Consider the following 55360-nt stretch of genomic DNA (forward strand, 5'->3'; position numbering starts at 1 on the left):
CCTCGAGTGCCCCACGGATTTTCCGGAGACGTTTACCTCCCAGGTCCGGGCAGCCCGAGCCCTGACTCGCCGTGGTTATGTACCACCGGCGCCCTGGGCGGACTGGCATGCGGCGATCAACCAGGAGACCTGTCCCGAGGCTGTCGCCCTGGCCCTCTGGGAAGAGGGTGACGGGGCCCTCTGGCGCGAATGGCTGCCGCCCATGCTCGGGGCTGTGGACGACGCCCGCGTGGGGGCCCTGGTCAATGCCCTGGCATCGCGGGTAACGGATGCCACCCTGGTCGCGATGCTCGGGGCCACCTGGCACAGCCGTTTTCTGCCCTGGCTGGCCAGTTTCCGTCATGATGAATCACTGGCAGAACCTGCCCTTCGTGAGGTCCGCTGGCTGGTCGGGGACCGTGAGGATCGTCACCGGGGACGGCAGCTTTGGGGCATGCCTCTGGAGGAGGTGGACTGGCAGCGGCTGTTCCGGGTTCTGCCCCTGGGGTTCCGTGAACGGCTCTGGCCGGCCTGCGCTCATCGGATTGAGGGCACTCCTGTTTCGCTGCATGGAGGTTACTGGTGCCCTGGCAACTGAGTGGTATTCAGGGATCGATTGGTGCCCATAACCTCGAGGATGTTCTGTCTCCGGGGTTGGAAGCCCAGCCGTTGGCCGCAGGCGACACATCTCAGTGCCGGATCCCGGGCATTGAAGCCGAAGGCTCCCATGAGCGCCTTCGGGCGGTGATTGAACCACTGCTCCTGCCCGACCAGCCCAACTGGGTGATGCTGCCGTCCAGTGAACAGAACCAACGATTGGTCTGGGAAAACTGCCTCGGGGACCGCGCGGAAATCGGTTTCGGACGTGGCTGGAGCGCATTGGCCATGAGCCAGCTCAACCGGCTGGGAACTACTGGGCGCATGATCGCGGCCCGGATGAAAAGCCCGGATGAGGCGGGTATGGAGGCCGTTGTGGCTCTGGACTGGACACCCTCCGACAGCGGTCTGGAGCTGGTCTTCTCCCTGGTGGATGGACGGCCTGAAGGCGGGTCCGATCCCGGCGACCTGGTCCGCAAGGGGGTCGATGCGGTTTCCCGACCCGAGGCCTTACTGTGCCCCGGGAACGGTAGTGACGGGTACCTGGAGCAGCTCACCCCGGCCCTGCCTGCATTGGGAGACTGGGTTCAGCCGGAGGTTCGCTGGGCCTTTCCGGAAGCCCCGGCAGGCACCCTGGGTGTCGCCGGAAACCTGTTCGGTTGGGCCTGGTTGGTGCAGGGGTATCGTCTGGGGGAATTCACGGGGTCGACCGTGGTGCTGGCCATGGATGGCGGACCGCTGGCGGGGCTTTCCGGGGTGCGCCCCGCTGACACCAGCCTCAGCGCACCGGATTCCGGCGGAACCTGATGACGGAACTGGGAGCACCGAATTCCCGGGCATTGGCTTCTTCCCAGTAGTGGTCGAAAAGCTCCAGCCCTGTCTCTCCCCGGAACAGGGCGCCGGGTTCCAGGAAGTGATAGAGATCGCGGTAAGTGCGGAACTCCGTCTGTGAGGTCTGCTGGATGATGTGGTCCGGCCCCAGTTCCGTGGCGTCCTGAAGGCCGGCGGCACCGATCAGGTTGCCGAAAGCCCGCACTGTGTTCCGGTGGAAATTATGCACGCGTTCGCTCTTGAGCGGCACATCCAGCTTGCCGCCCCGGCGTGGATCCTGGGTGGCTACGCCACTGGGGCAGCGGCCGGTGTGGCAGCTCAGGGCCTGGATACAGCCAAGGGCGAACATGTAGCCCCGTCCCGCGTTGCACCAGTCCGCCCCCAGCGCCAGTGTCTTGGCCAGGTGGAAGCCGGAGGTGATCTTGCCGGCGGAACCAACCGCAATGGAGTCCCGGAGGTTGGTGCCCACCAGGGTGTTGTGAACCAGCAGCAGAGCATCCAGCAACGGCATGCCGAGCCGGTTGATGAACTCCAGGGGCGCTGCGCCGGTGCCGCCTTCGCCGCCATCGACCACAATGAAATCCGGCTTCCGTCCGGTTTCCAGCATGGCCTTTACGATGGCGAACCATTCCCAGGGATGGCCGATGGCGAGCTTGAAGCCCACCGGCTTGCCTCCCGACAGTTCCCGCAGCCGGTCCAAGAACTCGAGCAGCTCGATCGGTGTGCTGAAGGCCGAGTGGCTGGGGGGTGAGACCACATCCTCGCCCACGGGAACACCACGGGCCTCGGCGATTTCCCCGGTGACCTTGGCGCCGGGAAGGATACCGCCGTGGCCGGGTTTGGCACCCTGGGAGAGCTTCACCTCGATCATCTTCACCGCGTCGCGGGTGGCGTTCTCCACGAACAGCGCTTCGTTGAAGTACCCCTGTTCATCCCGGCATCCGAAATAGCCTGAACCAATTTCCCAGACGAGGTCGCCGCCGCCTTCCAGATGATAGCGGGAGATCGAGCCTTCGCCGGTGTCGTGGTAGAAGCCACCCTTGGCAGCGCCATGGTTCAGCGCCCGTATGGCGTTGGCGGAAAGCGACCCGAAACTCATGGCGGAGATGTTGAAGATACTGGCGCTGTACGGTTGAGCGCAGCGGCTGCCGATGGTGACCCGGAAGTCGGTGTCCGCGTGATCCACCGGCGCCAGCGAGTGATTGATCCACTCGTAGCCGGAGTGATCCATGTCCAGCAGGCTGCCGAAGGGGCGCTTATCCAGGGTGTTCTTGGCCCGCTGGTAGACGATACGCCGCTGTTCCCGGTTGAACGGGCGTCCTTCGGTATCCGAAAAGACGAAGTACTGGCGGATCTCGGGGCCAATGGATTCGAGGAAGTACCGGAAGTGGGCCAGAACCGGGTAATTGCGGCTCACGGTGCGCCTGGGCTGTAGAAGGTCCCAGGTGCCCAGAACGGCAAGCGCAATGGCAGGCAGGGCGATGATCAGCCACCACGCGGACAGGCTGCTGAGTGCCAGTGTAATCACGCTGACCAGGATGCAGGCCAGGTAGACACTGTAGCGTAAGGGAATCAGTGTCCTTTCTGTCATTCGGGATTGCCCCGTGTCGGTACGCGGATGGTTATTACGATGGCGTCAGAGGCGCCAGACCAGTGAAACAGTACCAAAAGACAGCGGTTCTTTGTTGGTCGCGTCCTGCGAGGTGGTGGTCCGGAGTGAGACCGAGAAATGGAGGTCCCGGGTGTGCAGGCTTGCGCCGATGCCCGCATGGCCGACCAGGGGCTCCTGGTCGTACTGGTACCGACCGGAACGCTCGTCCAGATAGGAGTAGGGAATCCACTCCCCGAGAACGCCGACAAAAACGGACCACCCGGGGCCGGGGGCGTCCAGGATGCCGGGCATGCCCACTGACGATGACAGCCCGGCGTAGTCGGAAATGAAATTGTCCGGCAGATTGGTGCCAAAGCGCCAGCCCGCACCAATCTGGGCATTGGAGATGAAGTTGCTGGCCTCAGCGCTCACCAGCCAGTTCAGGTCCTGTTGCAGTCCATCTGCCTGACCGGTTTTCAAGGCGCGGCGTGCATGCAGGGCCTGGACGCCGCCAACCCAGTCGGTGCCCAGCTGATTGTCCCAGCCGCGAGGGTTGGTGCTGCCGGTGACACCATGAACCCATTCCTGAGCTTCCTCCGCCATTGAGTCCGGCCCGATAACACCGGCCGATACGCCGTAACCCGTGATGCTGCGGTCATCCCAGCTCCAGAGGGTTACGCTGCCGGAAAGATACCCGGTGTAGGGGATATCATCGTACTGAGGCTCGCGGCGCTCGATATCCTGGGGGGTGAGCATCAGTTGGCGCAGTGACCAGGCGAGGGCGTGGTTGCTTTCCGGCGCGCCCACGCCGGGCAGCGGCGTAAGGGCATCCCGTGTCCGGCCGCTCAGGCACAGACGGCAATCGGGTTTGTTCTCGGCCGCTTCTTCCAGATAGGAAATGCGCAGGCCGTTCGTGTAGCCTTTGTCCTCACCGGTCAGCAGGTCATTGTCCCAGGAAAGACTCAGAGTTCCCCCTGAGGCTGGGCCCGCCAGGAGCATTGCTGTCAGAACCAGAAGGCGCGGCACCTGTCCCAGATGGCATCGGATCGTTAATGTCAGCATGTCGGGTCTATACGTTTCCTTAACAGTGGGCTCATTCTACGCCCGAGCTGCTAGGATTGGATTCGGGGATTCCCGAATAGCCAGTCAAAGGAGGTAATATGACGTTTCACATTGATCTCGCCCCGCTGATTTCGCTGGGTGCCGGGATCGGTATCCTGATCTTCCCGAAGCTTCTCAACTACATCGTGGCGGGTTACCTGATCGCGATGGGGGTTCTTGGCCTCATGGGGCATGGCTTCTGAAGCGTTTCCCGGGGCCGGATCAGTCCCGGACCCGGAAGCGGATCTGTCCGATCATCTGATCCGACCCGGTCTTGACCCGCACATGCCAGACCCCTTCCGGGTTGGGCGGAAAACGGAGCTTGTGGGTCCAGGCACGGTACCCCGCCTCACGGCCACCGGTAACCTCCAGCGGGATGCGGTCATAGACCCGGCCGTTGTGAACCCACTCGTGATAGACCGTCTCATGCAGCCCGCGCGGCGCCCGGATCGCGGTGTAGGCGTAGAGTCCGCGTTCCAGTACCTCCTCGGCAGTGGCTCCTTCCAGAGAGCGTCCCGGCTCCATGTCATCCTGGTCCACCAAATGGGATATGGTGCTTTCGGTCAGCCACAGGGTGGCGGGTGGAACGGCCACGCGACCGAACCAGGCTGTGGCCACGAGGACCGTGAGAACACCGGCCATACCGACCAGGCGCAGGGTACCCCCGAGTGGTACGGCCTGGGCCAGACTCGGCAATGCCAGAGCCAGGGTGAGCACGGTGGTGATGATGTAGCTCTCCCAGGTGCTCAGGTGCAGGATGATGGGCAGTGCCGTCAGCAGGATGGTGGACAGTGCCAGGCAGTGATAGGCGAGATAGAGCCAGCGGTGGCGGGTGAGCCAGCCGTGGTACAGCGGATCAATGATCGAGATCAGGCCGGCTGCGCCGATCATCACCGTGAACAGGGCCTGCACGCTTGTCCAGGTCGTGGTGATGGCAAAGAACGGCAGTGCGAAGAAGAAGCTTTCCTGGTGGATGAGCTGGGTCGTGAAGCGGACCAGTGGCGGCGGCAGGTCCACGCCCGGAATCAGACTGATCAGGCGGCGGATCGGATCCTCCAGCAGCAGCCAGAGCCAGCCCGCCAGCATCAGCACCGCGATCAGTCCCGCCGTATCCTGCTGACGATCCACAAGCAGGAAACTGGCGATGCCTGCCACGAAGCCCACCAGCGCGAAAAGCCAGGGATGGCGACGCACGTGCACTGCGGCACGCAGGGCTTTCCATTTCCAGTTGACCGGGCCGGGCAGCGGGGTACTCATGGCGAAAGGAACATAGGCTGACCGACCCGGCAGGTCAAAGGCTGTTATTCAACGGTAATGGTAATGGTCTCGGATTTGACCGGCGGCTCGTGGGGCGTGTGGGTCTCGTCCCCGAGAAGCAGGGTCAGCTCGTGCTCGCCGGGTTCAAGATCCAGTGTGGTCTGGGTCTGGCCACCGCCGAAGTGCCGGTGCTGGTCGTCTGAAGGAATGGGTTCATCCATCGCTGGCATCTCGTCCACATTCACCAGCAGGTGGTGGTGGCCGGTGTTCTCCCGGTCGACGCCGGAGGGCGCCACACCCATGCCTTCGAGGCCGAAGCGCACCGTTACTGGAGAGCTGACAGTCTCGCCGTCCTGTGGGGAAATGAAGTAGGCGGAAGCATCTTCCGGCGCCTCGCTGGCCATCGCGGCGGTTGTGCCCAGTGCCAGTGTGATACCGGTAAGTATTCGGGTCAGTGCCTTCATGCTGTAACTCCCTGTGTGGGTGGGAATACCAGCATAAAAAGCCGGGGCGGGTGGCGACAAGCCACCAGGCCCCGGTTGGGAGGGTTATTACCGGATGGTCATCCGGTACAGGGGGTCACCCCCCCGATCAGGAAAAGTTCTTCTTCGGCTGGGTGCGGACGTGGGTTGTGTACAGAACCAGACCAACCAGCGTCAGGCCACCCACCAGGTTGCCCAGCACGGTCGGGATCTCGTTCCACATGATGTACTGATAGAGGGTGAATTCCCCGCCCATCATCAGGCCGATCGGGAACAGGAACATGTTCACGACGGAGTGCTCGAAGCCGAGATAGAAGAAGACGATGATCGGCATCCACATGGCCATGATCTTGCCCGACACATGGGTTGAGATGCTCGCACCGACCACGCCCATGGAGACCATCCAGTTACAGAACATGCCGCGCATGAAAAGCACGATCCAGCCGGCTACACCGGCTTCCTGATAACCCACCGTGCGGCTTTCACCAACGGACATCATTTTCTGGCCGACCTCGTTGATGGCCTCGGAGCCGCCCATGGAGAAGTTGAGATAGCCGAAAACGGCAATAAACAGCGCGCCGCCGAGGTTGCCGAGCCCGACCAGGCCCCAGTTCTTCAGCATGCGCGGAAAAGTCACGCCCGGGCGCTTATCCAGTAGTGCCATGGGCACAAGGGTGAAAACGCCCGTGAGCAGGTCGTACCCCATCAGATAGAGCATGCAGAAGCCCACGGGGAAGAGCAGTGCGCCGATCAGGAAGGATCCGGTCTGCACCGCGATGGTGATGGCGAAGATCACTGCCAGGGCCAGCGTCGCCCCCGCCATGAAGGCACGGATGAGAGTGTCCCGGGTGCCCATGTGGATCTTGGCTTCGCCCGCGTCCACCAGCTTGGTGACGAACTCGTTGGGTTGAAGATAGGACATGGAGATTCTCCTGCTACCAGCGTTTGAAGGGAAGGAACTTGCCATCCATGGTGATCACGACCCGGTCTCCCTTCGGATCCTCGACCCGATCCACGTACATCTTGTAATCAATCGCGCTCATGATCCCGTCGCCGAACTTCTCGTGAATGATGTCCTTCACGCTGTCGCCGTAGATCATGCAGGCTTCGTAGATGCGATAGATAAGGGGGTCGGTCGGGACGGCGTTGTCCCAGTGCTTGTGGGGGCAGGTTTGCAGGGTTTGTGCCACTTCGTCACCGAGATTGAGAGCCTTGCACAGCCCCTTGGCCTGATCCTCCAGCATGGTGTTCATGCCGTAGCAGCAGGAAGCGGTCCACACGGGGGACATGCCGATGGATTCGGCCAATTGCTCCCAGGTGTAGCCCTGCTCGTTCTTGGCATTGAGGATGGCCGCGGTCATGGTTTCGTGGTTCATCATGGTGCTGCTCCTGTTCCAGTTTTGTGCATGTTGGTTTGGCGTGCCCTGAAAAGGGGCATTGCCAGAATCGCCCGGCAATGCCGTTATCGGGCTACTCACGATTGCTGTCGCAGTGATCGTGCCAATCTGCCTGAAATCCAGAATATCCTTTATAGTCAGTGTTCTAGTTACTTTAGGGTGTGATTGAAGGAGCTACGTTATTTCGTGATTCACGGGAATTCGTAGTACCTGTCTACGGGAATTCGTAATCCGGCACGGCGTTTGATTGGGAGGAAGGGAGAGCAACAACGGAGGCCCCATGAACGCTGTCATCACACCGCAGACGAATCTGGACTGGATTGAGGCGCTGCCCGAACCGGGCCTGCTGGTGGATCCGGTGCGCGATACCGTTGAGGCTGCCAACAGTCACCTCGCCCGGATGCTTGGGCGGTCTCTGGAGGAGCTGGTGTCTCTGCGTGTCACCACCCTCTTCGGAGGGCAGATTCCCCAGCTGGTCAGTCTCACCGACGAGGCCATGACCCATGGTGAGGCCTGGAGCCGGGATCTGAGCCTGGTGGCCAGTGATGAACGGGTCATCGAACTTGAAATGTCCCTTTCGCTCATGACGGAAGCCGGGGAGCCCCGTGTTCTGATGCTGCTGCGGGACCTGACGCTGCTGCGCGAACGCCGGGAACGCCACGAGATCAACAGCTACCACCGTGGCGGTCTCCTGCACTGGAAACGGGTGGAGACCCTGTTCCGGGAGATTGAGCGCGAGAATCAGCTGATCCTGGAAGCGGTAGGTGAGGGTATCTACGGCGTGGACGCGGAGGGCCGGACCACCTTCATCAACTCCGCCGCCGAGCGCATGCTGGGCTGGCACCGGGATGAACTGCTCGGGCGGGTCATGCACACGGCCATCCATCACAGCCATTCGGACGGCACGCCCCACCAGCGCGAGTGCTGTCCGATCTACCGGGCCTTCAGCGACGGGGCGGTCCACCGGGTCAATGATGATTTCTTCTGGCGCCAGGATGGGTCCGGATTCCCCGTGGAGTACACCAGCACGCCCATCGTGGACAACGGCCAGCTGGTGGGCGCTGTAGTGGTCTTCCGTGACGTCACCGACCGCCGCCGCACCGAGGACAGCCTCAAGGAGGCGCTGGAAGAGGTGGAGACCCTCAAGCACCGGCTGGAGATGGAAAACGCCTACCTCCAGGAGGAGATCAGCGCCGAGCACAACGCCCACGAGATCGTTGGGCGCAGTGAGGCGGTGGCGGCCATGATCCAGCGCATCGATCTGGTCGCGCCCACTGGCGCCAATGTTCTGGTCATCGGCGAGTCCGGCACCGGCAAGGAGCTGATCGCCCGGGCCATCCACAATGTCAGTGACCGCTCGGAACGGCCCATGATCCGGGTCAACTGTGCCGCTATTCCGGCGGAGCTGTTCGAGAGCGAATTCTTCGGCCATGTTAAGGGGGCTTTCACGGGCGCGGTGAACGACCGGGTCGGGCGCTTCGAGCTGGCCGACGGTGGCACGCTCTTCCTGGATGAGGTGGGCGAGATCCCCCTGTCACTGCAGGGCAAGCTGCTGCGGGTTCTGCAGGAGCAGACGTTTGAGCGTATTGGCGAGACACGCACCCGCAGCGTGGATGTGCGGGTCATTGCGGCGACGAACCGCGACCTGAAAACCGAGGTCGAGGCGGGCCGGTTCCGTGAGGATCTGTACTTCCGGCTGAATGTGTTCCCGATCGAGTCCGTGCCGCTGCGCGAACGCCCTGAAGACATCCCACCGCTGGCGCAGCTTTTCCTGCGTAACGCCTGCCGCAGATTCCACCGCGAGCCGCTGGAGCTCAGTCATGCCAATGTGGAAGCCCTCCAGCGCTACTGCTGGCCGGGGAACGTCCGGGAGCTGGAGAACGTGATCGAACGCCAGGTGATCGTCACGCGGGGACGTAAGCTGAGCTTTGACCTGCCAGCGGATCGGGACACTGTGGGTCCGGAACCGGTTGCCGCCGGCCCTGAAACCGCCGGAACCACGCAGCGGCCACTGACCGAAGGCGAGAAGCGGGAGCAGGAGCGCGAGAACATGATCAGTGCGCTTCGCCAGTGCCGGGGCAAGGTATTCGGGCAGGGTGGCGCTGCCGAGTTGCTGGAGGTCAAACCCACGACCCTTGCGTCCAGACTCAAGCGTTATGGTATTGATCCGCGCCAGTATAGAAGCCGCGGCGAGGAGGCTGTATGACGGAGAGACTGCTTGAGTGTCTTTATCCGGCCGTGCGCTGGCGCTAGAGTGGAAGCACTGTTTCTTTCGGATTCTGTCGGAAGCCGCTTATGAGTCAACGCCCCGGTTGGGTCTTCTATACCTCGCTGCTCCTGCTGCTTGCCTTCGTCGGGGCTGGCGTCGCCTGGCCGGAACCGTTCGCGGCCTACAGCGCGCAGGCGCTTGAGTTCACCACCCTGCATTTCGGCTGGCTCTACCTGTTTGTCACTTCCGGTTTTCTGCTGTTCTGTCTGGGTGTGGCCTTCAGCGATTACGGCCACATCCGCCTGGGGGCGGATGGTGAGATCCCGGAGTTCTCCTTTCTCACCTGGCTGGGGATGATCTTCTCCGCCGGCATGGGGGTGGGGCTGGTTTTCTGGGGTGTGGCCGAACCCATGAGCCATTACCTGCAACCACCCCTGGACAGCGCTGAAGGTGGAACGCCTGCGGCAGCGCGGCTGGCGATGCAGTATTCCCTGTTCCACTGGGGCTTCCACCAGTGGGCCAATTTTGCGGTGGTGGGGCTGGCCATCGCCTATGTGCGCTTCCGGCACCAGCGGGCGGGCCTGATCAGTGAAGCCTTCCGCAACAGTATCGGTGACCGTGTTGATGGCTTCGCCGGTCACGGCATCAATATCCTGGCGGTGGTCTCCACGGTGTTCGGTGTGGCCACCACGCTCGGGCTTGGGGTGATACAGATCAACAGCGGGCTGGTGTCGGTTGCGGATACCGCCTTTGGTACTGAGCAGCAGCTGATGATCCTGGGCGGGGTGTCCGTGGTTTTCCTGCTCTGCTCCCTGGCCCCGCTGGAAAGCGGTGTACGCTATGTGAGCGACGCCAACATGATTCTGGCGGGGCTGCTCCTGGTGTTCGTTTTCTTCGCCGGCCCCACGGATTTCATCACCGCCGCCATGACCACCGCCATCGGCGACTACTTCGCCAATGTGATGGGCATGAGCCTGGTCATGACGCCCTACACCGGGGACGACTGGGTCGAACGCTGGACCATTTTCTACTGGGCCTGGGGGCTTTCATGGGCGCCATTCGTGGGCAGCTTCATCGCTCGTATCTCACGGGGGCGAACCATCCGTGAGTTCGTGGTGGGGGTGATCGGCACCCCGGTGCTTCTGAGTACCCTGTGGTTTGCGACTTTTGGCGGCTCCGCCCTGTACTTCGAGCTGTTTGAGGGGGCGGCTGTGGGGCAGGCGGTGGCCGATGAGGTCAGCGCCGGGCTCTTCGCCATGCTTTCGCTGCTGCCCGGCTCGGAGTGGCTCGGAATCCTGGTGCTGGTTCTGATCACGCTCTTCGTGATCACCTCCGCGAACTCGGCCACTTTCGTGCTCGGGATGTTCACCAGCAAGGGGGTGCTCACCCCACCGCGCTGGTCGCGTGTGACCTGGGGCGCGGTTCAGGTGCTGGTGGCCGGCGTGCTGCTGCTCAGTGGTGGGCTGGGGGCGCTGCAGACCGTTTCTATCCTGGCGGCCTTCCCCTTCATGATCCTGGTGCTGTTCATGGCGGCCGCGCTGCTGCGCTCGCTGCGTGACGAAAAGCGCCAGAGCGAACTGCACGAGGCCATCCAGCGGGAACGGCTGCAGCGTATGCTGGATGACTGGTATGCACAGGATGATGGTGTAACAGAGGAGGAGCAGGCCCGGGAATGAGCGACGAGGAGAGTACAGGGTTCCGCATCGCGGTCTATGGCACCCTCAAGCGCGGCTACAGCAATCATCGGCTTCTTATCCGCGCCCGATTTCTGGGGACGGATCACCTGAAGAGTATTGTTCTCCACGATCTGGGCCCGTACCCCGGTGCCGTTGAGCAGCCTTCCCAGGGTGTTCTGGTGGAGGTGTACGAAGTGGATGAGCGGACCTTCGCCCGGGTGGATGCCCTGGAGAGCTACAACGCACAGGCGCCGGAGCGGGGCGAATACACCCGCCAGCAGCGGGATACCCGCTTTGGTCCGGCCTGGGTCTATTTCTATAACGGCAGCGTACGGGGTTGCCGCCGCATCACGCGCGGGGCCTGGTAGGGGTCAGGGCTCGACCGGTGCCTGCTGGCGGATCGTCTCAATCGCCGCGTCACTCCAGGCCGGGCCTGCGGGCAGATGGCCCCAGACCGCATCCGGCCAGCAGGGGTCGCCTTCGCTGCGGCCAATCAAGTGGATATGCAGCTGGGGCACGCGGTTCCCGATGGCGCCCAGGTTGATGCGTTCACTGCCGTGATGGTGCTTGATGAAGCGGGCCATGGCATCAAGCACCCAGTCCACATCGGCACGCTCGGTCATGCCCATCTCGTGCAGTTCTCCCGCCTCGGTTTCCGGGACCACGATGTACCAGGGAACACCGGCATTGTGGTGGAGCAGGATCTGGCAGTTCTCCAGGCGGCCAACCCAGTGGCAGTCGGCCTCAAGCTGTGGGTGCAGGCTGAAATCAGTCATGGTATTACCCTAAACGGGAGAGCGGTGCAGGGGAAGGCCTGGCGGCTGATGGAAGTCAAGGAACCCCTGCGTTGCATGTCCTACCCTGCGCCCATGATGGAACAGGCCCCTGAGCTGCTGGCCCCGGTCGGGAACCAGCGGCACCTTGAAATGGCGATCGCCTATGGCGCGGACGCGGTCTATGCCGGTCCACCCCGCTATTCGCTGCGCGTGCGCAACAACAGCTTCCGTGATGCCGAAGCGCTGGCGGAGGCCATCCGTTATACCCATGCGCACGGCCGGCGCTTCTATCTGGTGTTGAACATTGCCCCGCACAACGACAAGATCCGCTCCGCCCTGCGGGATCTGGAACCGCTGATCGCCACTGGGCCGGATGCACTCATCATGTCCGATCCGGGGCTGATCATGCTGGTGCGCGAGCACTGGCCGGATATGCCCATCCACCTGTCCGTTCAGGCCAATGCGGTGAACTGGGCCACCCTGGAGTTCTGGCGCCGACAGGGGCTGGAGCGGGTCATCCTCTCCCGGGAACTGTCACTGGACGAGATCGAGGCGATGCGCGAGCAGGTGCCCGGTATGGAGCTGGAGGTGTTCGTGCACGGGGCGCTGTGCATGGCGTATTCCGGCCGCTGCCTGCTGTCCGGCTACATGAACCATCGTGATGCCAACCAGGGCGCCTGTACCAACGCCTGCCGCTGGTCCTATACCCCGCAGGCCTCCACTCATGACAGCAGCGGCGACCTGATTCCCGTGCACCAGGAGGACGGTGAACGCAGCATGCTGGTGGAGGAGGCTGGCCGCCCTGGCGAGAGTGTGCCCATGCACGAGGACGAGCACGGCACCTACATCATGAATTCGAAGGACCTGCGGGCGGTACAGCACGTGGAGCGGCTGTGCCGGATGGGCGTGGATTCGCTCAAGATCGAGGGGCGTACCAAGAGCCCCTATTACGTTGCCCGCACAGTGCAGGTCTATCGCCGTGCCATTGATGACGCCATGGCAGGGACGACCTTTGACCGGACGCTGATGGACGAACTGGAAGCGCTCTCCAACCGGGGTTACACGGAGGGCTTCCTGCGCCGCCACCCGCCGGCGGAATACCAGCGCTACGAGGCGGGAACCTCGCTGCTGGGAACCCGCCAGTGGGTGGGCGAGGTACTTTCCGGGGAACAGGGCTGGCTGTGCATTGAGGTCAAGAACCGGTTTGAGCCAGGGGACTGGCTGGAGCTGATGACGCCTTCCGGCAATCACTGGTTCCAGCCGGAGACACTGCTTTCGGCACGGGATCATCAGCCTGTTGAAGCGGCACCGGGCAGTGGCCATCGTGTCTGGATCCGTTCCCCGGTCACCGGTTCGGCGCCGGAAGCGGCCCTGCTCGTCCGCTCAGTCCTTTAGAGCACTGTAGTCGTTCAGTATATCCGTGATCATTCCCTGTTCTCTCAGCTTCGTCATGCCCCGGTTCAGGGCATCAGCCAGTTCCCGGCCATCCGGCTTCGCCGGTGAGAACGCGATATAGAGTTCTTCCTGGTAGGCCAGTCCGGCATTGCGCAGCGGGTTGATGCGCCCTTCCTGGCTGTAGTGGTACTCCAGAACCTTTTCCTCCGCGGCAAGGGCGTCAATGCGGCCCATTTCCAGAAGCTGGATCAGGCGTGGCAGCACCTGGTTGCCGCTGAGAACCATAAGGCGTCTGTTGTTGCTCTCGTTGGGCTGGATGTAGTCATCGTGCAGACCGCCGTAGGAGTACTCCTGGATCACGCCGAGGCGGATGGCGGCGAGTGACTCCAGGCTGGTGTAGGTCCAGTCGTTGTCCGGCAGGGTGAACAGGCTGTGGTGGGCCATGGCCAGCGGCTGATCCGGGAAGTGGAAGTCCGGTGTTTCCGCGGGGCCGGCACCGATGATGCCGTGGAAGTTGCCATTGCGCACGCCTCGAATGGCACGGCGCCAGGGCATACTCTGGTAATCCACGCGATAGCCTTCCAGGAGCAGGGCCTGGCGGGCGATCTCCACCAGAATGCCGGGGGATTCAGCATCCGGGGCACAGTTGAAGGGGCACCATTCATCCGCCACCAGTGTAATGACGGGCAGATCCTCCCCGTCTGTTTCACTCCAGGCGGGGGCCACCAGCAACAGAAACGCGACAGCGAAAAGGGCAATCGGGCGCATGGGACTACCATCACCGCCCCGGGGGGCTTCCGGAAGAATGTACTCCCGGTTTATTACGCACGCAATGCGGAAAGGGATCTACCCGAAGGCAAGGGACAGTGATGAGAAACCGCCAGCCGGGTAATGGGCCCTCTGAGGTCCTGCATCGCCCGGGATATGGAAGTGCGGACGCCAGAACAGGAGTTCCTCGAAAAGGGTGCTCAGCTCAAGCCTTGCCAGAGGCGCCCCCGGGCAGACATGGATGCCGGCACCGTAGAGCAGGTTGTTTCCGGCATTGCCGCCCGGATCGATCGCGTCCGGGTCACCGAAAACAGACTCATCGCGATTGGCGGAGGCCCACAGGAGCGTCAGGCGTTCGCCCGCCTCAATCCGGCGGCCTCCGAGTGTTACCGGACAGGTGGTGACGCGACGGTTGGACATCAGCGGGGCATCGCGGCGGAGAAGCTCGTCAATGGTGCTGTCCAGTTCCTCCGGATGGGCCTGAAGATGCATCATCAGCTCCGGGTCCCGGGCCAGGGCGTACATGATGATGCCGACGCTGGCGCTGATGGTGCCCACCTCGCCAACGGTCCAGTTGCGCAGGATGCTGACCAGCTCCTCATCGGTCAGGGCACGGCCATTCACCGTCTCGTTCATCAGGGCGGTGGTGGTGTCCCCTGGCGCCTGATCGTCCGCGTCGCGGCGCTCGGCCAGCAGTGACCGGATGGTGCTGTCGAAATCCACCGCGACCTGCGCCATGGCCTCGCGATCCCCGGAGAGTGTGGCCTGCTGGTTGCGGTGCAGCCATTCCCTGAGTGATTCGTGGAGGTCCTCCCGCCAGCCCATGAACGCGCACTGGATCCTGAGGGCGAAATCCTCGGCGAAGGCCGGGATGACATCGGTTGTCCCGTTTTCGGGTAATGACTGTACCAGCTCCCGGGCGATGCTTCGGCACCTCGGCTCAAAGCGCGCCATGGCGTCAGGGCTGAAATAGGGCTCGATGATGCGCCGGTAGTGCCCGTGTTCCGGTGGATCCATGCCGTTGGGTACTGACAGATGGTGTGAGACAGCATTGGAGAAGGTCTCCGGCTCATGCAGCACCCGCGTCACATCCTCGTGCCGGAACAGGGACCAGTGCTGGTACTCGCTCCAGGCCACAGGGCATTCGTGACGCATCCGGTCAAAGGCGGCCAGCGGCTCGTCCAGGAGGGCCGGATCCCGGGGGTTCCAGTCGGGATTGCGGGTGTTACTCATTGGAGACATCCTCAAGTGTCAGGGGCAGGACGCTGTCCCATTGTGCTGCATTTAACCGACAGCTATGGCTGAATCGGTCAAGTTCTTCCAACCCTAAAGATGTATAATTAATAATTGAATGTGCGCCTGAACTCAAAGCGGAGGGGTCATAAGGTGTATGCGATGAGCCACATCATCCACCTGCTGATGGCGGTGGTCTTCATTGGCACCGTCTTTTTTGAGGTGGTGATGCTGGAGGGCATTCGGGGGCGGGTTCAGGAACGGGCGCTGGTACCGGTTGAGGAGGCCCTGGGCGCCCGGTTACGGCGGATCATGCCGTGGGTGATCCTGTTGCTGTTCGGTTCGGGGCTGGTCATGGCCCACCGGTACAGTGGCGCTCTGGCCGCGCCGGGGGAGTCCGCCTTCGCGTTGCAGTTAAGCGTCAAGATTCTGCTTGCGTTCAGCGTCCTGGGCCACTTCATCACCGCCATGACCCTGATCCGGCGTGGCATGCTGAACGCACGGCGTAACCGCATCATTCACTACAGCGTCTTCGGCCACGTAGTGGTTATAGCGGTGCTGGCCAAGACCATGTTCTACCTGGGATGAATCCTGGCCAGTCGCACGCTCAGATCAGCCCCTGTGCCTCCATGGCCCGCGCGACCCTGAGGAAGGCGGCAATGTTGGCGCCGACCACGTAGTTGCCCGGGGAGCCGAAGGTCTCGGCCGTTTCGAAGCAGTCACGGTGGATATTCGCCATAATCTGCTCCAGCCGGTTCTCGGTGTGCTCAAAGGACCAGGAGTCGCGGCTGGCGTTCTGCTGCATCTCCAGGGCGCTGGTGGCAACACCGCCGGCATTGGCGGCCTTTCCAGGGCCATAAGCGATGCCCGCTTCCCGGAAGACCTGGGCGCCTTCGGGCGTGGTGGGCATGTTCGCGCCCTCGGCAACGGCCCGGCAACCGTTTTCCACCAGGTACCTGGCATCCTTTCCGTTGAGCTCGTTCTGGGTGGCGCAGGGCAGTGCCACGTCACAGGGCACGCGCCAGACGTTGCCATCCTCGACATACCGGGCATTGGGTTTCTCATCGGCGTAGTCGCTGATCCGGCGGCGTTCCACTTCCTTGATGCGCCGGATCCGATCCAGGTCCAACCCCTCCTCATCCACGAGGATGCCGGCGGAATCCGAACAGGCGATCACATGGGCGCCCAGCTGCTGGGCCTTCTGGATGGCGTAGATGGCGACGTTGCCGGAGCCGGACACCACCATTTTCCGGCCATCCAGTGATTCGCCGCGGGCCTTGAGCATTTCCTGCACGAAGAAGACGGTGCCGTAGCCGGTGGCCTCGGTGCGGGCACAGCTGCCGCCCCAGCCCAGCCCCTTGCCGGTGAGCACGCCGGATTCGTAGCGGTTGGTGATGCGCTTGTACTGGCCGAACAGGTAGCCGATCTCGCGCTGGCTCACGCCGATGTCACCGGCGGGAACATCGGTGTATTCACCCAGGTGGCGGTAGAGCTCGGTCATCAGGCTCTGGCAGAAGCGCATGATCTCGGAGTCCGAGCGCCCTTTGGGGTCAAAATCACTGCCGCCCTTGCCGCCGCCAATGGGCAGCCCCGTCAGGGAATTCTTGAAGATCTGCTCGAAGCCCAGGAATTTGATGATGCCCAGGTACACCGAGGGGTGGAAACGCATGCCGCCCTTGTAGGGGCCGAGGGCACTGTTGAACTCCACCCGGAAGGCCCGGTTGATCTGGATCTCGCCCTTATCGTCCTGCCAGGGCACCCGGAAGATGATCTGGCGTTCGGGCTCACAGATGCGCTGGATGATGCGGGAGTCCACGAACTCCGGGTGTTTCACCAGGACGGGGCCGAGGGTTTCCAGGACCTCGTGCACCGCCTGGTGGAACTCTTTCTCACCGGGGTTGCGGTGGAGTACGTCCTGGAAGATGGGTTCCAGCTTCTCGTCAAGATACGCGCTCATGTGGGCTCCTGCTTAGTCGTGGCAATGCATGGATCAGCTTCAATGGAGGGGAAGCCTTCGAATTGACGCCTTCCCGCATCCGCAATAAGATGTATAAAAAATACATGAATAAATAATATCTGACCAGAAACTTTACACGAAACCGGCGGCCATAACGATGATCACCGCGGATCGCACGCCCGGAAGCAGCAGCCCGGCCGCCGGAGCTGGTCGTTCAGGGCGGTCTTGAGCGACGGGCAGTACGGCCCACGACTGCCACCTGATTGCGTTTGATCGGGATCAACCGCTATGGGGTGTGATCAGAGTACGCTGGCCTAGTGTTGGGTGGTCAGCAATAGACAACAGAAGGAAGCAGTTTCATGAGTGATGCAGCGGTAATCCGTACTGAAAGGGCGGCGTTTGAACAGCAGACCGATGGCTGGAAGGTGATGCTGGAAAGGGAACTGGAAACAGCTCCGGCACAGGCCTGGGCCTGGCTGACGGATCCGGACCATCTCCGGCAGTGGCTGGCGCCCGGCGAATTGGATCTGAAGCCCGGTGGGCGGGTCCGCATCGAGTTTGAGATGAGTGGGGAGCCCATTGATTCGCATATCATCGAGCTCGAGCCGGAACGCCATCTCACCTATTCCTGGAGTAACGGCGATGCGCCGCGCCGACCCCTGCGCTGGGATCTGGAGCCGACTGGTGGCGGGACACGGCTCACCCTGACCATCGGGCTTCTGCCCGAAGACCAGATCGCCATCAGCGCGGCGGGCTGGGATGCCCATCTCCAGATGCTGGAAGCGGCAGTGGCCGGTGTCCCCATCAGTTTCCCGGTAGCCCGTTTCAAGGAATCCCGGGGCCAGTTTGAAGAGGCGCTCAGCGACTCCGTATCATGAACTGAATTCAACAGTAATAGATAAAAGATCAATTTTATGAATGGTTTTCACCTGTCACCATAAGGCCAATACGCTGAAATACAGGAGAACAGGATCATGGTGACAACCCACAACCTCGGCTTTCCAAGGATTGGCACAAAGCGGGACCTCAAGGCCGCACTCGAAGGCTTCTGGGCCGGTGAGATCAGCGAATCCGAGCTGACACGGCGCAGTGCCGATCTACGCCGTCGCCACTGGCAGCTCCAGGCCGGTCTGCACCAGGTGCCGGTGGGTGATTTCTCCTGGTACGACCATGTACTGGACACCAGCGTCATGCTTGGCCACATTCCGCCCCGGGTCAGCGAGCTTGGCGGCAGCGCCACCGACCAGTACTTCCGTCTTGCCCGTGGCCGTTCGGCGGTGGACCAGGGCGAGAGCGTGGTGGATGCCGGCGAGATGACCAAGTGGTTCGACACCAACTACCACTACATCGTGCCGGAATTCACCCGTGAAAGCCGCTTCAGTCCGGATGCCAGTGCGCTGGTTGGGCAGCTGCGCGAGGCCCGTGAACAGGAGCACAACCCCAAACCGGTGCTGGTGGGGCCGGTCACCTACCTCTGGCTGGGCAAAAGCAAGGACGACAGCGAGCGGCTGGACCATCTGCCGGCGCTGGTCGAGGCCTATCAGGCCATTCTTGCTGAGCTGGCCGAGGCGGGTGCGGACTGGGTGCAGATCGACGAGCCCATCCTGGTCATGGATCTGCCCGCTGAATGGCGCAATGCCCTGGAAACCGCCTACCACGGGCTGGCCAAGGCCCCGGTGCGGCTGCTTCTGACCACCTATTTCGGGCACCTTGGTGACAATCGTGATCTGGCCTGTGCTCTGCCGGTGGCCGGCCTGCATCTGGATGCCGTTCGCGGTTCGGATGATGTGGAGCCGGTCATGTCGGCGCTCCCGGCGGACCGGGTGCTGTCACTGGGCGTGGTGGATGGCCGCAACGTCTGGAAGGCGGATCTGCAGGCCCTGATGGACTGGCTGGAACCGATACACGCGGCCCTCAGCGACCGCCTCTGGATCGCGCCTGCCTGCTCGCTGCTGCATGTGCCCATGGATCTGGACCTGGAGCCGGATCTGGATGACGAGCTGCGCAGCTGGCTGGCCTTTGCGGTGCAGAAGCTGGAGGAGCTCCGGGTTCTGGAGAAGGGCCTCAACAAGGGCCGCAACGCCATTACGGCGGAGCTGGCCGCCAACCGCGAATGCCTGGACAGCCGCCGGCGCTCCCAGCGGGTGCGTAACCCGGCGGTGCGCGAGGCGGTGGCCGGCGTCGATGCGCGCATGGGGGATCGTCAGTCGCCGTACGCGGAGCGGGCTGAAGCACAGCAGCGTCATCTGCAGCTGCCACCCTTCCCGACCACCACCATCGGCTCCTTTCCCCAGACCCGGGCCATCCGTCGCGCCCGGCTGGATTACCGTAGGGGCCGCCTGTCTGAAGAGACGTATCACGAAGCCATGCAGGAGGCCATCCGGGGGTGCATACGGGAACAGGAGAACCTGGGTCTGGACGTGCTGGTCCACGGCGAGGCCGAGCGCAATGACATGGTGGAATATTTCGGCGAGCTGATGGACGGCTTCGCCTTCACCCGCCATGGCTGGGTGCAGTCCTACGGCTCACGCTGCGTGAAGCCGCCCATCATCTACGGGGACGTGGACAGGCCCTCGCCCATGACCGTGGACTGGATCCGCTACGCCCAGTCGCTGACCGACAGACCGGTGAAGGGCATGCTCACCGGCCCGGTGACGCTGCTCAACTGGTCCTTTGTGCGCGATGACCAGTCCGGCGCGGAAACCGCCAACCAGCTCGCGTTAGCTGTTCGCAAAGAGGTCCAGGACCTGGAGGCGGCGGGCATCCGCGTCATCCAGATCGATGAGGCGGCACTGCGCGAGGGGCTGCCCCTGCGGCGTTCCGAGTGGGAGCAGTACCTGGACTGGGCGATCAGCGCCTTCCGGGTCGCGGCCAACGGGGTGGCGGATGAGACCCAGATCCACACCCACATGTGCTATTCGGAGTTCAACGACATCATGCCGGCGATTGCCCGCATGGATGTGGACGTGATCACCATCGAGACCTCGCGTTCGGACATGGAACTGCTGGATGCCTTTGACGCCTTCGAGTACCCGAATGAAATCGGGCCCGGCGTCTACGACATCCACTCGCCCAACATTCCGTCCGAGGACCGCATGGTGGACCTCCTGAAGGAGGCCGCGAAGCGCATTCCGCCGGAACGGCTCTGGGTGAACCCGGATTGCGGGCTCAAGACCCGCAACTGGGAAGAGGTGACGCCGGCGCTGGAGGCGATGGTGAATGCGGCCAGGGCTATGAGAAGCGCTGGTTGACCCCAGGGGGCACCCGGATGGTGGCTGCATGAATACGTGGACCGTTCTGGTCATAGGTTCCGGTATGGCAGGGCTGTGCGCCGCATTGGAGGCCCGTCTTTACGGGGCCGATGTGGCGCTGGTGGATGCCGCACCGCCAGAGCGTTTCGGGGGCAATGCGCGGCATGCCCGTAATTTCCGGGTTGTTCATGATCACCCGCTTCCCTGGGTTCCCGATCGGTATCCGGCGGCGGAACTGGCGGAAGAGCTCGCTGGAGTGGGCGGTATGGCAGCTGGTCCGGTGTTCGAACAGTGGGCGCTTCAGTCAGGGCCGCTTGTTGAATGGCTGGCCGGGCAGGGCGTCCGTTACCAGCATCCGGATTCCAGTAATCGACGCTATTCGCGCCGCACTGCCTTCCTTCTGGGCGGGGGCCAGGCAATGGTGGGTGTTCTGCGAGGCCGGCTTGAGGCACTGCAAGTACCGGTACGGACCTCGACCCGCGTCATCGCCATGCCTCGTCATACAGGGCCTGGGCAGCCGGTATGCCTGGAAGGGCCGGAAGGCCAGCAGTGGGTGCATCCCGGGGCCGTCGTGGCGGCGGCCGGAGGTTGCCAATGGAACCAGGATTGGCTTGCCCAGGCGTACCCCCAGGCCGGCGGCGGCATACTGTGCCGAGGTACCCCTGAAAACCGTGGTGAGCTGCTGACAACCCTGCATAACCGTGGGGCGCTGAGCTCGGGGCGGCCTGATACGGGGCATATGGTCGTGGTCGATGCCCGTGGCCCTGCGGTGGATGGCGGTATTGTGACGCGCCTGGACCGGCTGGACCTGGGGCTGGTGGTGGACGCTGAAGGTCGGTGCCTGGATCCGGACGTGGCTCCCTCGTCACCTTCACGCTATGCCGTTTGGGGGCAGTGCATTGCCCAATGCCGCAATGGCCGTGCCTGGCTGCTTCTGGATGAGGCCGGCCGCACCCGTATGCCGCCGACGCTGTATAAGCCATTGCGGGTGGCCAGTGTTACGGAGCTGGCTCTCCACACCGGCCTGCCTGAAAACCGTTTACGGCAGGCACTGGAGCAGCGCTTCAACGGCGTGCCGCAGCCGTTGCACCTGTACCCATTGGCGGCTGGCGTGACCTTCGCCGCCCATGGTGTGGCGGTGGATGCGGATGCCCGTGTAAGGCTGCCGGAAGAACCCGGGCAGGGCCTGTTTGCGGCCGGGACCCTGATGGCGCCGACCCTTCTGGGTACGGGGTATCTGGCCGGTGCGGGTCTGAGCATCGCCGGTGTTTTCGGCCGGATTGCGGGTGCTTCCGCAGCACGCCATGTTCAGAACGCATCGGTGGTAGAGTCGGTATGAACCCGGAAGCCGCACGCGCACTCCATATCTGCAATGTCTGCCGTTACTGCAGCGACCTTTGCCCGGTTTTTGAGGCAGGGCCATTGCGGCCCGACATGACCGACGGGGATGTCGCCTACCTCGCAAACCTCTGCCACAACTGCCAGGCCTGCTATTACTCGTGCCAGTACGCGCCGCCCCATGAACTGGTCGTGAACCTGCCCGCTGCATTGTCCGAGGCCCGGGAAGCAGGCCGCCAACACTACAGCGGAACAGCGTGGCTGGGGCGGGAAGGGCTATGGGTCTGGGGTATAACGCTGCTGATACCCCTGCTCATGCTGGTACAGGTGCCGTGGGACAGGCTCTTTGCCGTGCACCGGGGTCCTGGTGCCTTCTATGAACTCATTCCCTGGGGCTGGATGACCCTGGTCGCGACACTGGCGCTCGCGAGGGCGGTCTTTGTCCTGGCACGGGGAGGGTACCGCTTCTGGCGTGACAGTGCGGGGCCGGAAGTGGCTTCCCAACCCTTGAGAGAAGGGCCGCTGATCCGGGATCTGGTGAGTCTCAGGCATCTTGGCGGCGGTGATGGCGCTGGCTGCCATGACCGTGATGGTCAGACCGGGCATGCCCGCCGCATTGCGCACCAGGTTCTGGTTGCCGGTTTTGCGCTGTGTTTTGTGGCCACCAGCGTTGGGACCCTGTACCACCATGTTTTCGACTGGATTGCCCCTTACCCGGTCATGTCCGTTCCGGGTGTTTCCGGGACCCTGGGAGGACTCATGATCACTGGGGGTGGCGCGTTCATGTTATGGCTTCACTACACCCGTGATGACAGGCCGAGGGCAAAGGCGCCCGATTCCCGCTCCCGGCTGCTGGTCCAACTGCTCATGGTGGTGGCGCTGACCGGGCTCATCCTGCAGGCGCTCCGTGAGACACCTGCTATGGGTCTGCTCCTTGGCCTTCATCTGGGCGCGGTACTCGCCTTCTTCCTCGTGCTCCCGCAGGGTAAATCGGCTCATGCGGTCTATCGTCTTCTTGCACTCATCCGCTTTCACAGGGAGCGGCGCTGAAAGGGCAAGCCGGCTGTGTTTTCTAGACATGACGGCAGGCGTCCTGGAAGACGTCCAGGGCGTTCTGGAGCTGCTCGTGTCGGACGATCAGAGGTGGCAACCAACGAATGATGTTGCCGTGCATCCCGCAGCCCAAGAGCAGGACACCCTGCTCCTCACACAGCGCTAGAATCCGTTGCGCACGCTCCGGACTGGGATCGCCATTGGCATCCACAATATTCACGGCCTGCATCAGTCCAACGCCGCGGACATCCTTGATGCCCGCCCATTGGCCAGCGAAGGACTGGAGTGCTCTGTTTAGGAATTCGCCGGCCTCACGGGCGTGCTCCACGAGGTTCTCGTGTTCGATAACGTCCAGTGTTGCCAGCGCGGCGGCGCAGGCCACTACATTACCGCCATAAGTGCCTCCCTGGGAGCCTGGCCAGCCCTTGGCCATAAGGTCTCTGGATGCGCCGAGCATGGATAGCGGCATTCCGCTGGCGAGCCCTTTGGCGGATACCAGGATATCCGGGATGACACCCGAGGGCGTGTGCGCCCAGTAGGTCCCGGTGCGACCATTGCCACACTGGACTTCGTCAAATATCAGAAGGATGCCGTGACGGTCACAGCGCTCCCGCAGTCCCTGGAGGAAAGCCCGGGATGCCGGAACGAATCCGGATTCACCCTGGACCGGCTCAATGATAATGGCTGCGGTCTCATCCGGTGTACTGCGTGTCATCAGTATCCGATCGAGAGCCTTGAGACAGAACTCCGTGGTCTGCCCTTCAGACCATCCATACCAGTAGGGGTCGGGGTAGGGCGCGGTTACCGTACCCCCCATCATTGGCTGGACACCGCGCCTAACCTTCGCGCTGGACGAGGTCAGTGAGAGTGCCCCCATGGTACGACCATGGAATGCGCCCTCGAATGCGATGATATTGGTCTTTCCCGATGCCTGTCGTGCGAGCCGGATGGCTGCTTCGACCGCCTCGCGCCGCGGGCTGCACGGACTCTTGTTGATTGCTGTAGCAGTGGTGAAAGTGCATCGTTCTGCGGTTGCATGCTGGTTCTCCGGAGTGGTGAATCGATGGGCGGATGTTGGGGGTGCTGGCGGTTTTATTTTTTACCGTTCGCTGCTCGTTGGCGAGCGAGATCCCGCCAGCTGTTACTGAGCAGTGTCAGGCCCGCCACAGCTTCAAGGGTTGGTGGGTGCGGGCGGTCCTGGAGAAGAACCCGAAAGAGACGTGACAGCGGCCATTCCGGATGGGGGCGCTCGCGTAGTTCAAGGGTGTCGCCGGTCGCAACAATGCCCGGGGTCAGTACCCGGTAGTACCACCCGGTGCGGCCAGTTTCCGTAACCCGGCGAGCCATGTCACGCACGCCAAACCGCTCGTTCAATCGCCAGCAGGGGCGCCGTGCCTGGGAAACCTGCAGCAATGCGTCGCCCACGGCCCAAGTGTCGCCAATACAGACATCGTCTTCCGTAAGGCCGCTGACGACGAGGTTCTCACCGAATGCACCCGGTTGCGCCAATGGTTCAACTGAGCCAATCGCATCCCTCCAGAACGGGTAATGGTCGAGGCAGTACTGATGCACTGCTTTTTCTGTACCACCGTGGTGTTTCCTGTCGCCCTGAGCGTCGCCCATGAACCCGGTCGATGTGAGCTCCGCCTGTGTAACGGGATTTTTGCGAATTCCTGTGGGCACACGTTTGGCGCCGAGCTCGGTAAGTCCTCCGGTCAGAAGCTGTTGAACGAGAGCCTGTAGCGGCTGGGATGAGTGGGGTGTCATTGCGGGTACCGACTAATTTGACATAATAACCTATGCCATTTATAAATAATGACATGGTAAAAAACTATCTTAGGGGTCATACGGCTGTCAATATTGCGACCAGTATTGAGCAAGCCATCCGATCCGGGAAACTCGGTGCGAATGATGGGCTACCCTCGGTGCGTGAAGCCGCACAGACGCTTGGTGTGAACCGCAATACGGTTTCTCGGGCTTACGCAATGCTGCGTGAACGTGGCTGGGTCTACGGCCGTGGTCGGGGTGGTACCCGGATTGTGCCCATGGCTACCGAGGCTGACATGTTGTATGAACCCGGCACTTCAGCAGGTACTGTCGATCTGGCTTCAGGCAATATTGATCCGGCACTGTTGCCGTCACTGGATGCAGTCGTGGCATCAATGTCGTGGCTGCAAACCGGTTACGACAGAGCCGGAGAGGACCCCCAACTGATGGATCAGTTCAGGGCAATTCTTGCACACGAGGGCATTCCGGCTGAGGCGCTTGTACTGGGGCACAGCGCTCTGGATCTTATTGAGCGCGCTCTGCGTCCTCGGTTGCCCGCCGCAGGCGCACGCGTGCTGGTTGAGGACCCTGGTTGGCCTCCTCTGCTGACGCTGCTGCGTTCACTTGGTTTCACCCCTGAACCTGTGAAAAATGATGAACACGGCGTTGACCCGGATGCGTTAGCCCGTCAGCTTGCTCCGGATGTGTGCGCCCTGGTGCTTACGCCGCGTGCGCAGAATCCAACCGGGGTTGATCTTCCCGCTGAACGTCTGGCGCATATCCAGCGATTGATTGGCAGTCTGCCGGAGATCCTGCTTGTTCTGGACGACCATTGGGGGCCGCTTTCCCTGGCGCCACCTCCGACTCTCGCGCTGGATCAGGGGAGTTGGATCCTGGTCCGGTCGGTCTCCAAGTTTCTGGGGCCGGATCTGCGGCTTGCCGCGGCCGTTGGCGATCGGGAGACGATTGACAGGATTGCGCGCCAGTTCAGTCTCGGACCACGCTGGATAAGCCGGATTGTGCAACGTATTGCCTCCGTGCTTCTGGGAGACGAGCAGACATTCAGGCATCTTGAGCGGGCAAAACTGATCTATGCACAGCGCCGGGAGGCGCTGGCGGGGGCTCTGCGCCACCGGGGAGTGCCGGTTGTCGAAGGCTCGGGTATCAATCTGTGGGTTCCAGTTCGGGATGAAGCCGCCATGGTGGAATGCATGGCGAACAGGGGCTATGCCATACAGGCTGGCCAGCCTTTCCGGCTGCGTACTGGCCCCGGGGTGCGTCTGAGCGTGGGCAGCCTCGATAGAGGGCAGGCCGACACGGTTGCGCAGACGCTGGTCGACTGTATGAGGGGGCCAGTATCACCAATGGTTTAACCACCTTCGGTGACGCCAGCCTCCCCAAAGGTGGCCATCCGGGAATGAAGGGCACAGGCCGCTTTCAGAACGGGAATGGCCATGGCTGCGCCTGTACCCTCGCCCAGGCGCATGCCCATGTCCAGGATGGGCGTGGCCTCAAGTGCCTCCAGCAGCAGGCGGTGGCCGGACTCTCCCGAGCAGTGACCGAAATGGAGCCAGGGGTAGAGAGAGGGATTCATCCGGAGGGCGGCCAGTACCGCCGTGGAGGCGATGAATCCGTCAACCAGAACCGGAATGCCACGACGGGCAGCACCAATGAATGAGCCGGCCATGGCCGCAATCTCAAATCCGCCCAGTGAAGCCAGTACGGCAAAGGGAGTGCCGTCGTTGCCGTGTCGCTCCAGTGCCTGTTCAATGAAACGTGTCTTCCGTGCAACTCCTGCGGTGTCCAGGCCGCTCCCGCGTCCCGTTATTGCCCTTGCCGGCTGGTCGAGAAGGGCGGCGGCCACGGCCGAGGTTGCCGAGGTGTTCCCAATGCCCATTTCACCCGCAATGTAAAGGTCCGCGCCGCTCTGGTGGGCGCGCCGGGCCGCCTCGTCACCGATGGCGAGGGCCTCCTCAAGCTGAACTCCGGTCATGGCCGGTTCGTGGCGTATATTGCCGGTGCCGGCTGCAATGGGTGAACGGATAAGCGCCGGGTGGTCCGGGAAGGGCGTTGCCACCCCGGTGTCGATCACCTCAAGGTGGGCGCCGAACTCATCCGCAAGAACGCTGATACCTGCGCCACCACCCAGGAAATTGTTGATCATCTGGGCGGTGACCTCCTTCGCCATCAGAGAGACGCCATCGTTGGCAATGCCGTGGTCGGCGGCGAATACCGAGATCCATGGATGGCTAAGGGAGGGGAACGGGCGGTTCTGCTGGGCACTCAGGCGACAGGCGATGACCTCTAATTGGCCAAGTGACCCCGGGGGTTTGGTCAGGAGATCCTGTCGCTTAAGGGCTTCCCCATGCTGATGACAAGAGGGCGTTTCAATGGGCTGTTGCCAAAACGGTATGGATCCGGGCCGATGCATACAGAGTCTTCCCTTTTGGATGTGGTTTCCCTCGGGGATAGTGACTCTCTCATGAGAGGGCACTGTTATGCCTGCGAATCGGTCAAGTTGGATCACTGCACTTGTTACTGGAGAGGCCTGATTCCAGTTCAGAGACCGGTCAGGTTTTTCCTTCTCCCAATTTTTCCAGCAACACCTCCCGGATGACCCGGGCCTGGTTGTGCTCGCGGTCCCGGGCGCTGAAGATCAGTGTGACCGGTCCGCGCTGGCAGTAGTCGAGCAGTTTCGAGAGTGTTTCGGGTGCCTGCGCCAGTTCCTCGCGGTACATGCGGCAGAACTCTGGCCAACGTTCCGGGTCATGGCCGAACCATTTGCGCAGTTCAGTGGACGGCGCGATATCCTTTGCCCACCACTCCAATTGTGCGTCCGTCTTGCGCACGCCCCGTGGCCAGACGCGATCCACCAGGATCCGTGCACCATCCCGGTCTTCCGCCGGATCCTGAATGCGCTTGAGAAGAATGCTGTCAGTCATTTTTTATCCTGTTGATATATATCAAAAAAATATTGGAATAAACTTTGTTGTCTAATATCACAATCCTAAATTAAAGTCAGTTGTACTCACCAGTTGAGTTTGACCTTCGGAAAAAGAGGCTTGATCCCATGAGTGAAAGAAAACCAGGGCAGCGGCGTGATGGATTGACACACGAAACGGAACAGGCATGGCGGGCGTTCAGCCGTTCGGTATTCCAGGACGGAGCTCTGGATGCGCGGACCAAACAGCTTATTGCCGTGGCGGTAGCCCATGTTACCCAATGCCCTGACTGTATTGAGGGACATGTAAAAGCAGCAGCACGTGAGGAGGCTACGGAGCAGCAGATTATGGAGGCGATCTGGGTAGCCGCCGAGATGCGCGCTGGTGGCGCCGTGGCTCATGCACGCCGGGCATTTGATGCGTTGGATCCGGAGTAGCATGATCCACAGAAATGCATGGTGCTTTTCGTGGGATTGGCGCCATGATGCTTGATGCGGGTCAATAACCGGAAACGGAGGTCTGTGTTAATCTGCAAATATGAATAAGAATGATTCCGGAAACGCGCTAGTCCGCCACAGAGCATCAAATGTCGCGCACGCCTGGCAGGGGTTGCTGGGTAGAATTGGTGCTCTTGGTGGAGTGCTCCTGTTCCTCGCGCTATGGGAATGGGCCAATACGGTCTACGGGGATTTCATGATGCCCGGGCCGCTTCAGGCAGCAGCGGAGCTCGTGGACCGGATGGCCAACGGCGAAGCCTTCCATTATGCGCTTGCGACCGCGGGAAGGGCGCTTCTGGGCTTTGCCGCGGCGGCCCTTATCGGAATTCTGGCCGGTACCCTGGCGGGTGCTTCCCGAGGGCTGGGCCGGCTTCTGGAGCCGGTTTCCACGGTACTGCTTGGTATCCCCCCGATCGCATGGATTGTGCTGGCCATGCTGTGGTTTGGCAGCACCCTGATGACGCCGGTTTTCACGGTTGTCGTCACCAGCATTCCCATCACCTTTGCCGGCGCCCAGATCGGCATGCGTACTCGTGACCCCGGGCTGGATGAGCTGGCGCGGATTTACGGGCTGGGTCCGGTGGCCCGCGTGCGGGAGCTCTATCTGCCGCACCTATTCTCTTATCTTTTCCCCTCCCTGATTACCGCCATGGGCGTGGCCTGGAAGGTGACGGTGATGGCGGAACTCTTTGCCATGGAGACCGGCATTGGGGCGGGGCTGGCACAGGCGCGGGTGGCGCTGGACACCGCTGCGGCGCAGGCCTGGATGTTGCTGGTGGTTGTGCTGCTGCTGTTCATGGAACACGGGATGCTCAGACCGCTGCAGCGCCGGCTTGAACCCTGGCGCGCGGGCTCCGGCGGACGAGGCATGGAGACGGTTTGAGCACGATTCTGCGTTTTGAGGACGTCGCCTGTCGTCCTGGTCAGGCACCGGTGCTGGAGGGATTGTCGTTCCAGGTGGAGAAGGGCGAGATCCTCTGCATCGTGGGGCCATCCGGGTGTGGCAAGACAACGCTGCTGCGTCTCGCGGCGGGGCTTATATCGCCTGACGGCGGGCGCGTGGCACGTGCCGGTGACTGCGCCATGGTCTTCCAGGACCCACGGCTGCTGCACTGGCAGCGCGTCACCGACAATATCGCGCTCGGTCTCCGGGCCAGGACGGTCCCGTCGCGCCAGCGACATGAACGAGCCTGCACCATGGCGGCAGAGCTGGGCCTTCAGGCGCATCTGAACTGCTATCCCCATGAACTCTCCGGCGGCCTGAAACAGCGCGTTGCACTGGCGCGTGCGCTGGTTCTGGATGCGCCGCTCATCCTGCTGGACGAACCCTTCAATGCGCTGGATGTGGGCGTGCGACAGGACGCGCAGTCACTGCTCCACGATTCCGTGCGCCGGCATGGCGTGACGGCGGTACTGGTTACCCATGACCTTACGGAAGCGGCCCGGCTCGCGGATCGGATACTGGTCATGGGCACACCCCCTTCACGCATCGTCCACGAGACGCGCCTAGACGAGCCCTTCAGCCGGCGGGACGCGGTCTTCCAGTACCGGGAGGCCGCCGCACTGCTGGAAAACAGCGTGGTCGCCACAACATTCCAGGGCCTTACAGACAGGGAGACCCCATCATGAACCAGACACGCCGTGACTGCCTCACCTGGGCGCTGGCCGCATCCGGCCTGGCTCTGCTGCCGGGGCCAATACCCTACGCGGCCGGCAGCAGGGAACTGGCCGTGGGAACACCGCCGGGGCTTCCCGGCGTGGTGCTCGCACGGATGCTTGAGACCGGTGACTGGCAATCCCATGGGCGCGAACCCCGCCTCAGAAGCTGGCGTGACCCGGACCAGTTCAGGACCTGGATTGCACGCGGCAGCGTGCAGCTTTCCGCCTCGCCCACGAATGTGGCGGCCAACCTCTACAATCGCGGTGTGCCGGTGGTGCTTCTCAATGTGTTCATCAGGGGGACGCTGGGCGTGGTGGTGCGCAACGGGCCTGCCGCTCACCTGGAAGACCTGGCCGGAAAACGCATTGGTGTGCCCTGGCGGGGCGATATGCCGGACCTTGTCTTCCGTTATGTGGCCCAGCGTGAGGGCATGAGCCGCGACGATTTCCGTCTGACCTATCTCGGAAGCCCGTTCGAGGCGGTACAGATGCTGCTTGCCAAGCGCCTGGATGCGGTGGTGCTTCCGGATCCGCTGCGTAGTGCGGCCCTCAGACAGGCCGCGAACATGGGTTTCAATGCGCAGGATCTGGATCTGCAGAGCGCCTGGCATGAGGCAACGGGCCATGAGGTGATGCTGCCCCAGGCCGGGCTTGTGGCGCGACGGGAATTGGTCGAGGAGGCTCCGGATCTCATTGAAACAGTCCAGCAGGGGATGGCCGGGGCGGTGGCCTGGGTGAACGAAAACCGTGACGCTGCGGCTCGCGATGGCGCACAACGCGACGATGTGCCGCAGCCCGTGCTGGCTGACGCGCTGGAACGGACCCCCATTGAACTGACTACGGCTACGGAGGCGCGTGAAGACCTGGAATACTTCTTCGGGGAACTGGCAACGCTTTCCAGTGACTTTATCGGCGGCGGCTTGCCGGATGCCGGTTTCTACTGGAAGGACGGTGGCGGATGAGAACACTGCTTGCCTACGGATTCCGGCCGTTCTTTCTGCTGGCCGCCGCCTACGCGCCGCTCAGCCTGATTCCCTGGCTGCTGATGTTGTGGCGTTTTGGTAGTAGTGACGGGGGGCTGAATCCCGCGCTCTGGCATGGCCACGAGATGCTGTTTGGTGTGGTCGGGGCGGGGCTGGCCGGTTTTCTGCTGACGGCACTGCCGAGCTGGACGGATCGTGAACCGATTGCGGGCCGGCGGTTATTGATGCTGGTCGGGCTCTGGTTGGTATCGAGGCTGACGCTTTGGTTTGATGCGTCATTGCCGGACTGGATGATCGGGGTGGGTGCCTGCCTTTTCCTGCTGATCCTCTGCCTTGAGGCCATTCCGTACTTTATGGCGCCGGCGGGTCGTCGCCACTGGAGCCTTGCGACGCTACTGTTGCTGGTCTGCGCCAGCCAGGTCGCATTCCACGTGGTACGGGCCGCCGGCAATGGCGCTGTGATGGAACCGGCAACACTCCTGGATCTGGCCCTGCACCTTTACATCATCATGATCGCCGTCACGCTGACCCGCATCACCGCTGTCGTGATCCCTTCGGCGCTGGAGCGCAGTGGCTACAGCGCCATGATCCGGCTCAGTCCCGCCCGGATCCGCGTTGCGATCGGCATGCTGTGTCTCTACACCGGTGTCGCGTTTGTCCTCCCGTCCCATCCGGTAACCGGCTGGGTGGCGTTGGCCGCGGCGACTTCCCAGCTTGATCGGCTGTCCGAATGGCCCTGGGGCCGCCCGATGGGGCAGCCCTTCCTGCTGCTGGTCGTATTGGCCTATCTCTGGATCGTGCTCGGACTGGTGTTCAACGGCATCGGCCTGCTTCTGGAGGGCGTTCCGGCGGGTCTGGGGCGGCATGCGTTCGCCATCGGCGCGGTGGGTACCGCGCTCATGTCGGTGTTCTGCATCGCCGGGCTGAGGCACACGGGCCGGCTGCTTGATGTGCCCTGGCCCATATGGATCAGCATGACGGCGCTGTCGGTCTCCGCGCTGCTGCGTGTCCTGGTGCCGTTGCTCTGGCCTGGGCTGTTCCTGCCGCTGGGCGTGGGCACTGCCTTCCTGCTCTGGGCGAGCGCCTTTGCCGTGTATCTGATCTGCTACACGCCGATGCTGGTGCGTCCAAGGGTGGATGGGTTACCCGGGTAGTCGAAGGGGGCGGCCTGTCCCCGGAGGGAATCGGTGCCCGGAATCCGTTATGCAAAGGGGAGGGAATGACCCCGGAAGGCCGGGGCCGTGAGGGTCAGAATTCCAGGCGGATGCCGGCATTGACGGCGCGGCCGGTGCCCGGAAGGAAAGTGGTAACCTGTTCCGGGGTCGCGTTGGGCGGACCCGGATTGGGGACCCTGTCCCGGATCAGGTAGCTGGCTGCATATTTGCGATCGGTCAGGTTCTCACCCTGCAGGTAGACGGACCAGAGCCCGCCGGACTCATAACCCACCCTGAGGCCGAGCAGTGCGTAGCTTTCCTGTTTTATGGTGTTGGCGTGGTCCGTGGGGGTATCGCTCGGCAGCCAGAGCACCTTGGGTGCGATACTGAATCCGTTGGCCTGTTCGTAGGCGAGTTCCGCCTGAAGCCGGTGCTCCGGGATCCCGGCAATCCGGTTGCCGTCGAACTTGCCGCCGTCAAAGCGGAAGTTGCTGTAGTCATAGGCATTCTGGAACCTCAACTGGTCGCCTTCCTGCACAAGGCTGTCCGCCATCCGCCAGGTAAGCCCAAGCTCAAGCCCCTCGCGCGTGGTGTTGTCCGAGTAGTTTGAGGTTGTGCCGAATCCGCCGGTGAACGCTTCATCCGTGAGCAGTTCATCATCGAGACGGCTGTAATAGGCGGCAATATCCCAGCTCAGGTCCTGCCACTGGCCGCGGCTCCCCGCTTCGAAGGTGATCGCACTCTGTGCGTCGAGCGGCGCCGCCCCGATAACACCGGGCCCGATATTGGGAGTGGCGCTGTTGGTGGGATCCGTGCCGGCCGGAGACAGGATCTCGAGGAAGGTTGGTGGCTCATAGCTCTGGCTCAGGTTGGCAAACCAGGAAGTATGGTCATCTGGCTCAAAGAGGATGCCCAGCCTGGCATTGACGCCGTTATAGGTCTGTCGCCGCTCAACCGTGCTGTCCGTCTGCATCTGTTCGTACTGGCCGGATCCGGCGTTATAGCGGGGCCGCTGGCCGGGGGTTGCGAAGGCTTCATCCACGTCACGCACCGCATGGATCAGCTGGGCGGCGGTGACCAGTGTCCAGCGCTCCGACAGTGGGTGGCGGTAATCGCCATACAGCATGGTGTTGACCGCCGTGAGGTCGTTCTCGGCAAAGGTCCTGCCGACGCTGCCTTCCTCGTTGGCGCTGAATTCACGCGTCATCTCACCAAGGGCAGCATCAACACCGAGATTGAGGGTGCCACCGGTGCCCGTATCCGTGATCTCGAGTGCGGCCTGGGCGCTGAGATCGTCGCTGTCGCTGGCCCTCACCGCCGTTGGCGAGGCGAAAGTGTCATCACCATGCTGGTAGCCAAGGCCGAACTCGGCGCGGCCTGCCTCGGTGGGACTTGTGGTGCGGATGGCCGCCCGGGTGAAGCGCGATGCCCGCCAGGGCCGGTCGCGGACGACGTTGGGCCCGACGCTTTCAGAGCCGGCCCGCTGGGGTGGCGGCGGTGCCGGGACAACGCCCCGGTTGACCTGCTCCGGATCGTCCCTGAGCTGGGCCCGGTTGAGGGGGCCGGGGATATCGAACTCAAGGTCCGCGTGCTCGAAATAGAGCCGGGTCTCGCCCCCGTCCGCGTGTGCGAACCCCAGGTTGCCGCCGACAACGCCTCGGCGTGATTCGTTGTGCCTGCGGAAGCCGTCCGCTTCCGAGAAAGTGCCCGTTATGTGATAGTCCCGGTCGCCTTCGGCGTCGCCATGGGAGACCTCAATCAGGCGCTGGCCAAAACTGCCCCCGCTGAGCTCGAGCGCGGTACCCGGGTCGGTGCGCCCGGTGGGAGATACCAGGTTGATGGCGCCGCCGAGCGCGGTTCCCCCGTATTCAACCGCGTTGGCGCCGCGATACACCTCCATGTGGGAGGCAAGCCGGGGCTCAAGCGCACCGATCACGTAGGAACCGTCCGCAAGATTGATGGGCAGGCCGTCACGGAGCAGCCGGATGCCGCGTGCTTGCGGGTTGCTCTGTATGCCGGAACCACGGATGTTGAGCCGTGGCTGGTCATTACCGCCAAAGAACTCCTGGATCATAACCCCCGGCTGCAGGGCCAGCGCGTCAGACAGGGTGTTCTGCTGCCGATCGCCTTTCTCCACGTCGATGACGTTCACGCCACCCGGGGTACGGCTCAATGCCTGCTGGCTTTCCTCCAAAGTGGGTTGTACGCCTTCAATCCGTTCACCTTCGATGATGACAGGAGGTGCCTCAAGGGTTGTTGCGTGGGCACCCGTAACGAGAGCCAGCCCAGCAAGTTGGGCTGCCCCCAAGCGCGATAGATGGTTTTTCATCGAAATCATACCTTTTAAATGAATTAATTTTCATGTGCATGATAACGATTCGCGTTCGCAAAGGAATTGAGTGATATCAACTCCGGGGATTCCATTGGCGCAGCAAGCGGAGCCATGGCACTGCGGCCCTATGTGTATCAGGCATCATTCATGCGTAAAGCCACCTTACGTTACCCACTTTACAAACGGGGCCACGCCCAATAAGATTTATTTTTGATATATATTAAATGCCAATCCCATTTTGAACGGCTCAGGGAATCCCGATGAACGATACGTCATCCATTCTCCCAAGTTCTCGGCCTTTCGTGGTCAGCAAGTCCTCGGTCGAGCCCGTGGCCGACTCCGACACGGCGATGACCCGCTTGATCTTTGCCTACATCGGCTGCGCCACCTTCTGGCTCCTGGTGGGCACGCTGGTAGGTGAGTACCTCGGCATCAAGTTCGCGGCACCCGACATTGACCGCGTGCCGGAGCTGTCCTTTGGACGGCTGCGACCCGTGCATACCAATACCGTGTTCTGGGGGTGGGGTTCACTGGCGATGATCGGGCTGGCGCTCTATGTGGTGCCCAGGACCAGCCGGCGCCGCCTTCACAGCCTGCCACTCGCGTGGATCGCGCTGGTGTTGATCAATGCCGCCGTGCTCGTGGGCGACCTGCTGCTGATGGCCGGGGTGAACAACGCGGGCCAGGAGTACCGCGAGTACATCTGGCCGGTCATGGGGGTATTTTCCGCCGGCGTTGTCCTTACCACCTATAACCTTCTGCGCACGATTGCGGACCGCGGTGTGGAAGAGATCTACATCTCCAACTGGTACATCATGGGCGCGCTGCTGTGGACGACGGCCCTGATGGTCATCGCCCATATCCCCACGTACCAGAGCACGGGCGTGAGCGAGACGGTGATCCAGGGGTTCTACATGCACATGGGGGTTGGCATGTGGTTCACGCCCATGGTGCTGGGCTTTACCTACTACTTCCTGCCGAAACTGCTGAACAAGCCCATCTACTCCTACTCGCTGGGTGTGCTCGCCTTCTGGACGCAGATGGTGTTCTACAGCATGATTGGGGCCCATCACTTCGTCTATGCCCCGATTCCCTGGGCGCTCCAGACTATCGCGATCATCTTCAGCGTGGGCATGGTGATCACGCTGGCGGCGGGCACCGGCAACTTTCTCATGACCATGAAGGGCAGCTTCCGTACCGTCGGGCGCAGTTACAGCCTGCCGTTCATCCTGGTTGGTGTGATCTCGTATTTCGTGTTCTCTCTACAGGGCACTTTCGAGGCGTTCCGCTCACTGAGTCAGGTCTGGCACTTCACCAATTTCACCATCGCCCATTCCCACCTGACGATGTATACCTTCGTCAGTTTCCTGATCTGGGGTGGCATCTATGCCCTGCTGCCAAGGCTCACAGGGCGCGAGCCATCGACCCTGATTACTGGGCTCCATTTCTGGTTCGCCCTCGTGGGCCTGTCGCTCTACGGTATTGCGCTGATGATCGGCGGTACCCTGCAGGGGCTGAGCTGGATCTCCGGTGCCCCGTTCATGGAATCGGTCAGGTTGCTGGAACCGTTCTATCTGTGGCGGGCGGTCGGCGGCACGCTGATGTTCCTTTCCCACCTTTTCTTTGCCTACAACGTCTGGTGTATGCGCCCGCTACCCCGCGCGGGTAACGAGCGCGAGACTGCAATGGGGGCGGCGTCATGAGCTTTCACCGCAATCACTGGCTTCTTTTCGGTACGATCTTTTTCGGTTTCATCGCCATCGCCATTGCCATTGCGATTGCGCCGGCCTACTGGGTCCAGGTACAGACGCGGGCGAACCAGGACGTGGAGCCCATGACCGAACAGGAACAACGGGGCCTGGGCGTCTATGTCAGCGAGGGGTGTGTCGCCTGTCATACGCAGCAGGTCCGCCCGATCGAGATGGACAACCCCTGGGGGCGGCCCTCGGCGCGGCGTGACTACGCGAACCTGGGCGACACAACCAAGTGGTGGCGCCCCTATGCGCCGGCCGTGCTCGGCAGCGCCCGCATCGGTCCGGACCTTTCCAATATTGGCAATCGCCAGTCCAGCGAGGCCTGGCAGTACCTGCACCTGTACAACCCGCGAGCGGTCGTCGGTGATTCCATAATGCCGGCCTATCCGTGGCTGTTCGAGGTGAAGCAGGATCCCGATGAAGACGCCACGGTTGTCTCCGTGCCCGATCCCTATGGCCCCGACGAGGGCAAGGTGGTGCCGACGCCCCGGGGCGAGGCGCTGGTGGCGTACCTGCTGTCGCTGCAACAGCCCCGTGAAGGATCAGAATCCGGGTCCGGGGATGACTCCGAAGAAACCAGTACGGCGGCAAGTGACGACACAAAGGGTCAAACAGACGATGGCGCTGGGGATCTTCCCGACGGCGGATCCCTTTACAGCCAGCACTGTGCCAGCTGTCACCAGGACAGTGGCCAGGGGGTGCCGGGAACCTTCCCGAGCCTCGTGGATAACGGTGTTGTGACGGCGGAGGATCCTCTCAAGCACATCGAGACGGTACTCGACGGCGCCCAGGGCCGTAAGATTGACGGCCAGACCTATCCGTCGCCCATGCCCGGGTTTGCGGATCAGCTGAACGATGCCGAGATTGCGGCGATCGTAAACCATGAAAGAACAAGCTGGAACAACGACGCGCCCACGATAACGGAAGACGATGTGACCCGCGTGCGGGATGGCGGAGGTGAGTGATGCTTTCACGATTCATCCTGGCAGTGGTTCTGGTTTTTCTGGTATCCCCGATAGCCGTTGCGTCGGGTTCCGGCGGTGCGCCCAATGCCGTGCTCGAGATAATGGTCAAGGGGTTTGGCGTGGGAGTGGTTGCGGCAGTGTTCGTCTACACGGTCATATGCTTCATCTGCCCGGGTGAACACGACAGCAGGCACATCAAGCACCGTATTCTGGGAGATGACTGGTAGGAGAAGCTTGCATGAATAACACGGGAGATCAGGACAGGACCCGCATTGAGGTCTTTCTCGATGATGACCCGGAACCGATCGTGACCCATCGCCCTCCTGCGAGGTTCCAGCTGGATACGACCGAGATGGAGGATGGCGTCCATACGCTCTACATCCGCGCCTACGATTCCGGGGGGCACCAGGGCATACGCCGTGTTCCCTTCACGGTGCGCAATGGACCGAGTATCGCGGTGAACGGCCTCAACGACAATGATGTGCTGGAAGGCAAGCTTCCCATCCTGATCAACTCCTACGGCGGCACCCAGGAGGCGTATTGGGAACCGGAGCGGGTGGAAACCCCCGCACCGGCGCCGACCTGGGTGTGGGTGCTTTTCCTGGTGATTGTGGCGTTTGCGGCTTTCTACGGGGTCCAGCAATGGAGTCCACCGCAGGAGATGCAGGAGACGCCCACTTACGGCGACCCCTCCTGATGGCGGCCGTCAGTTGCTGGATATCGATGTGGACGGGCACTACGGCCCGGCTCAGGGATCAGGTTGATTGACGATCCGTCCGCCATGTTTGCTTGCAAAGATTTCGGCATCACCGAGGTCAGAAAAGCCGACGGGGGCTTTCTGACCCTGACCGTTGTCCCGGTCATGGCCGACCACGAACCACGCGGTATCCATGGTAACCCAGTCCCCTGAATCCGCTGGGTCCCAGTCCACATCCGACAGGTCACGGGTGAAGGCAACGATCTCGCCCTCGCTACCGTCCTGCCCCTGCCGCCATTCAAGCAGTTCCGCCGTGCTGCAGAAGTACTGCTTCTCGCCGGTCTCCGCCAGGCAGGCCTGGGCCTGGGGGCCGGCGCATTCGCGCATGGGGGTGCCGTTCATGGCGGTTTCCTCCGCGGCACTGGCCTCGGGGCCGCAGCCTTCGGGAACCGGGGCCTCGCCGCAGCCTGTGAGTGCGGCACCCAGGATCAGCAGGGCGAGGGGGCGGTGGATTCGATGCATGGTCAGACTCCTGCAATCTGCTGGTAGATGCCGGGCAGCGCCGCGCTCAGCTGTTCCGGGCGCTGTACGATGTGGTAGGCCCCGCGCCCGAAGACCCAGGGAAAGTACTGGCGCGCCTGCTGATCGATGGTGATGCCGAAGGTGCGCACGTCCTGCTGGCGGGCTTCCAGTACCGCCTTGCGGGTGTCCTCCAGGGCGTATCGCCCTTCGTAGTAGTCGGTGTCGTTGGGCTTGCCGTCCGTGAGCACCAGCAGCAGGCGGTTGCGGTTGCCGCGCTGGGCCAGCTCCTGGCTCACGTGCCGTATGGCCGCGCCCATGCGGGTGTAATGGCCGGGCTTGAGGGCCTGGATGCGCCGGCGCACGGTTTCGTCCACGCGTTCGTGGAAGCCCTTGATGGTGTTCACTTCCACATTGTGGCGGCGCCGGGAGGTGAAGCCATGGATGCTGAAATCATCGCCGCAGGCGGCCAGACCGTGGCAGAGCACCAGCAGCGCCTCCTTCTCCACATCCAGTACCCGGCGGTCTTCCAGCCAGGATTCGGTGGAAAGCGAGGTGTCGACCAGCAGGGTCACGGCCAGGTCCCGGGTCTGGGTGAGCAGGGCCTGGTGGATGCGTTCTGAGCCGTTGCCGGTGGCGCGGATGTCGCAGCGGTTACGGATGAGCGCGTCCATGTCGAACTCGTCGCCGTCCGGCTGTTCGCGCAGCCACTGGCGCTGGGGCTGCAGGGCCTCGAACTGGCGCTGGACACGGCGGATGCGCCGGCGTGTGCCTTCATCCGGCGTCCAGCCCTCACCTTCCTGGGACTGGATGGCCGGGTGCACCCGGCACTGGTCACCGAGATAGCGGTTCCTGCGGTAATGCCATTCCGGGTAGGTCACCGGCCCGCTGAAGGCACCGATATCCGGAGCCTCCGGGGTCAGGTCCAGCTCCACCTTCAGGCGCGAGGCGGTCTTCTCCCGGTGGGGGCTCAGCGTGATCTCCTCGATCTGCTCCGCCGCCTTGCGGGCATCCTCCTCATTCTCGTCCTCGACCGGGCGGTTCACGTTGACCATCTCCGTCCAGGACAGCATCTTCTCGAAGATGTTCAGCGCCAGCGGGTCGTCGCGCTCGCTCTGGTCCTGGCGGCGGCGCGTGGCCTGGCGCTTGCCGCCTTCGGCCTCGGGCGTGGCGCCCTGGCGTGGATCCTCGCCGTCTTCCGGCTCCTTGGGGGTGCCCGCGTGAAGGCCGGGGCGGCGCTGGCCCCAGAAGGGCACCGGCAGCGGCGGTCGGTAACCCGCCGGCGTAGTCTCCGGCAGGGCGGTATCCGCACCATCGAAAACCCACGCCAGAACCTGCTCCCGCTCCCGGGTGGCGGGATCCCGCTGCTCGCCCAGAAGCACCCGTATGCCATGATCCACCGCGTCCTCCCAGGCCGGCAGCCGCTGGCGCGGACGCACCGACAGAAGGTGTTCGCGGCAGGCCCTGCCGGTGGCCGCCAGGCCGGGAAAGTCCCGCTCCAGGTTGCCTTCGGCCTGATGCACTGCCCCCAGCCAGGCAACGTCCGCTGCCAGCGCGGGCTGGTCCGGGGCCGGTTCGGGCAGGAGGGTGAGCAGGGCGGTCAGCCAGTGGTAGGCGCCCCGGTTGAGCGCACGGCTGGGAAAGTAGTCCATGCGTGGTGGCAGCAGCAGCTGGTCATCGTCGAGAAACGCCATGTCCAGGCTTTCCCGGTCGAAGCCGAGCTTCTGGCGGAAGGTCAGGCGGTGGCCGGAGACACGCGGTTCCACGGCACTGACCGGGATGGCCCCGGGCCCGCCCATGGCGCGGAAGAACACGCCCAGGCTGCCCTCGAGTTCCGCCAGGGCAACGCCGGCGTCCGGGTAGCGCGGGTAACTGACCGCGCGGGAGGCCCAGCGGTGCCATAGTTCCCCGGCGATTTCCTCAACCTCGAAAAAGGATGCCAACCTGGCGTCTCCTCAGCCCCCGAAAGTGGCCCTTATGGTTTCCATCAGCCCTTCACGCACGTCGGCATCGTCACTCAGTGGCTCCACCAGCGTCGCGCGGCAGGCCTGCAGCACCGGCATGCCGGCCTGGATCAGCCGGGCGCAGTAGACCAGCAGGCGGGTGGAGACCGCCTCCTCCAGGTCCTGCCCTTTGAGCTCCCGCAGGCGCACGGCAAGGTTCACCAGGGCCCTGGCCCGTTCCCGGGCCAGATCGCTCTCGTGCACCACGATGGCCAGCTCCTGCTCCGGAGGCGGGAAGTCCAGCTCCAGCGCCACGAAGCGCTGGCGGGTGCTGGGCTTGAGCGACTTGAGCACATGCTGGTAGCCGGGGTTGTAGGAGGCGACCATCATGAAGTCCTCCGGGGCCTCCAGGGTTTCGCCGGTGCGGTCCAGGGGCAGCACCCGACGGTCGTCGGTCAGCGGGTGCATGACCACCGTCACGTCCTTGCGCGCCTCCACCACCTCGTCCAGGTAGCACAGGCCGCCATGGCGCACGGCCCGGGTCAGGGGCCCGTCCGTCCAGACCGTCTCGCCGCCCTGCAGCAGGTAGCGCCCGGTCAGGTCGGAGGCCGTGAGGTCGTCATGGCAGGCCACCGTCTGCAGGGGCAGGCCGAGGCGCGCCGCCATGTGGCTGACAAAGCGCGTTTTGCCGCAGCCGGTCGGGCCCTTGAGCAGGAGCGGGAGCTTACGGTGGAACGCATACTCGAAGAGCTCACGTTCGTGGCCGACCGGTTCGTAGTAGGGCGCTTCGACGGCGCTCATTGGCTGCTCCCGTTACCGTTGCCGCCTTTGACATGGGCTGGGAGCTGCTCACGGGCCGGTCCGAAGATGGCGATCAGGAACAGAACGACACCCAGCGCCACGGCGGTACCCGAGCCAAGCCGCATGATGAAGAAAATATCCAGCTGGTTCTGAACCGTCATGAAGTCCTCGCCCAGCACCCGCTGCATATGGGTCTGGACCACCCCGGCAAAGGTGAGAGTGAAGGTCATGAAGCACATGCCACCGACCATGATCCAGAACGACCACATGTTCATGATCTGGTTGTAGGGCTGGAGCCGGCGCAGCTGGGGCATGGCATAGCTGATGATGGCCATGTTGAGCATCGCGTAGGCACCGAAGAAGGCCAGGTGCCCGTGCGCCGCCGTGATCTGGGTGCCATGGGTGTAGTAGTTGACCCAGGACAGGGTATGCATGAAGCCCCAGACCCCGGCCCCGAAGAAGGAAACCACCGCGCAGCCGAGGGTCCAGAGCATGGCCGCCTTGTTCGGGTGTTCCCGGGAGCCCTTCCAGAACATGTAGAAGGCGAACATCACCATGGCGAAGAACGGAATGACCTCCATGGTAGAGAAGATGTTGCCGATGGGCTGCCAGTAGCCGGGGGTGCCCAGCCAGTAGTAGTGGTGGCCGGTGCCAAGGAGGCCGGAGAACAGCACCAGGCCCACGATCACGTACAGCCACTTTTCGATGATCTCGCGGTCCACACCGGTCATCTTGATCAGCAGGTAGGCGAGGATGGAGGCCATGATCAGCTCCCAGACGCCCTCGACCCAGACGTGCACGATCCACCACCACCAGAGCTTGTCCTGGGCCAGGTTGTCCGGTTCGTAGAAGGCGAACATCCAGAAGATGGCCGCCAGCCACAGCCCCAGCAGCAGTACAGTGGAGACCGACGTGCGCCGGCCCTTAATGACCGTACGGGTGTTGTTGTACAGGAACATCAGGAACGAGATGGTCAGCAGGATCTTCACATAGACCGGCTGCTCCAGGTAGTGGCGGCCCCCATGGATCCCGAACTGGTAGCCGATCAGCGCCGCGGCACCGGCACCGGCGAAGATCGCGAGCTGGATGTAGGCCATGGTCGGTGAGTGGAGCTCAGTCTCGGCCTCTTCCGGCAGCAGGTAATAGGTGGCGCCGAAAAAGCCGATCAGCAGCCAGACCAGCAGCAGGTTGGTGTGGCTCATGCGCATGATGTGGAAGGGCATGGCCTCGGAAAGGAATTCGGGCATGACATAGACGGTCGCCGCCATCAGCCCGAAACAGATCTGCAGCGCGAACAGCGCCATGGCCACCGCGAAGAACGGCAGGGCCACTTTCTGGGTTTCATACTTCATCGGTTCTCTCCCTGGATGAACGGACGGAGTGGATTGCGGGCATGGTCAGCCGGACTTGTGCGGTGGCCAGTCGTGGGTGTCGATACCGTCCACCCACTTGAAGAAATCCACCAGGTGGTCCAGCTCCTGTTCGTTGAGGTTGAACTGCGGCATCTGGCGGCGCCCCGGCGCCTCGATGGGCTGGGCTTTCATCCACCCCTTGATGCCCGCCCTGGCGGCTTTCGGATTCTCGCGCCCGCCGTAGCGGTGCCAGACGTTGGACAGTTCGGGCCCGAAGTAGGCCCCTTCGCCCATGATGGTGTGGCAGTTGATGCAGGAGTGCTCCTCCCAGACCTCCTTGCCGGCGATGACGTCCTCATCCAGCTTGTCGCTGTTGGTCGAGGTGGTACTCATGTAGATATGGGTATGGATGGTCAGGCCGGCGAAGATCAGGAAGAAGATCGTCGAGCCTCCATAGAAGATGTTGCGCGCGGCGTTTCGGGTCAGTCCCTCGGACATGGGCGTGTCCTCCCGGTCATGGCTTTGGGGTCTGCACGGCGGTTCCGTGACTGGTGTGATTATCCGGGCTGACTTTAAAGATGTAAAACAGATAAATCAATAATGGGGTTCTGGTGTCTGCTTATGGCGAGCCCGCCGTAGACCATTCGCATGATCCAGCTGTGAATAAAAAATCCGAGGATTGCGGCCAGCCTCTCTCTGATTTAAGATGCATATTAAATAATTCTTTGAGGTGGCGGTGCAGCATGGGACCCACAGGGAGTACCACCTAAGGGGCGCAGCCTGAACGGCCGGGAGTTTGTAATATGTCAAGGCATAACACCCCCACAGCGAACAACCGTCAAACCGAGGAGGCTGCCGTGACATCCTGTGACGCGATCAAACTGGCCGATGTAACCCATGCGAAGCTGGCAGAGCCCCTGCTGTGCCCGCGTCTGGAGCACTGCGCCATCCACCGGCACCCATTCTTCCAGGATCTGGGCGATCAGGATCTGGCCAGCCTGTGCCAGCGCAGCCGCCTGCATACTCTGGAGGCGGGAGAGATGCTTTGCCGCGAGGGGGACAGAGCGGAGCGGTTCTTCATTGTGCTTTCCGGTTCCGTGAAGCTGTTCCGGGTCACTGACCAGGGCAGCGAGCGCGTTCTGGGCAGTGCCGGCGCGGATGAGGTGCTTGCGGAGGTTGCAGCCTGCTCACCGGATGGGCGCTACCCTTGGTATGCCCAGAGCCTGGAGCCCACCCGGGTCCGCTCGTTCAGTGGTGCTCTGCTGCGGGAGATGGTGGCCGGTCGTTCCGATTACATGATGAACGTGATGCGCTACGTGGCGGCAGCCATGTCCCAGACAGTGGAGGAGCGCACCATTCTGACGGCGCAGAACGCCCGGGAGCGGCTGGTCCAGTATCTGCTCAGCCTGGTTCCGGGCGCGGACCGGCGCAACACCGGGGTGGTAGTGGAACTGCCTCTGCCCAAGGGGCTCCTGGCCTCGCAGCTGGCCATGCAGCCTGAGACCCTGTCCCGTGTGCTCAAGGAGCTGCGTAACCGCGGGCTGATCCAGGTTGCCCAGCGTCAGGTCACCCTCCTGGACAGGGCGGGACTGCAGGAATTCGTGGGATAGGCCCAGGCCTTCACCGGGAAACAGAGCGAGTTGGAGTGAATGCAGGAGACACGGATCCGGAACGATGAAGCGCAACGCCTGCGTGAGCGGCTGCTCGCGTACAACCCGTTCCGGAGCCTGTCCCGGCGTGAGCTTGATAACCTGATCGGAGCGACGGTGCGGCTGGAAACCCGCGCCGGAGAACTGCTGTTCAGTGAGGGGCAGTCAGCCCATTACTGTGGGGTGGTCGACAGCGGCCAGATTGCCGGTGTGCGCTACACCGAGAATGGTGACGAGAAGTTCTTCTGCACCCACGGCCCCGGGCGTCTGGTGGCGCTGACGGCCGCGTTTCTCAATGGCAGTGGCTACATCATGAGTTACCGGGCGACGCTGCGCAGTCGGGTGTTCGGGGTCCCGGCGCGCCAGCTGCGAGCCCTGGCCGAGGCCAACGGTCCCTTCGCTTCCCGCCTTCTGGAACAGACCAGTGAACGGCTTCAGTGCTCCTTCAACCAGGTGGATTTCTTCACGGCCAGTTCCGCCGAACAGCGGGTGGCCGCCTTCCTGCTGCAGCTCCATGAGGAGCAGGAAAGCCGTGAGATTCGCCTGCCATGCCGCCAGAAGCAGGTGGCCCTGATGCTCGGTGTCCGTGAGGAGACAGTCTCCCGGGTGCTCAATGACTTCCGGCGCGAGGGGATCCTGGCGCCGGAGCGCAGCCCTATCGGGCTCAGGGATCTGGATTTTCTGGAGCGGCTGGTGGGCGAGCAGTACGGCGGGCTGAGATTCGGCGCACTCTGAACAGGCCGGTCTTCAAGTTCCCGGCCTGCTGTTGAGAGCCGGCGTCGGCTCGCCTTCCAGTGTCAGCGCCAGGTGCTGTCGCAGTTTCTGGGCCCGTGGTGAGGTGACATCCTCCAGGCTGTAACCGTCCAGAACCTTCAGGAACGCCCCCAGGGCCTCATCCAGCACGAACTTCAGCTGGCAGCTGGGCGTGATCACGCACTGGTTATCACACCCGAAGCATTCCGCGATTTTCAGATCCGGCTCCATGGTGCGGACCAGATCCCCCAGCATGATCCGTTCGGGCGGCAACGCCAGGCGCAGGCCACCGCCCTTGCCGCGGATGGTTTCCAGGTAGCCGTGGCGTTGCAGCTCATGGGCCACCTTCATCAGGTGGTTGCGGGAGATGCCGTAGGCATTGGCAATCTCGCGGATGGTGCCCAGCTGGCCGTCGCGCAGTGCCAGGAACATGAGCATGCGCACGGCGTAGTCGGTGTGGCGCGTCAGTCGCATCAGCCAGGCCTCCCGTCAACGCGTGGCCGCACAAGGATGCCCGTGTAGCGGAACAGGAAGAGCCCGAAGGCGATCATCCACAGCAGGGCGCTGACACTGATGCCCGTCTGCCAGGCCATGCCGCCGGCGCCGGTGACGACCCGGATCAGGGCTCCCAGGTGGATCATCACGAAAGCAGTGACCATACCGCCCGGCAGAACCAGTGTGCGACCGGTATGGCCCAGCACCACGCGGCTGATTACGCCCAGAATGAGTCCGCCCATGGCGCCCAGGCCGGTGGCGTGGACCCAGACCGTCTCGGGTATGGCGTTAAAGCGGCTGGCTGCGAGAAGCCAGAGCGCTACTGGAATCCACAGCAGCGACAGGTGCAGGATCCACAGCAGCGGTTCACGGGCTACCCGCCATCCGCGCCAGAGCAGGATGCGGACCAGTGCCACGGTTCCGGCCACCAGTGCCAGGATGCCCGTAACCGGGTCAGGCAGCACGAGCACACTCAGGAAGGTCAGTGCCATCACGCCCAGAACCAGTTTCTCCAGCCAGGGAATGATGGTGATGCCGTCAGTAGAGAGCCCCCGGGTCCGCAGCCACCCCTTGGAGAAGTTGGGGGTGATGCGGCCTCCGATGATCAGCATCAGTGTCATGGCCATGAGCAGGGCACCGTCGAGGGCAGTGCCGCTGCCGCTGATGAGAAAGGTCGCCTGCATCAGCCAGAGCCCGAGGAGAACCAGCAGTATCGGGATCTGGCGCGGCTGGCGTGCCCGCCACACACGCAGGCCTGCATCCAGCATGAGCAGCGGCAGGAACAGCAGGTTCACGCCGACGACCAGCCATTCGGGCAGCGATTCCCCGAGCGTGATCACCAGCCTCCCCATGAGCCAGACGCCCCAGAGCCCCGCCAGCGGCCAGCCATGGGTGCGTGTGGTGCCCGTCCAGACACAGACCGCGGTCAGCAGGAAGCCGGCAATGGCGGCCTGCAGCCAGGCAAAGACCATCTCGTGCTGGTGCCAGGCCAGTGCCGGGATCGCCAGCGGCAGATCCAGCCGCCCGGTGACGGCGCCCACCCAGAGTGGGACAATCACCACGGCCTGTATGGCCAGAGACAGGAAGAAGATACGGAAGGGGTAGCTGAACAGCGTGACAGGGGACAGGCGGGGTGGCGTGTTGAGCGGTTCAGCCATCGGGTCGACTCCAGAGCCAGATCGTGACGCACAGCAGGAACGGTGGCAGCACCCAGCGCAGAAGCTCCGGCGCCGGCGAGACCACCAGCATGGTCAGGCTGATGGCGATCAGCACAGAGGCGGTCCACTTCGCCCTCCTGGGTACGGCCCGCTTTTCACGCCAGGCCCGGATGGAGGGGCCGTAACGCGGATGCTCCAGCAGGCGCTGCTCCAGTTCCGGCCAACCATGGCTCCCCGCCCAGGCGGCCACCAGCAGGAAAGGCACCGTGGGCAAGCCTGGAAGGGCTACCCCCAGGGCGCCCAGGAGCACCGCCAGGGACGCGAGCAGGCGCCAGAACGCTTTGAGGAGCATCAGACAGTCCGTCATTGTGCTGCTGCCATATCGCATGACAGAGTCAGTGTAACCCAGTTAAGATATATTTTAAATAAATCTTAGTGTCCGGGGTCGACTATGGAGTTCTATCACATCGTCAAGGGTGTGCACATGCTGGCCGCCTATACCACCGCAGCCCTGATGCTGCTGCGCCTGGGGCTGGATGCGGCTGGTCGGCCGGGCTGGCGGGGTACACCGCTGCGCTGGGTTCCCCACCTTAATGATACCGCCCTGCTGGCCGCCGCACTGGGGCTGCTGGCCTTCAGCGGCTGGATGCCGTTCGTTCACCACTGGTTGACCGGCAAGGTGATCCTGCTGGTGGGCTATATCCTGGCCGGCAAGTGGGCACTGGATCAGACGCGGACGCCCGGAGTAAGAGTGGTGTCAGCACTCGTGGCCCTGGCTCAGCTGGCAATGATCTTCGCATTGGCCATCCTGAGGCCGCTTTGACCTACCTCAACTTTTCTGCGCCTACCCCTATATGGGTAACATCCTGATTATTTGGAAATAAACCTGTATGTGAAAGGCTCCTTTCTGGTTAGGCTGTGCCAGTAGGTCACAAAGCGCCGTGTGGCCGCTGACTGGAACAGGAGTAAATGATGCTGAGTGAACACGACTACGATCCACCGCGGGCCCATAGGGCGCTCGCATTCTCCACCCTGGCGTTCACCGTGTGTTTCGCGGTCTGGACGATCTTTTCCGTTATCGGAGTCAAGATCAAACAGGATCTTGGGCTTTCGGATACGCAGTTCGGGATTCTGGTGGCGACGCCAGTGCTGACCGGTTCCATCAGCCGGATCTTTCTTGGTATGTGGACCGAGCGGTATGGCGGACGGCTGGTTTTCACCATCCTGATGCTGGCCACATCGGTGGCAGTGTTCCTTCTCTCGACCGTTACCACTTACGGCCTGTTCCTGCTCGCAGCCCTGGGTATTGGCCTGGCCGGTGGCTCATTCATTGTTGGCATTGCCTACACGTCTGAGTGGTATGACAAAAAGCACCAGGGAACCGCCCTCGGTGTTTTCGGGGCGGGTAACGTCGGTGCTGCTGTCACCAACTTCGGGGCACCTTTTCTTGTGGTCGCCCTTGGCTGGGAGATGACCGCCCAGGTCTATGCCGCCGTTCTTGCTGGTATGGCTGTTGTCTTCTGGTTCATGACTGAAAATGATCCGCGTCTCAAGCGCCGCAGGGAAGAAGGAGCGGAGCCAACGCCTGTTAAGGAACAGCTGGCGCCGCTTAAAAACCTTCAGGTCTGGCGTTTTTCGCTGTACTACTTCTTCGTGTTTGGCGCCTTTGTTGCGCTCGCCTCGTGGCTGCCCAACTACTACGTGAATGTCTATGAACTGAGCCTGGAGCAGGCGGGCATGCTCGCTGCCCTGTATGCTCTGCCCGCCTCGGTTTTCCGGGCCCTCGGGGGCTGGATGTCAGATCGGGTAGGCGCGCGTGCGGTGATGTACTGGACCTATGGCGTGTCACTGCTGTGTCTCTTTGTGCTGAGCTACCCGCAGACACGCTACATCATCGAGGGTATTGATGGCCCGATCGAGTTCGCCTTTGGCATACCGCTGGCCCTGTTCGTGGTACTGACCGTAGCCCTTGGTTTTGTCATGTCACTCGGCAAGGCAGCGGTCTATAAGCATATCCCTGTCTACTACCCGGATCATGTCGGCTCTGTCGGTGGCCTTGTCGGCATGATCGGTGGTCTTGGGGGCTTTTTCCTGCCGATTATGTTTGGCGTCCTTAACGATCTGCTTGGGATCTGGACCAGCTGTTTCATGCTGCTCTTCCTGCTGGTCCTGATCTCGTTGCTCTGGATGCACGGCGCCATCGTGCGCATGGAGCAGCGCCGCCATCCGGAGCGCGGCGAAGAGCAGAGTGCCCGTGACCTTCCCGAGATCCAGCTGGATTATGGGAAGGAAGCGCAGGCTTCGAAAAACTGAAACAGGGTCGGGAGGTCCATCCTCCCGACTGACTCAATCCATTCATTCTGACCCGGAGCTTTATTATGGGTGATCTCTATAAATGGGATGTGGAAGACCCAGACTTCTGGGAGTCAAAGGGTAAGAAAGTCGCCAACCGCAACCTGTGGATTTCCATCCCGAGTCTGCTGTGCGGTTTTGCGGTGTGGCTCTACTGGGGGATCATCACGGTCCAGATGGACAATCTGGGCTTCCCGATCCCCAAGGAAGAACTCTTCACACTGACGGCCATCGCTGGCCTGACCGGTGCCACACTGCGGATTCCCAGCAGCTTCTTCATCCGCATTGCGGGTGGTCGTAACACCATCTTCTTTACCACGGCCCTGCTCATGATTCCGGCCATCGGAACGGGCCTGGCCTTGCAAAGCAAGGAAACCCCGCTCTGGATCTTCCAGCTTCTGGCGTTTCTCTCCGGTATCGGTGGCGGTAACTTTGCCTCATCCATGTCCAACATCAGCTTTTTCTTCCCCAAGAGTAAGCAGGGGCTGGCGCTGGGGCTGAATGCCGGTCTGGGCAATGCGGGTGTTACCACCATGCAGATCCTGGTGCCGCTGTTCATGACCATCGGTGTCTTTGGCGGAGCACCCATGGTGCTGGAAAACGGTTCCGGAACACTGATCGGCAAGATCCCCGCCGGCAGTGAGACCTATATCCACAATGCGGGCTACCTCTGGCTTCTGTTCCTGATTCCGCTGGCTTTCGCCGGCTGGTTTGGCATGGACAATATCCGCACGGAAGGCGTTTCGCCCAATATCGGCAGTCCTCTCAGTGCCTTTGCCAAGATGACGGGCATGTTGTTGATCGGCTTCTTAACCGCCGCTGTGGGTCTCTACATCATCCTGCCGCAGCCGGTTGGGCTGGGTACGCCGGACTGGGTCAAGTGGCCGGTCATCGCGGGCATCCTGTTCGCCACTTTGATGCTCCTGAAGCTGATCCCGGGTGAGATCAAGCCCAATCTGGCGCGTCAGTTCAAAATCTTCTCCAACAAGCACACCTGGGTGATGAGTCTGATCTACACCATGACCTTTGGCAGCTTCATCGGCTTCTCCGCCGGCTTTGGTCTGGCCATCAAGGTCATCTTCGGCTATCAGCACATCATGGTGGATGGGGTCATGACTCACGACACGCCAAACCCGGCGGGTCCCTCCGCCCTGATGTGGGCCTGGATGGGGCCGTTCATCGGTGCCCTGATCCGCCCTGTTGGCGGCTGGATTGCGGACAAGGTCGGGGGTGCGCGTGTGACGGGCATTGTTGCGGTGGTGATGATCGCCAGTTCTCTGGGGGTGGCCTATTACATGCAGCAGGCCTATGCCTCCCAGACGCCGCAGGAGTTCTTCGTGCCCTTCCTGTTGCTGTTCCTGGTGCTGTTCGCGGCTACGGGCATTGGTAATGGCTCCACCTTCCGTACCATCGCCAAGGTCTTCAACACCGAGCAGGCCGGGCCAGTACTGGGCTGGACCTCGGCAGTCGCCGCCTATGGCGCCTTCATTATTCCCAAGGTGTTCGGGGAACAGATCAAGGCCGCCACTCCGGAAAATGCGCTCTATGCCTTTGCCGTTTTCTACGCGCTGTGCATGGTGGTGAACTGGTGGTATTACCTCGGACCGAAGGCCGAATACCGCAACCCTTAAAGCGCAGGGGGAGCTAACCGACAGGCCCGTGGAACGCGGAACGGGCCTGTCGCCCAACAGGAAAACTCCGCGGCTGGTGACTACACTGACGCAAAGTCCGTGTCGCTGGTCAGGGAGCATCCCGCAATGAAAGCCATCATCTATCGGGCCTGTGGCCAACCCAATGTTCTGGAATGGGTGGATGACTGGCCGGAACCCGCTGTTGGTCCCGGCCAGGTCCAGGTGCGTGTCCGGGCCGGTGCGTTGAACCCCAAGGACGTGCTGCTGCGCAAGGGAATGTTCCGTTCCTTTCTGCGTTTTCTTGACCGTGAACCCTTGCCGCGGGTTAGTGGTCTGGATATGGCCGGGGAGATTACCCAGGTCGGTGACCGGGTCCGAAGCCTGGAGGTGGGGCAGCCGGTATTCGGTATGAGCAACCGTTTCCATGGTGGCGTCCATGCTGAGTACGCGGTGCTGGAGGCGGATGAGGTGGCTCCCTGTCCAGAGGGGCTGTCCTTTGCCGAGGCCTCGGCCATTCCTCTGGCCGGCCTCACCGCCCTGCAGGCGCTGCGCGACTGTGCCGGTGTCCAGCCAGGGCAGCGGGTTCTGATCAATGGCGCCAGCGGTGGCGTTGGCCACTTCGCGGTGCAGATTGCCCGCAATCTCGGTTGCCATGTCACCGCCGTGTGCAGTGAGCGTAACCTGAAGTTCGTGAGTGATCTGGGGGCGAACGAGGCTGTGGACTACCAGCAGACATCGGCCCCCGCCATTCCCGGCCCCTTTGATGCGGTGTTCGATGTCTTCGGCAATTACCGGGTCGGTGACTTCAGCGACACGCTGGTGCGGGGCGGGCGCTATGTGAACACCATTCCCAGCGGTCACAGCCTGCCTGCAGAAGGGTTGGCCCGGCTGGGTCTCCAGAAGCGCAACCGGCTTGTGATCGTGCACTCCAATCGCGCGGACCTGGACGTGCTGCGCCAGTGGGTGAATGAGGGTCGGCTCAGGGTGCACGTGGACGAGATTTATCCCTTCTATCATGCCGAGGATGCCCACCGTCACATTGAAACCCGGCATACCCGGGGCAAGGTAGCGATGGAGGCGACCTGCTGAGTGGCCATGACTGAGATACGTGAAGCAGCGACCCTGGTGCTGGCGCGTGATGGCGCCGGTGGCCCGGAGGTACTGCTGTTGCGTCGTACCAGGGACGCGGTCTTCCTGCCGGGGTTCGATGTGTTTCCGGGCGGGGCGGTCAGTGATCTGGATGGGGCCTTAGTGGATCGCACCACAGCGCTCAGGGAGTGCTTTGAGGAAGCGGGCGTTCTGGTGGTCCGGGACGATGCCGGAGGGCTGACCACGCATACAGTGCCGGAGCTCGATGAACGGCGGCGGCTGGATGCCGGCGAGCAGTCGCTGGCCGATTACTGCGGGCGCGCCGGGCTGACGCCCGCCGCTGATGGACTCTTCTATCTGGGGCGTTGGATCACGCCCCCAGGGCCCCCGCGGCGTTTTGATACCCGCTTTTTCCTGGCGCCAGTGCCGGCGGGACAGACCGCCTGGCCGGATGGTACGGAAACCACCGAGGCCTTCTGGCTGACACCGGAGCAGGCTCTGGAGGAGCATGGCCGTGGTGAGCGCCTGCTGGTGCCTCCGACACTGGGCACGCTGAGGCAGATCCGGGGATTCCGGAGCGTCGCCGATCTGGTTGCATCAATGGCGTATCTGGTTCCCTATGAAGCGCCGGCAGAGGACTGGCCGATCCGCAATAGCAGCCTGGCTGCCGGAGCGGCAGGATACGACGAGGCCCGTTTCCTGGACCCCGCAGCCGGTGGGCACACGACCGGACGCATCGAACCGGGCGAGGCGGTTGCGATCACTCCGGCCATCACCCGCCTGACTGCTCCCAACCCGGGTGTCATGACAGGGCCGGGCACGAACACCTACATCCTGCGTACGGACGAGGAGAGGCTGGTGGTGGATCCGGGGCCGGATGATGGCGCTCATGTTGAGGCCATCCTCGCTGCCACCGGGGGGCGTATCGACCGCATACTGCTCACCCACACGCATCTGGATCACACACCGGCCAGCCATCGGCTGCGCGAACGCACTGGCGCCCGGCTGGTGTTCCGGCGCCCTGCAGGAGGCCTGGCGCATCACGACTACGATCTTGCGCCGGATCATGAGCCAGCAGACGGGGATTACCTGGTACCGGGGCTGAGGGTGCTGAGTACACCCGGGCATGCTGCTAATCATCTGGCGTTCCTGTGGGAACCGGATGGGCTACTGCTGGCCGGGGATCTGGTGATGCAGTCCTCCACAGTGGTCATTGACCCGCCGGACGGGCATCTGGGGGATTATCTGGCCACGCTGCGGCGTCTTCTGGATGAGCCGGTGGCGTATCTGCTGCCGGGGCATGGCCAGCTGATGGCCGATCCCTGGGCGGTGTTCGATTATCTGATCACCCACCGCCATCGCCGCGAGCACAAGGTTCTGGACTGCCTGGCCGAGGCGCCGGAAGGTATTGAGACGGAAGCATTGCTGCCCCGGGTCTATGACGACGTGCCGGCGGCTATCCATCCGGTGGCTGCGCGCTCACTGGAAGCCCACCTGGAGAAACTGGTGGATGAGGGGCGGGTTCAGCGCTCGGGATACGGGGTCCGGCTCGTGAGCTGAGATCAGCCGGCGGGCTGTTCACGGTCGCTCGCGATTATGACACAGTCACGGCCTCTCTCCTTGGCCTGATAGAGCGCATCATCCGCACGCTTCAGCCAGTCCTCCCAGCTTTCATCCGCTCCCAGGTGAGCCGCGCCAAAGGAGGCGGTGACGGGGCCATCGGGACTTCTCAGGGTGGACCGGATCTTCTGGCGCAGGCCCTGGACCACGGCGCTCATGCCGTCAGAGTCCACGCCCGGCATGAGCAGCACGAATTCTTCGCCGCCAAAGCGGAACAGCTGATCGCTCTGGCGGGTATTGCGTTCCACCATCCTGGCCAGGTTGACCAGGATCTCGTCACCCAGGCCATGGCCGTGCTTGTCGTTGATGGCCTTGAAGTGGTCCAGGTCCAGCATGACCAGGGCATATGGGGTTTCGGTGCGGCTGGCGGTGGAGGCGGCCAGCTGCAGGGCATCGTCCATGGAGCGGCGGTTGCGTATGCCGGTGAGCGGGTCGCGGCGGGCCAGAACGGCCATTTCCTTGCGTTGCTGCTGGTTACGGATCGCGAAGATGAAGGCGCAGGCGCTGACCACCGTGGCCGTGGCAAAGTAGGCCCACAGGCTCTCTCCCGAGGGCAGGGAGGTGCCATGGATGATGATGGCCACGACCATGGCGGTATTGAGACTGATGGCGATGATCGGCCGTGTAAGGAAGAAGCTGGCCACCAGTATAGGGTAGCTCCAGAGGTGCCCCACTTCCGGCAGAATGGAGCCGATGACCGCCCCCGCAACACAGCAGAAGACCGCCAGCGCGAACCCCGTCCTCTCCGTATCGCCGGACAGCCACGCATAGATCACGCTGCTGAGGATGCCGAAGGAAATCAGTGAATCGGCAGCGCCGGCGAGGTAATTGGTTTCCAGGAACCGGTAGACGCCAAAAGGAATAATGCCGAACAGGGCGGCCGCGCCCAGCAGCGTAATGATCGAGAGCTGGAAATCAGTGCGCAGTCGCCTTGTGGCAACGGCAAGCGCGGGTTCGGCTAGGCTCGCGTCCCTGACGGGTCTGTTCTTGTCATTATCGGACACGTGATTGACTCATCAGGTCTCAGGGGACTGGCTGTAACTATAGGTGGGTTTATTGTCCCCATCAAGGACAGTCCTGAGATGGCGTTCAATCGCATACACATGCGGATCATCCACGCCCATCGCCCGCAGCGCTTCCGCCAGTTCGAGCACATAGTCGCTGTTGGGTCCGCTGGGCCCTTCGGAAGCGGCTACGTGCCGTGCAATGGCGGCTTCTGTAGCCGGCCCCAGCCAGGCAGCATTGTCTTCGGTGGCGATGTAGACAAGGCCCTCCGCGTCGCTGCCATCGTCCAGCCTGAGAGAGCGGATCAGGCGCAGATAGCCATTTTTCTCGCGTACATCCAGCTGTTCAAAAACATCCGGTGTCACCCGGTATGCCAGGCCAGTGCAGCAGGCCTGGGCATCGGCAATCAGGGTTGCGACGCGCCCAGGGCTGTCGGGGGTGCCGCGGTGGTCGTGGGAGCCCTGCCAGAAACGTCGCTTCCAGCCCTGGATGGTGGCCGGCCGCGTCTCGATATAGTCAAAGCCCGCCTTGTAGATCAGTGACCCGTACCCGAAAAGCCATACGGGGCGGCCGTCCTGCGGAAGCTGGTCTGTGTTGCGGTTAAGGGATATCGTGTTGGCACTCATAACGCCGCCATACTACTGTACGGCGCTCAGAACGGCCACCACCAGTGGCCTTCGCCTTCCTGTGCGGCCAGCCTCTGCTGCCGTTCCCTTTCAAGCTGGCGGAGTTTGCGATCCGTCTCCAGTGGCCGGGAAGGCCCGCCGCCCCAGGGCCAGTACCAGGGAGCGGGCTCGTAATGGCCCTGCTCCTTCATGCGTTCGACCTCCTCTTTACGCTTTTCCATAAGTGCCTTGCGTCGGCGTTGGTAATCCGCCTCGCGGTTGTCCGCCACAATGGAGGTGCCGGCATGGTTGGTGGCGAGCAGCACGCTCTCCATGAAGCGGGTCCGGCGCAGTTCCTTCATGGCGGCTTCCTGCGTAACAAGCCGTGCGGCACCACGGCTCAGGGGATGATCATCGGGCAGGCGCGGGTCCATGGAGTCGGTTTCGCTGACCTCGGAGTAGCGCAGGAAGTAGATCTCGCCCGCCTCCATTGTCAGTTCGGCATCCAGGAGATGGGAGAAGCGGAACCCGATGCCTTCAATCCCGAAGAAGGGGCGGCTCATGTCCAGCTCGCGGGTGCCGGGGAGGATTTCCAGCCAGGTGTAGCCGCCGCTGCGCAGGTTCACGTAGTGGTGGCCGTCCACGTAGAAGCTGGGCGCCATGAGCTCCTGGTCGCCCCACTCCGACTGTGGGCGGTAGACATAGAGCAGGGCGTGGTTGTTGCTGTCCCATTTGTGTTTGGGCACGG

The 55360-nt window shown here is 62.6% G+C and carries 55 protein-coding genes (1 of these 55 cut by a window edge); 29 read left to right on the top strand and 26 right to left on the bottom strand.

Annotation, left to right across the window (positions count from 1 at the left end):
* Nucleotides 1-577: hypothetical protein (locus F3089_RS15940; RefSeq protein WP_192497397.1), on the top strand; the 577-nt coding region annotated here is incomplete at its 5' end.
* The gene (locus F3089_RS14475; protein WP_151441496.1) at nt 562-1383 is read left to right on the top strand and encodes a hypothetical protein; all 822 of its coding nucleotides are present in this window, start codon (nt 562-564) and stop codon (nt 1381-1383) included. The genes F3089_RS15940 and F3089_RS14475, both read left to right, overlap by 16 nt.
* Here the strand turns inward: F3089_RS14475 and F3089_RS14480 are convergent.
* The gene (locus F3089_RS14480; protein ID WP_151441497.1) at nt 1355-2998 is read right to left on the bottom strand and encodes an FMN-binding glutamate synthase family protein; all 1644 of its coding nucleotides are present in this window, start codon (nt 2996-2998) and stop codon (nt 1355-1357) included. The two genes, F3089_RS14475 and F3089_RS14480, sit on opposite strands and share 29 nt — an antisense overlap.
* Before the next feature lie 45 nt (nt 2999-3043).
* The gene (locus tag F3089_RS14485; protein ID WP_225741780.1) at nt 3044-4060 is read right to left on the bottom strand and encodes a lipid A deacylase LpxR family protein; all 1017 of its coding nucleotides are present in this window, start codon (nt 4058-4060) and stop codon (nt 3044-3046) included.
* Nucleotides 4061-4158: 98 nt separating this feature from the next.
* On the opposite strand from F3089_RS14485, the gene F3089_RS14490 reads away from it, so the two are divergent.
* A complete protein-coding gene (locus F3089_RS14490) occupies nt 4159-4302 on the top strand; it encodes a DUF3096 domain-containing protein (RefSeq protein ID WP_095616256.1) in 144 nt (47 codons plus the stop codon).
* A gap of 19 nt (nt 4303-4321) precedes the next feature.
* Here F3089_RS14490 and F3089_RS14495 read toward each other — a convergent pair whose 3' ends face one another.
* From F3089_RS14495 to cynS, 4 genes are all read right to left on the bottom strand, one after another.
* Complete coding sequence (locus F3089_RS14495; protein WP_151441498.1) at nt 4322-5356, bottom strand: DUF5924 family protein; 1035 nt, start codon at nt 5354-5356, stop codon at nt 4322-4324.
* Nucleotides 5357-5400: 44 nt separating this feature from the next.
* Entirely contained in the window at nt 5401-5820 is a 420-nt protein-coding gene (locus F3089_RS14500) for a DUF4399 domain-containing protein (protein WP_192497398.1), read from the bottom strand.
* 127 nt (nt 5821-5947) lie between these two features.
* Nucleotides 5948-6760, bottom strand: coding sequence for a formate/nitrite transporter family protein (locus F3089_RS14505; protein WP_151441500.1), 813 nt, complete (start codon nt 6758-6760; stop codon nt 5948-5950).
* Between the two features lie 13 nt (nt 6761-6773).
* Entirely contained in the window at nt 6774-7217 is a 444-nt protein-coding gene (cynS, locus tag F3089_RS14510; protein WP_151441502.1) for a cyanase, read from the bottom strand.
* 298 nt (nt 7218-7515) lie between these two features.
* On the opposite strand from cynS, the gene F3089_RS14515 reads away from it, so the two are divergent.
* From F3089_RS14515 to F3089_RS14525, 3 genes are all read left to right on the top strand, one after another.
* Complete coding sequence (locus tag F3089_RS14515; protein ID WP_151441505.1) at nt 7516-9441, top strand: sigma 54-interacting transcriptional regulator; 1926 nt, start codon at nt 7516-7518, stop codon at nt 9439-9441.
* An 89-nt stretch (nt 9442-9530) separates the two neighbouring features.
* Entirely contained in the window at nt 9531-11120 is a 1590-nt protein-coding gene (locus F3089_RS14520; RefSeq protein ID WP_151441506.1) for a BCCT family transporter, read from the top strand.
* A complete protein-coding gene (locus F3089_RS14525; RefSeq protein ID WP_151441507.1) occupies nt 11117-11488 on the top strand; it encodes a gamma-glutamylcyclotransferase family protein in 372 nt (123 codons plus the stop codon). Before F3089_RS14520 ends, F3089_RS14525 begins: the two co-directional genes overlap by 4 nt.
* A gap of 3 nt (nt 11489-11491) precedes the next feature.
* Here the strand turns inward: F3089_RS14525 and F3089_RS14530 are convergent, their stop codons facing one another.
* A complete protein-coding gene (locus F3089_RS14530) occupies nt 11492-11896 on the bottom strand; it encodes an HIT family protein (RefSeq protein ID WP_151441509.1) in 405 nt (134 codons plus the stop codon).
* Between the two features lie 75 nt (nt 11897-11971).
* On the opposite strand from F3089_RS14530, the gene trhP reads away from it, so the two are divergent.
* Nucleotides 11972-13291, top strand: a complete 1320-nt coding sequence (gene trhP, locus F3089_RS14535; protein ID WP_225741781.1) for a prephenate-dependent tRNA uridine(34) hydroxylase TrhP — start codon at nt 11972-11974, stop codon at nt 13289-13291.
* Here trhP and F3089_RS14540 read toward each other — a convergent pair.
* Nucleotides 13280-14059 carry a substrate-binding periplasmic protein gene (locus F3089_RS14540; protein WP_151441510.1) on the bottom strand — a complete coding sequence of 260 codons (780 nt, stop codon included), beginning with the start codon at nt 14057-14059 and terminating at the stop codon, nt 13280-13282. The genes trhP and F3089_RS14540 overlap by 12 nt on opposite strands.
* 78 nt (nt 14060-14137) lie before the next feature.
* Nucleotides 14138-15292, bottom strand: coding sequence for a cytochrome P450 (locus F3089_RS14545; RefSeq protein WP_151441511.1), 1155 nt, complete (start codon nt 15290-15292; stop codon nt 14138-14140).
* A 162-nt stretch (nt 15293-15454) separates the two neighbouring features.
* Here F3089_RS14545 and F3089_RS14550 point away from each other — a divergent pair, with 162 nt between their 5' ends.
* Nucleotides 15455-15880 carry a CopD family copper resistance protein gene (locus tag F3089_RS14550; RefSeq protein ID WP_151441513.1) on the top strand — a complete coding sequence of 142 codons (426 nt, stop codon included), beginning with the start codon at nt 15455-15457 and terminating at the stop codon, nt 15878-15880.
* A 19-nt stretch (nt 15881-15899) separates the two neighbouring features.
* On the opposite strand, the gene gdhA is transcribed toward F3089_RS14550, so the two are convergent.
* Nucleotides 15900-17249: an NADP-specific glutamate dehydrogenase gene (gene gdhA, locus F3089_RS14555; RefSeq protein ID WP_151441514.1), complete on the bottom strand. Its 1350-nt coding sequence runs from the start codon at nt 17247-17249 to the stop codon at nt 15900-15902.
* 359 nt (nt 17250-17608) lie between these two features.
* Between gdhA and F3089_RS14560 the strand changes: the two genes are divergently transcribed.
* The 4 genes from F3089_RS14560 to tcuB all read left to right on the top strand — a co-directional run bounded on the left by F3089_RS14560 (nt 17609) and on the right by tcuB (nt 22888).
* A complete protein-coding gene (locus tag F3089_RS14560; RefSeq protein WP_151441515.1) occupies nt 17609-18127 on the top strand; it encodes an SRPBCC family protein in 519 nt (172 codons plus the stop codon).
* A 96-nt stretch (nt 18128-18223) separates the two neighbouring features.
* The gene (gene metE, locus F3089_RS14565) at nt 18224-20500 is read left to right on the top strand and encodes a 5-methyltetrahydropteroyltriglutamate--homocysteine S-methyltransferase (RefSeq protein WP_151441517.1); all 2277 of its coding nucleotides are present in this window, start codon (nt 18224-18226) and stop codon (nt 20498-20500) included.
* 28 nt (nt 20501-20528) lie between these two features.
* Nucleotides 20529-21839, top strand: coding sequence for an FAD-dependent tricarballylate dehydrogenase TcuA (gene tcuA / locus F3089_RS14570; protein ID WP_151441518.1), 1311 nt, complete (start codon nt 20529-20531; stop codon nt 21837-21839).
* Nucleotides 21836-22888, top strand: a complete 1053-nt coding sequence (gene tcuB, locus F3089_RS14575) for a tricarballylate utilization 4Fe-4S protein TcuB (protein WP_151441520.1) — start codon at nt 21836-21838, stop codon at nt 22886-22888. The genes tcuA and tcuB overlap by 4 nt, the downstream gene beginning before the upstream one ends.
* 22 nt (nt 22889-22910) lie before the next feature.
* Here the strand turns inward: tcuB and F3089_RS14580 are convergent, their stop codons facing one another.
* Together F3089_RS14580 and F3089_RS14585 are read right to left on the bottom strand one after the other, a co-directional pair.
* Nucleotides 22911-23987, bottom strand: a complete 1077-nt coding sequence (locus tag F3089_RS14580) for an aspartate aminotransferase family protein (protein ID WP_151441521.1) — start codon at nt 23985-23987, stop codon at nt 22911-22913.
* Nucleotides 23984-24658: an MOSC domain-containing protein gene (locus F3089_RS14585; protein WP_151441523.1), complete on the bottom strand. Its 675-nt coding sequence runs from the start codon at nt 24656-24658 to the stop codon at nt 23984-23986. Before F3089_RS14585 ends, F3089_RS14580 begins: the two co-directional genes overlap by 4 nt.
* A gap of 53 nt (nt 24659-24711) precedes the next feature.
* On the opposite strand from F3089_RS14585, the gene F3089_RS14590 reads away from it, so the two are divergent.
* On the top strand, nt 24712-26031 hold the full coding sequence (locus F3089_RS14590) for an aminotransferase class I/II-fold pyridoxal phosphate-dependent enzyme (RefSeq protein ID WP_192497399.1): 1320 nt from the start codon (nt 24712-24714) through the stop codon (nt 26029-26031).
* Here F3089_RS14590 and cobT read toward each other — a convergent pair.
* Entirely contained in the window at nt 26028-27089 is a 1062-nt protein-coding gene (cobT, locus tag F3089_RS14595; protein WP_151441525.1) for a nicotinate-nucleotide--dimethylbenzimidazole phosphoribosyltransferase, read from the bottom strand. The genes F3089_RS14590 and cobT overlap by 4 nt on opposite strands.
* 139 nt (nt 27090-27228) lie before the next feature.
* Complete coding sequence (locus F3089_RS14600; protein WP_151441526.1) at nt 27229-27600, bottom strand: DUF488 domain-containing protein; 372 nt, start codon at nt 27598-27600, stop codon at nt 27229-27231.
* A 128-nt stretch (nt 27601-27728) separates the two neighbouring features.
* Here F3089_RS14600 and F3089_RS14605 point away from each other — a divergent pair, with 128 nt between their 5' ends.
* The 5 genes from F3089_RS14605 (at nt 27729) to F3089_RS14625 (ending at nt 31893) form a co-directional block, all read left to right on the top strand.
* On the top strand, nt 27729-28037 hold the full coding sequence (locus F3089_RS14605; RefSeq protein ID WP_151441527.1) for a carboxymuconolactone decarboxylase family protein: 309 nt from the start codon (nt 27729-27731) through the stop codon (nt 28035-28037).
* 202 nt (nt 28038-28239) lie between these two features.
* The gene (locus tag F3089_RS14610; RefSeq protein ID WP_225741783.1) at nt 28240-28980 is read left to right on the top strand and encodes an ABC transporter permease; all 741 of its coding nucleotides are present in this window, start codon (nt 28240-28242) and stop codon (nt 28978-28980) included.
* A complete protein-coding gene (locus tag F3089_RS14615; protein WP_192497400.1) occupies nt 28977-29726 on the top strand; it encodes an ABC transporter ATP-binding protein in 750 nt (249 codons plus the stop codon). The genes F3089_RS14610 and F3089_RS14615 overlap by 4 nt, the downstream gene beginning before the upstream one ends.
* Nucleotides 29723-30718, top strand: a complete 996-nt coding sequence (locus F3089_RS14620; protein ID WP_151441530.1) for an ABC transporter substrate-binding protein — start codon at nt 29723-29725, stop codon at nt 30716-30718. Before F3089_RS14615 ends, F3089_RS14620 begins: the two co-directional genes overlap by 4 nt.
* Nucleotides 30715-31893, top strand: coding sequence for an NnrS family protein (locus F3089_RS14625; RefSeq protein WP_151441531.1), 1179 nt, complete (start codon nt 30715-30717; stop codon nt 31891-31893). The genes F3089_RS14620 and F3089_RS14625 overlap by 4 nt, the downstream gene beginning before the upstream one ends.
* A gap of 94 nt (nt 31894-31987) precedes the next feature.
* On the opposite strand, the gene F3089_RS14630 is transcribed toward F3089_RS14625, so the two are convergent.
* The gene (locus tag F3089_RS14630) at nt 31988-34222 is read right to left on the bottom strand and encodes a TonB-dependent receptor family protein (RefSeq protein ID WP_192497401.1); all 2235 of its coding nucleotides are present in this window, start codon (nt 34220-34222) and stop codon (nt 31988-31990) included.
* A gap of 263 nt (nt 34223-34485) precedes the next feature.
* Between F3089_RS14630 and F3089_RS14635 the strand changes: the two genes are divergently transcribed.
* Genes F3089_RS14635 through F3089_RS14650 form a run of 4 tightly spaced genes read left to right on the top strand, consistent with a single transcriptional unit; the run spans nt 34486 to nt 37641 of the window.
* On the top strand, nt 34486-35928 hold the full coding sequence (locus F3089_RS14635) for a cbb3-type cytochrome c oxidase subunit I (RefSeq protein WP_151441533.1): 1443 nt from the start codon (nt 34486-34488) through the stop codon (nt 35926-35928).
* The gene (locus F3089_RS14640) at nt 35925-36944 is read left to right on the top strand and encodes a cbb3-type cytochrome c oxidase subunit II (RefSeq protein WP_151441534.1); all 1020 of its coding nucleotides are present in this window, start codon (nt 35925-35927) and stop codon (nt 36942-36944) included. The genes F3089_RS14635 and F3089_RS14640 overlap by 4 nt, the downstream gene beginning before the upstream one ends.
* Complete coding sequence (locus F3089_RS14645; protein WP_151441535.1) at nt 36944-37171, top strand: hypothetical protein; 228 nt, start codon at nt 36944-36946, stop codon at nt 37169-37171. The genes F3089_RS14640 and F3089_RS14645 overlap by 1 nt, the downstream gene beginning before the upstream one ends.
* An 11-nt stretch (nt 37172-37182) precedes the next feature.
* Entirely contained in the window at nt 37183-37641 is a 459-nt protein-coding gene (locus tag F3089_RS14650) for a cytochrome C (RefSeq protein WP_192497402.1), read from the top strand.
* A gap of 51 nt (nt 37642-37692) precedes the next feature.
* On the opposite strand, the gene F3089_RS14655 is transcribed toward F3089_RS14650, so the two are convergent.
* Genes F3089_RS14655 through F3089_RS14675 form a run of 5 tightly spaced genes read right to left on the bottom strand, consistent with a single transcriptional unit; the run spans nt 37693 to nt 42754 of the window.
* A complete protein-coding gene (locus tag F3089_RS14655; protein ID WP_151441536.1) occupies nt 37693-38163 on the bottom strand; it encodes a nitrous oxide reductase accessory protein NosL in 471 nt (156 codons plus the stop codon).
* A 2-nt stretch (nt 38164-38165) separates the two neighbouring features.
* The gene (locus F3089_RS14660) at nt 38166-40103 is read right to left on the bottom strand and encodes a nitric oxide reductase activation protein NorD (protein WP_151441537.1); all 1938 of its coding nucleotides are present in this window, start codon (nt 40101-40103) and stop codon (nt 38166-38168) included.
* Nucleotides 40104-40115: 12 nt separating this feature from the next.
* Nucleotides 40116-40904: a CbbQ/NirQ/NorQ/GpvN family protein gene (locus F3089_RS14665; protein ID WP_151441538.1), complete on the bottom strand. Its 789-nt coding sequence runs from the start codon at nt 40902-40904 to the stop codon at nt 40116-40118.
* Nucleotides 40901-42256 carry a cbb3-type cytochrome c oxidase subunit I gene (locus tag F3089_RS14670; protein WP_151441539.1) on the bottom strand — a complete coding sequence of 452 codons (1356 nt, stop codon included), beginning with the start codon at nt 42254-42256 and terminating at the stop codon, nt 40901-40903. Before F3089_RS14670 ends, F3089_RS14665 begins: the two co-directional genes overlap by 4 nt.
* A 45-nt stretch (nt 42257-42301) precedes the next feature.
* Complete coding sequence (locus F3089_RS14675; protein ID WP_151441540.1) at nt 42302-42754, bottom strand: c-type cytochrome; 453 nt, start codon at nt 42752-42754, stop codon at nt 42302-42304.
* 359 nt (nt 42755-43113) lie between these two features.
* On the opposite strand from F3089_RS14675, the gene F3089_RS14680 reads away from it, so the two are divergent.
* Entirely contained in the window at nt 43114-43866 is a 753-nt protein-coding gene (locus tag F3089_RS14680) for a Crp/Fnr family transcriptional regulator (RefSeq protein WP_192497403.1), read from the top strand.
* Between the two features lie 39 nt (nt 43867-43905).
* A complete protein-coding gene (locus tag F3089_RS14685; RefSeq protein WP_151441542.1) occupies nt 43906-44640 on the top strand; it encodes a Crp/Fnr family transcriptional regulator in 735 nt (244 codons plus the stop codon).
* Between the two features lie 12 nt (nt 44641-44652).
* On the opposite strand, the gene F3089_RS14690 is transcribed toward F3089_RS14685, so the two are convergent.
* The 3 genes from F3089_RS14690 to F3089_RS14700 are packed head-to-tail and all read right to left on the bottom strand — an operon-like array spanning nt 44653 to nt 46662.
* Complete coding sequence (locus F3089_RS14690; protein ID WP_151441543.1) at nt 44653-45132, bottom strand: RrF2 family transcriptional regulator; 480 nt, start codon at nt 45130-45132, stop codon at nt 44653-44655.
* Nucleotides 45132-46310 (bottom strand): NnrS family protein, encoded by a 1179-nt coding sequence (locus F3089_RS14695; protein WP_151441544.1) that lies wholly within the window; start codon nt 46308-46310, stop codon nt 45132-45134. The genes F3089_RS14690 and F3089_RS14695 overlap by 1 nt, the downstream gene beginning before the upstream one ends.
* Nucleotides 46303-46662, bottom strand: a complete 360-nt coding sequence (locus F3089_RS14700; RefSeq protein WP_151441545.1) for a YbaN family protein — start codon at nt 46660-46662, stop codon at nt 46303-46305. Before F3089_RS14700 ends, F3089_RS14695 begins: the two co-directional genes overlap by 8 nt.
* A 99-nt stretch (nt 46663-46761) precedes the next feature.
* Between F3089_RS14700 and F3089_RS14705 the strand changes: the two genes are divergently transcribed.
* The 5 genes from F3089_RS14705 (at nt 46762) to F3089_RS14725 (ending at nt 52942) form a co-directional block, all read left to right on the top strand.
* The gene (locus F3089_RS14705) at nt 46762-47133 is read left to right on the top strand and encodes a SirB2 family protein (protein WP_151441546.1); all 372 of its coding nucleotides are present in this window, start codon (nt 46762-46764) and stop codon (nt 47131-47133) included.
* Nucleotides 47134-47279: 146 nt separating this feature from the next.
* The gene (locus tag F3089_RS14710) at nt 47280-48623 is read left to right on the top strand and encodes an MFS transporter (RefSeq protein ID WP_502707351.1); all 1344 of its coding nucleotides are present in this window, start codon (nt 47280-47282) and stop codon (nt 48621-48623) included.
* A 65-nt stretch (nt 48624-48688) separates the two neighbouring features.
* Entirely contained in the window at nt 48689-50293 is a 1605-nt protein-coding gene (locus tag F3089_RS14715) for an MFS transporter (protein WP_151441547.1), read from the top strand.
* Nucleotides 50294-50419: 126 nt separating this feature from the next.
* Complete coding sequence (locus F3089_RS14720; RefSeq protein ID WP_151441548.1) at nt 50420-51382, top strand: NAD(P)-dependent alcohol dehydrogenase; 963 nt, start codon at nt 50420-50422, stop codon at nt 51380-51382.
* 6 nt (nt 51383-51388) lie between these two features.
* On the top strand, nt 51389-52942 hold the full coding sequence (locus F3089_RS14725; RefSeq protein ID WP_151441549.1) for an MBL fold metallo-hydrolase: 1554 nt from the start codon (nt 51389-51391) through the stop codon (nt 52940-52942).
* A gap of 2 nt (nt 52943-52944) precedes the next feature.
* Here the strand turns inward: F3089_RS14725 and F3089_RS14730 are convergent, their stop codons facing one another.
* The 3 genes in view from F3089_RS14730 to F3089_RS14740 are tightly spaced (at most 26 nt apart) and all read right to left on the bottom strand, a layout consistent with a single transcriptional unit that may run on beyond the window.
* Nucleotides 52945-54006 (bottom strand): GGDEF domain-containing protein, encoded by a 1062-nt coding sequence (locus F3089_RS14730; RefSeq protein ID WP_151441550.1) that lies wholly within the window; start codon nt 54004-54006, stop codon nt 52945-52947.
* A gap of 12 nt (nt 54007-54018) precedes the next feature.
* Complete coding sequence (locus tag F3089_RS14735; RefSeq protein WP_151441551.1) at nt 54019-54633, bottom strand: gamma-glutamylcyclotransferase; 615 nt, start codon at nt 54631-54633, stop codon at nt 54019-54021.
* A 26-nt stretch (nt 54634-54659) separates the two neighbouring features.
* Nucleotides 54660-55360, bottom strand: the 3' portion of a protein-coding gene (locus F3089_RS14740) for a DUF2846 domain-containing protein (protein WP_151441552.1). 136 nt of this gene lie beyond the right edge of the window; the window shows 701 of its 837 coding nt (coding positions 137-837); its start codon lies off the right edge, out of view; it ends in the stop codon at nt 54660-54662.

The organism is Halospina sp. K52047b (genome assembly GCF_008709855.1).
Classification (GTDB): domain Bacteria; phylum Pseudomonadota; class Gammaproteobacteria; order Pseudomonadales; family Oleiphilaceae; genus Halospina; species Halospina utahensis_B.

Excerpts from the sequence above, each read along its gene's own strand:
- F3089_RS14480 (WP_151441497.1), bottom strand. The coding sequence starts at position 2,998 with ATGACAGAAAGGACACTGATTCCCTTACGCTACAGTGTCTACCTGGCC.
- F3089_RS14485 (WP_225741780.1), bottom strand. The coding sequence starts at position 4,060 with ATGCTGACATTAACGATCCGATGCCATCTGGGACAGGTGCCGCGCCTT.
- F3089_RS14490 (WP_095616256.1), top strand. The coding sequence starts at position 4,159 with ATGACGTTTCACATTGATCTCGCCCCGCTGATTTCGCTGGGTGCCGGG.
- F3089_RS14495 (WP_151441498.1), bottom strand. The coding sequence starts at position 5,356 with ATGAGTACCCCGCTGCCCGGCCCGGTCAACTGGAAATGGAAAGCCCTG.
- F3089_RS14500 (WP_192497398.1), bottom strand. The coding sequence starts at position 5,820 with ATGAAGGCACTGACCCGAATACTTACCGGTATCACACTGGCACTGGGC.
- F3089_RS14505 (WP_151441500.1), bottom strand. The coding sequence starts at position 6,760 with ATGTCCTATCTTCAACCCAACGAGTTCGTCACCAAGCTGGTGGACGCG.
- cynS (WP_151441502.1), bottom strand. The coding sequence starts at position 7,217 with ATGATGAACCACGAAACCATGACCGCGGCCATCCTCAATGCCAAGAAC.
- F3089_RS14515 (WP_151441505.1), top strand. The coding sequence starts at position 7,516 with ATGAACGCTGTCATCACACCGCAGACGAATCTGGACTGGATTGAGGCG.
- F3089_RS14520 (WP_151441506.1), top strand. The coding sequence starts at position 9,531 with ATGAGTCAACGCCCCGGTTGGGTCTTCTATACCTCGCTGCTCCTGCTG.
- F3089_RS14525 (WP_151441507.1), top strand. The coding sequence starts at position 11,117 with ATGAGCGACGAGGAGAGTACAGGGTTCCGCATCGCGGTCTATGGCACC.
- F3089_RS14530 (WP_151441509.1), bottom strand. The coding sequence starts at position 11,896 with ATGACTGATTTCAGCCTGCACCCACAGCTTGAGGCCGACTGCCACTGG.
- trhP (WP_225741781.1), top strand. The coding sequence starts at position 11,972 with ATGTCCTACCCTGCGCCCATGATGGAACAGGCCCCTGAGCTGCTGGCC.
- F3089_RS14540 (WP_151441510.1), bottom strand. The coding sequence starts at position 14,059 with ATGCGCCCGATTGCCCTTTTCGCTGTCGCGTTTCTGTTGCTGGTGGCC.
- F3089_RS14545 (WP_151441511.1), bottom strand. The coding sequence starts at position 15,292 with ATGAGTAACACCCGCAATCCCGACTGGAACCCCCGGGATCCGGCCCTC.
- F3089_RS14550 (WP_151441513.1), top strand. The coding sequence starts at position 15,455 with ATGAGCCACATCATCCACCTGCTGATGGCGGTGGTCTTCATTGGCACC.
- gdhA (WP_151441514.1), bottom strand. The coding sequence starts at position 17,249 with ATGAGCGCGTATCTTGACGAGAAGCTGGAACCCATCTTCCAGGACGTA.
- F3089_RS14560 (WP_151441515.1), top strand. The coding sequence starts at position 17,609 with ATGAGTGATGCAGCGGTAATCCGTACTGAAAGGGCGGCGTTTGAACAG.
- metE (WP_151441517.1), top strand. The coding sequence starts at position 18,224 with ATGGTGACAACCCACAACCTCGGCTTTCCAAGGATTGGCACAAAGCGG.
- tcuA (WP_151441518.1), top strand. The coding sequence starts at position 20,529 with ATGAATACGTGGACCGTTCTGGTCATAGGTTCCGGTATGGCAGGGCTG.
- tcuB (WP_151441520.1), top strand. The coding sequence starts at position 21,836 with ATGAACCCGGAAGCCGCACGCGCACTCCATATCTGCAATGTCTGCCGT.
- F3089_RS14585 (WP_151441523.1), bottom strand. The coding sequence starts at position 24,658 with ATGACACCCCACTCATCCCAGCCGCTACAGGCTCTCGTTCAACAGCTT.
- F3089_RS14590 (WP_192497399.1), top strand. The coding sequence starts at position 24,712 with ATGGTAAAAAACTATCTTAGGGGTCATACGGCTGTCAATATTGCGACC.
- cobT (WP_151441525.1), bottom strand. The coding sequence starts at position 27,089 with ATGCATCGGCCCGGATCCATACCGTTTTGGCAACAGCCCATTGAAACG.
- F3089_RS14600 (WP_151441526.1), bottom strand. The coding sequence starts at position 27,600 with ATGACTGACAGCATTCTTCTCAAGCGCATTCAGGATCCGGCGGAAGAC.
- F3089_RS14605 (WP_151441527.1), top strand. The coding sequence starts at position 27,729 with ATGAGTGAAAGAAAACCAGGGCAGCGGCGTGATGGATTGACACACGAA.
- F3089_RS14620 (WP_151441530.1), top strand. The coding sequence starts at position 29,723 with ATGAACCAGACACGCCGTGACTGCCTCACCTGGGCGCTGGCCGCATCC.
- F3089_RS14625 (WP_151441531.1), top strand. The coding sequence starts at position 30,715 with ATGAGAACACTGCTTGCCTACGGATTCCGGCCGTTCTTTCTGCTGGCC.
- F3089_RS14630 (WP_192497401.1), bottom strand. The coding sequence starts at position 34,222 with ATGAAAAACCATCTATCGCGCTTGGGGGCAGCCCAACTTGCTGGGCTG.
- F3089_RS14635 (WP_151441533.1), top strand. The coding sequence starts at position 34,486 with ATGAACGATACGTCATCCATTCTCCCAAGTTCTCGGCCTTTCGTGGTC.
- F3089_RS14640 (WP_151441534.1), top strand. The coding sequence starts at position 35,925 with ATGAGCTTTCACCGCAATCACTGGCTTCTTTTCGGTACGATCTTTTTC.
- F3089_RS14645 (WP_151441535.1), top strand. The coding sequence starts at position 36,944 with ATGCTTTCACGATTCATCCTGGCAGTGGTTCTGGTTTTTCTGGTATCC.
- F3089_RS14650 (WP_192497402.1), top strand. The coding sequence starts at position 37,183 with ATGAATAACACGGGAGATCAGGACAGGACCCGCATTGAGGTCTTTCTC.
- F3089_RS14655 (WP_151441536.1), bottom strand. The coding sequence starts at position 38,163 with ATGCATCGAATCCACCGCCCCCTCGCCCTGCTGATCCTGGGTGCCGCA.
- F3089_RS14665 (WP_151441538.1), bottom strand. The coding sequence starts at position 40,904 with ATGAGCGCCGTCGAAGCGCCCTACTACGAACCGGTCGGCCACGAACGT.
- F3089_RS14670 (WP_151441539.1), bottom strand. The coding sequence starts at position 42,256 with ATGAAGTATGAAACCCAGAAAGTGGCCCTGCCGTTCTTCGCGGTGGCC.
- F3089_RS14675 (WP_151441540.1), bottom strand. The coding sequence starts at position 42,754 with ATGTCCGAGGGACTGACCCGAAACGCCGCGCGCAACATCTTCTATGGA.
- F3089_RS14685 (WP_151441542.1), top strand. The coding sequence starts at position 43,906 with ATGCAGGAGACACGGATCCGGAACGATGAAGCGCAACGCCTGCGTGAG.
- F3089_RS14690 (WP_151441543.1), bottom strand. The coding sequence starts at position 45,132 with ATGCGACTGACGCGCCACACCGACTACGCCGTGCGCATGCTCATGTTC.
- F3089_RS14695 (WP_151441544.1), bottom strand. The coding sequence starts at position 46,310 with ATGGCTGAACCGCTCAACACGCCACCCCGCCTGTCCCCTGTCACGCTG.
- F3089_RS14700 (WP_151441545.1), bottom strand. The coding sequence starts at position 46,662 with ATGCTCCTCAAAGCGTTCTGGCGCCTGCTCGCGTCCCTGGCGGTGCTC.
- F3089_RS14705 (WP_151441546.1), top strand. The coding sequence starts at position 46,762 with ATGGAGTTCTATCACATCGTCAAGGGTGTGCACATGCTGGCCGCCTAT.
- F3089_RS14710 (WP_502707351.1), top strand. The coding sequence starts at position 47,280 with ATGATGCTGAGTGAACACGACTACGATCCACCGCGGGCCCATAGGGCG.
- F3089_RS14715 (WP_151441547.1), top strand. The coding sequence starts at position 48,689 with ATGGGTGATCTCTATAAATGGGATGTGGAAGACCCAGACTTCTGGGAG.
- F3089_RS14720 (WP_151441548.1), top strand. The coding sequence starts at position 50,420 with ATGAAAGCCATCATCTATCGGGCCTGTGGCCAACCCAATGTTCTGGAA.
- F3089_RS14725 (WP_151441549.1), top strand. The coding sequence starts at position 51,389 with ATGACTGAGATACGTGAAGCAGCGACCCTGGTGCTGGCGCGTGATGGC.
- F3089_RS14735 (WP_151441551.1), bottom strand. The coding sequence starts at position 54,633 with ATGAGTGCCAACACGATATCCCTTAACCGCAACACAGACCAGCTTCCG.